Origin of the sequence: Halorussus salinisoli, assembly GCA_005239435.1 — an archaeon.
Taxonomy (GTDB): domain Archaea; phylum Halobacteriota; class Halobacteria; order Halobacteriales; family Haladaptataceae; genus Halorussus; species Halorussus salinisoli.
In genome coordinates, this window is the sequence record SZNP01000001.1 from 499,149 (window position 1) to 556,819 (window position 57,671).

The following is a 57,671-nucleotide window of genomic DNA, read 5'->3' on the forward strand; positions in this document are numbered from 1 at the left end:
TGGCACGGTTGCTGAACCGTGGGTTCCCGCTTCAGGCAGCCCTCGATATCGCACGGGATGAGAGCATTGTCGGTGGCCAGTATATCGTCGTTGGAGATGGTGGACTTGCCATTGCTCAAGCAGAGAGTGGAACTCCGAACATGTGTGAAATCGAGAAAGTGGGTGATAATTACCGAGTCCATCTATCTACCTATCCAACTGATCAACGGGGTCTAGGTAGCATGGTGATTCCCCATCTTGCCGAAGTTGAGAATTTCTTCCTCAGTTCTGGTGAGATAGAACCCTTCGATTTATCTCGTAGCGAACTTGACGAGTTCTTACAATTAGAGGATATCCCAGTAAAAGTGGACGGAGAATTGAAGTGGAGCAGCCAATTATCTGTTTCTGAGATTTAATTACGGGCCACTGACTGTCGACATGTTGGCCGCTGTTGCGTTTCCTGCTTGAGTCATAATCAAAAGCAGGGTGAAGAGAGCGCCCATCATTCGTGGATTCTCTGCGAGGTATGCCGTGATTGTCTTGTCTGTCATGACAGTTCTCTTTTTACCGGGGTATTTTATGAAAGTTTTCGTATATTAATGATGTTTTATATAGTTATTTTACTACTGTTATTAGGGATGAAAACAGGTATTTTGTCAAGAGAAGTAATAACGTCTATCATCTGGGCCGGATTCACGGAAAGTGAGTAGTTCTTCAGTGGAGAGAGTGTGGATTTTGACCTCTAGTCCCCAGTAGTAGAGAATGCTCTCATCAGACATTAGGAGTACAAGCCAACTCAATTAGTCAGTAGCCATAAAGGATATAATGGTGTTGTGTCTTGGACTGAGTATGCCGAAGTGCCAGAATTGTGGTGGATTCGTTACAAAGCAGTATGTAAGAGTATTTACTCCTTCTGATATTGAAGAGCCACGGGTATGTCCGTCCTGTGAAGATATTGTGCGAGAAGGCGCAGAAGTGAGAGAAGCCCGATCACCTCGGCAGTGATCGCATCAATAGTATCGCTTCATTCGCAGATTTTGAGGAAGTCTTTACAATAGTATAGTGGTAGTTCCTACTTCACTGCTTTCGACGAATCAGGAGATAGAGTGAGCCAACGAGTGCAACAAGACCACTGCTAAGTTCAAACCCAGGGATTCCTGTTGTAGGAGTAGTTTTTGTGGATGTTGACTCTTTAGGGGTGATCACGTTCGAGTCAGTTGTTTCCGAGCTGCCAGGGACGGTCGAAGTTTCCATAGAAGTACCACTGGAAGTCGGAGTCTGTGAGATAGTAGTATTAGTGGTGGATTGTATCGTCGATGCAGTAGTCGTGTTCTGCGAACTGGCCGTTGTAGTCACCGTGGTTTCGGTAGTTGAGGTGTCTTTCGACGACGATGGTGATGTGGTCGTCGTTGGTTGAGTAGTTGTCTCAGTCCTTGGTTCTTCGATTGAAAGTGAAGACGAATCACTGATTCCGAGGAGCTCCTTTCGGCCATCTTTGATTCCATCATCACTCCCTTGAACCACAGCGTATACGCGTGCGTTGCCCGTCTGGAACTTTTCAAGGGAAACTGTTGCTTGGTATGTTTGCGAGTCAGTTTTTGTGGCAGTTGTTTTAACGTTCTGGTCATCGTTCGCAAGAACGACCTTCACTGCGTAAGGATCCTCGACATTTGTAGTCTTCTCGGCAGTAACTGTGACCGTGATTTCCGAATCGGTCGTTGCTTGTGACGGCGAATCAACAGTCACGGTATATCCGCGAACCACGACAGGATAAACATCTTTGTACTCGCCGTCTTTATATAATGCTAACATATACGAGCCAGGTTCATATCCAGATACGTCAAAATTGACTGTACTGCTACCAGTCGCTCCCTTCTGATCTTGAATATCTCGATTACTATCATACAGATATATTTGGTACGTTGTATCGCTCGGTGCTGCCGCCGAAACAGAGAGAGTTTCATCAGGTGCAGTCTTGCCAACAGCCGATATAGTATGAGTTTCGTCCTGATACGTTACTTTATACGTTGGTGTATCAACGCTCCCGGGGACACTAAGTTCGTATGTGGCAGTGAGAGCTGTCGGAACTCCACTACTGAGACCAAGTCCCAAAATCAGGGCAACGGCAATAAATCGACGTCTCATGAAGTATATGCTATTACTGAGAAGACCATTATAAGAATTCTCTTTCTCAGTGTACGAATAGGGAAAATATGCATACAGACTTAATTTGACGTATCGCTATTTTGCGTCTTCATAAGACTCCTTAGGAGAGAGTAAGTATTATGAAGGTGGCATTTGATTAGCCCAATGAGATACCAAATGCTTCGAAAAATAATCAAAGGAGAGTCTCAATTTATAGCCATTTCCATGGCTATGTTGTTAGTTCTCTCCCCCATGGCCGCGACAACGGTAATGGGTGCAGATACCGTATCGAACGATGAAAAAATCAGTGTTCCAGGGACAGACAATGTCTCAGTCTGGGAGCGATCGGCGCTCACGCTTCGGACTGATACATCGAATGCCGATACGAAAATCAACAACTCTTGGTGGTATATCTCTGTTGACGGAGAAGATATCCCGGCGAACAAACGTGAACTCGGAGTTTTCAGTTCATCTAAAGATATTACGATAGACTTCACGAGCAAAACCGCATTCCGGTCGGGCCAATTCAGTAATGAAGACGTGACGCTTATCGCAGCTCGAGTGGATCCGTCCGGAGACCAAAGTATTTCGAGCATTGACTCTACTACGGATGCTCTCAACCTTCTTAACACCGAAAACGTAAATAAGAATGCTACGTTCACGTCCGTGAACACCAAAAAGCTAGACGGGAATGGACATGGACAATTCGAGTTTAGTCCTTCCCAGTCTGGTGAATATGTCTTCTTTGCAGTAAGTGGGAATAAGAAGACCTCTGGGCTCAAAGTTGAAAATGGAGAAATCTCCGTAACTGGTGATGCGACGATTGTTGGTGTCGAACACGCAGTGGTCCACGACCAGTCTTCTAGCGCTACTTTAGACTCGAAGACGGCATATCGTGGATCCAACCTCACCTTCAATGTTGACGAGACGAAAACCGGTGAGAACGTCGAGCATGCCGTTCTTGTCTATGACCGAAAGACTGGCTTAGAAGATCAGCAGTTCTACGTGAATGTGCCGAGTGACCCGGAAAACCTCTCGGAGTTAGCGGCCAACACGAAACTTGAACACACAGTTGAAGACGTCCGGGGTGTCAGCCGTGTTGAAGATGGGTCGACGGTTGTTGACAGCACGACAGGGACGACGCCTAGCATTGGAGAAGTATTTGAGTTCGTCGCTGACAATACTAATCGAGAGACGCCAAGTAACGAACCGATTGAGGGTGATGGAAACGGCACTCTCAATGCATCACTCACTGTCGCGTCTGGCCAACAGAGCCAGATTGAGGTGGAGACTCTGAGTGACTGGTCGCCCTCGCCATATCAGTGGGTCCACATTGCAGTCGGCGAAAACGGAGAGGTCCGGACGAACACAGGCCAGTTCTTCCTTAACAAAGCGCATTTCGGCGTCTCCGATGTGACGGCTAAACCGGAGAAAATCAAGGAAGGCCAGTCGGTTACAGTCAGCGGGACGGTTACCAATCTTGGCAGCGAAACCGCTGAACGGCAGGTTTGGATCGAAGCGAAACGAACAGACATTGCCGATGCAAAATGGAAGGAGTTGAATATCAAGGACGTTACGCTCGATGCCGGTCAGTCGGATGAAGTCACGTTGACTGGCAAATTGAAGAAGCCGGGGACGTACAAAATCAAAATGAATGACCAAACCGCTACTCCGAACGTCATCGTCAAGGCAAAGTCCAGCGGCGGCGGTGGCGGTGGCGGTGGCGGCGGCGGTGGCGGCGGTGGAGGAGTGCCTGCTCCATCGACCATCGTTGAGGTTAACCAGCAATCCGATGGAAGTGCTGTCGCCGACGTTCAGGGCGGCAAAAAAGACGGAAACGTTCAGGTTGATATTCCGAGCGAACAAGCGACGCGCGTGAGTGGCGTCACCTTCGACAATGTGAACGTCGAACTCCAGAACGACAACTCGCACTTCAAGCTCGGAATCAACACGTTCTCGGAACGGCCGTCGACAGTTCCGACGGATCCCGATGACGTCTCGGTGAAGGGCTACTTGCAGGTTGAGAAGGAACTCATCACGAATGACGACATTAAGCAGGCGACGGTTAACTTCCGGCTTTCGTCGGAGCAACTGAGTGAGTACAGCACGCCGAACAACGTTGTACTCTACCGGTACCACGACGGCTCCTGGCAGTCACTCGAAACCACGTTCGTCGAGCAAGAGGGCGGCCAATACAAGTTCAAGGCTACCACGCCAGGATTCTCGGTGTTCGCAATTGGTGAAAAGCAACCCGCAATCAGCCTCTCGAACGCAGACCTTGGTCGTTCGACAGTCAATGTCGGCGAGACGGTTGAGGTGACTGCCGAGCTGACGAACGACGGTAGTGGCGAAGGCACCTATACGGCAGAGCTCACCGTTGACGGTGAAGTCGTTGCGACGAAGGATGTGACGGTCAAAGGTGGTGAGACGAAGACGGTGACATTCAGTTACGAGGCCAGCGAGACCGGTGACCACGAGGTCACTGTCAACGATATGTCTGCTGGCACACTCACTGTCCTCGAAGAAGGTGAAACCACACCTGAGGAGACAACGACAACTGAGACCACGACAGAAACGGACCCCGGTGACGGTACGTCGGGTGAGGGAGGTAGTGCGGTTGGTATTGCAATCGCCATCCTCGTCCTTCTCGGTGGTGCAGGAGGCCTCCTCTACTACTTCCGAGATGAAGTCGAGCAACAGGTCGACACCTATCTCGGGAAGTAACTAGAAGTCTCGCCTCCGTTCTTGCTCGACACTGTCTTGTTCTTCTCAGTAGCGGTTCACAGTAGTCGTTTGTGAGCCGGTTTGACGGACTATAAGGTGAAAGCCCTATGTTTCAGTGAAGGTAGATATTAATCGTACTCTGCACTCGCTTTCGACCGGTTTTCTTGTTTGAGATAGTAGTACATTGCAAGTGTGATTAACGGTGTAACAACCATCCAGAGGAGATACTCGAACCACATCTCACCAAAGACGTTGACCCGCAGCCAGACTTCACCGTCGTGTTTGAAAGCGATCCACCAGACAAGATAGACGAATACGCTGAGACCAAACATAGAGAAGATACCGAGTATTTCGATGATCTCTTTGAGGTTTGTTTTGGATACCATTGTTACAGGGTGCTGAGGGTCATTTTGTTCGTGGGGCGTGTCTGAATTTGCATAGACATACTTTGGCGTGGGTTGAGATTGCGGGGGATCGGCACTGAATTACACGTCCAGTAGAACACTTGCTCGGGTTTTGTTGTGACGCTCCTGTACGAAGCTAACCTCTTGCTCACTCCGGTTAGTGGAAAACTAGCTCCAGATTGCCAGAGCGTTGTATTGTAGTAGCGTTTCCACGAGGCAAACAAGGAAATTAAGATACCGTTAGTGTGTCTTTAGAGTAGCTGCTGGTGGTCGTGAGCCGGTCACGTATCTATCTCTTCCTGCAAAATACTGCTACTCCGTATCCTAAAACAGCGTACTTTCACCCAAAGAAAACTCGCTCTCGTAATGTTGTGCTAATAGCTGTTTGCAGGATTAAGCGAGATATTCTGTTGTTCTCTGTAGTCTGATCTTAGTACACTGCCACACTCTTCTCGCTTGAGTCAGTCGTCTGTTCGCTTCGTTGGGGTGGAGTGTTCCGATGAAACAGCGATTGACAAGCCGCGAGCTACACGTTGGGAGAGATACCGCCGAAGAAAGTTCACTGCTTGAGCCGTCAGCAACCTAGTTTCGTTCTTTGTACGGTCGGAGAGCAGCGTAGAGGAGAAGCGACGTGGTCGTCGTAGTTGGTGTCGTAGTTGTATCGTTACCGGCCGGTGTTCCGACACCTGGGATTATACTTCCGCCAGGAATCGTTTCGATGATTCCACTGAAATAGAGTACGCCAGTAAGACCGCAGATGATGAGCAGGATACTGATGAAGAGGACAAGCGTCTTTCCGCCACCGATTCGTTCGAAGACCCGTCTGGGAAGGCTTTTTGAGTTGAGCAGGGAGTCATTTCGCTTGTTCCCTCTATGTCGGGATGAAGTAGATGAGGTGGACGATCGAGACGAAGTATGCGAAGAACTGCGAGATGTCGAGAGGACGGGGATTTTCTGTTCTAATCGACGCTGCAATTCATCTTCACTAATTGAGGTGTTTTTTTGGATGTCTACAGCTTCTGATTTGATATGCTGGATTTTCTCTTTGATGTATTGGTCTTCACGCTGACTTTGGGTATCCTCAAAGTCCGACTTTGTCTTCCCAATCGGCTGGATTCCTTGATGAGGTCCTTGTTCGATTACCAGATTGTAATCCGACAAGACGTCTTTCTGCCCGTCATCTGCAATGGCGATTTGACGGGCATTACTAAGATTTAGACTACTCAGCAGCGCTAACGCTTTTGTATAGCTACCAACACCGACCTTAACACGTCGTCGTTGTTGGAGCAACTGCTCAATGAGTTTCCGGTCAAAATCATCGCCTGGCGGACTACCGGGGTCAGTGCCAAGTTCTCGAAACACCTGTACATCTTGTCCGGATGTATCAAGTTCCAGTCCTAGTTCGGACGCTCGCTCCTCAATGGCAGTTTTGAACTGGGCTAATGCGCTTCGGTCGAACGTTTGTATTTGGTACTGAGCGTAGTACTGTTCTGCCCGACCGGTCTTGGATTCACGTGCTCGGAAGAACGCGATAATTTCCGCGCCGTGGGAGAGATTCAGCGAGAGCCGAACCCCTGCGAAAAAGAACTCTTCGATACGCTCATTCCGCTCAGCAGTTGCTTGATCAGGACTGTACTGCTTACCTTCGGAATCGTAGATGGTGATTGTTGGCATTGGTGTTAGTACCTCCCGAGTTTCTCAAGTAATCGCTCAAATCCGACGGTCATGACCGAACCGCGGTCATCCCGCATTGGGACACGTTCATCGGCTTCGTTGGTGTGGGTCTGGTAGTAGACCGGATGGATTTCCGTTCCTGCGGTCTCTCGGACCAAACTATCGATTTGGTTGCTCTGGCGAAGCTGCTCGTTGACGTATTCTTTGAAGTCATCATAGTAGCGATGAGCTTCAAGCCCGCGTTCATTCCGGAAGTCCTCCGCTAAGTGATCCGTCTTGGTGGCGACGAGGATGATATCTTTATCATCAATCGCTTGCAGGATACTGAAGTACTCTGAGACTTCAAGCGGTTCGTTGTTCACGAACCGCTCTGCATCTAACAGGAGCAACAACGTATCCGCAGCTGTAATGCCATTTGCCAGATGCAACAGCGTCTCATCTGTATCTTCTTCATCAATAAGACCCGTTAACGCATCCGGAAGGCGTGACAAGTACTCGCCTGCGTAGTCCGCGCTTGAGAGTTGCACGTTAGTCGGGAAGACAGACCCATGGACATATTGGAAAGCCAGGTTCTTGACCTGTCCACGTCCCGTTGCTTCGATGGTCCAGCCTGAGTTACTCCGGTCAAGTTCCTCAACTTGATCCATGAGATCCTCACTGGGCTTCATCGGCGTGTTACTCTCGTCATTGCGTGACCGCTCAAGAGCCTCCAGATACGCGCCTATGAGGAACAGACTCTTTCCAGACGCTCGTGGTCCAAGTACGAAGAAGTCCTTCTGCGCGTCGTACTGGACGAACTGCTTAACAGTGACGAGGAACACGCCTGAAACGGCCGCATGCTTGAGTAGGCTTTCTTGTACCACGCTCACGGACATCGATTCAACCGCTTTGAGTGAGATCCCGGCCTCAGTGATTTGCAAGAACTCTGGATAGGAAACGTGGTACTCAAGGAAGCCGGCAACGACCATGAGCGTGATAATGTAGTAGATTGCTTTTGACGCTCGACGGAACTCCAGTGCTTCTGCGGTCTGAACTCTCGTCAGCCGTCGGCCACCACCGAGGAACGCACTGATAAGGAGTCCACTACCTAGCCACGTGAAGTTCCCCAAGATGAGGCCGAAAAACCGGCCGAAGTTCTGGGGTAAGAACAACCCCATCGAGCGGAGTCCGAGCAGTCCGACGATAACCCCGATCCAGAGGAGTGTTGCCTGAATTCGTTTTTTCGGGTCGATCGTCATCAAGAGAAGCAACCCGAGAAAAATCCCTAGTAGGATAACCGTCACTTGCTGCAGGCTCAAACCAACCAAGTGACGCAGGCGAATCGGCGCGCGGAACAGATGGGCTTGTCGCCAAGCTTCTCCTAGCATCTTCGAAACAGGAAGTGCCAGGGCTAGCATCACGATGAAATACCCGAATAGTTTGACCTTCTCGTTGTTGTCTTGAAGATATTGATTGACCTGGTGAATCATTCATACTCACCCCCAGCTTGGTCAAGGTGGTGAGCATCAACATCCCCAGTCGTATCCGAGTCAGGACCACTCCCTTCCGGGTTCGTTTTGACGACTTGAACGTACTTGTTGAGGATTTCCTCCGTGATTGCCTCGCTATCATTCTGGAGGAAGAGCTCAATGTCATCTGGTGATTCTAGGTTGAGAAGTTCTTTCCGGCGAACGTAGAACCCTTGGTCAAGCCCGAAGCTGTGATGGACGGGAATATCATCACCGAGCTTGGATGCTCGCTCACGATATCCATCGTGATACCCGTTTGCTTGGACGACTTTCCGTAGATTGTCGAGGAAGATGCCATCAATGAAGACACTGAGACCGATATCCCAGCTATCACCAATCGAAGCCTGCCAGCTGGTGTACGGGCTATCAACTCGCTTCCCGCTCCCACCGAGATCGAATGCACTACTGAATGTCTCCTCGAAGTCTAAGGCATCTGCGTCAAGTTCGCCAACAGCACGGCTCAGTGCTGCGACTCTGACCTTCAAATCGTCGTATCGTGACCGGCCTTTACTGAACTTCCGCTTCCGGAGACCAGTGTATTGCTGGTTACGTGCGTTCCGTGCGAGTTCCTCGAGGTTTGCCCGGACACGCTGATTCTCCTGTTGACTCTTGAAGATGTCACTCTCAGCAATATCGGCATCTCCTGTCGCACGGAAGACATCTGTCGGCTGGACAGTCTTGACGTACACATACTCATCAGTCTCAGTCGAAACCGACTGCGTCGTGGACTCACTTCCGTATTCATCGCGCTGGCGATGGAACGCTGCGCGCTTGTCCATATAGACATCTCGTCGATTATTCAGATTCTGGAAGACGTCGACTGTTGCCTCGTAGAGTGATGCTTTGGTCTTGGTCTCCTGAAGATCAGACTCTAATTTCTCCTTCCGGGTTTCAATCTCGGCAGTACCGCTTGCCTCCTGGCGGAAGGCCTGTCGAGTAATTTCCTTCAGGTCATCCTCCGTCGGATTACGACCGAGTTCTGAACGGAGTGCACGCAGGTCATCTTGATCAGGTTCGTCGAGTCGACTGTGAAGTTCATCAACAATGGCATCTTCGAGGTCTGCTTTCTGATTAGCGACCTCCGTGAGAACCGTCTGCTCATTGTACCCGATGTCGACAGTGAAGGTGCTGCTCGCAGCCCCCACGCTGAAGACACCACGGTCATCGAGCTTGCTCTTCTGCATCCGGTAGTCCTTGTGCGCCTGCTCTCGATCTTCCTCAGTGGAGCTCTGCCACGGGGCAAGCTTCTCGACCGTACTCTCCTCTTTGTTCATCCGGATGAACGCACTCCGTGCTTGTTTCAGCTCACCCAGGGATGCCTCGATATCGCGTCGGTCCTCTTGGAAGTCGATCCCGATTTGCTCAAGTTGCTGCTCGATTGTATCGAGAACATCCGCAACAGGACGAGACTGGACCTGATCAACAGCATCCTCTGTCTCTGCGTTCGTCACTTCCGCCGTGAAGGTATCGAGAGCCGTCTGGAGCGACGTGAGGTCAGACTCAACGGACTGTTGTTGGAGTGTCTGTAGTTGCTCTAGTTCGTCGCGGATAGACCGCATCCAATTCGACACATCGTGGTTAATCTCCTCAGCTTGAGCATCCCGTTGAGCCTCAAGCTCCTCGATTGTATCCTCAAGCTCCGCTTCAAGACGGTCCTTTTTCTCGGTAAGTTCTTCGAGTTGAGCATCAAGGCGCTGGAGTTTCACTCCAGGATTGACGTTTCCATCCTGGGAACCGATGAGATACTCGATTGAATCCCGCACACGACTATCATCGATAGCCTTGATCTGGGCAAGAAGGTCCTTACGGTGAGCAATTAGCCGTAAGTCCTGTTCAAGAATCTCAGCTAATCGCTCGTCGATGTCATCAACGAAGCTGTTCGTCCCCTGGCCAGTGGTATCGACTGCTCGAAGTGACCCTGCGATTATCTCGAGTTGTTCCTCGATATCATCCCTTTCGTTCTTCGCATCACTGATGATGTCGCTGAATATCGAGAGTGATTCGTACTCTAGTTCGTTGAAGAGGTCGAAGGCAAGGAGGTCCTCGACGTGTTCGAGTCGCTCAGTCAAGTCTGCGTGATCAAGGTCACGGAGACTCTGGTCAACCTCATCTGTGTACTCCCGAACGAGGAAGCGTTCGACCTCCGAATAAATTTCCTCCTCGGCTTGGAGTGCTTCCTGTTTTGTATTCAGGATTTCCCGGAGTGATTCCCGTGCGTTGTTGATCGCTTCAACGTTATACCGGAGTACCTGCGGGATGCCGATCGTGAAAGGAGCGTATTTTGGGCTGCTTGCAAAGGGATCTTCGAGATTCTGAGTATTGTAATAGGAAGCAAGGAGGTAGATGACTGCTTCATCGAGTTCCTGGAGGAACTGGTCGGTTTGAATTCGATTCCCTGTCTTCCCGTCGAAACTTGTGGGGTCGATCGGCAGGAGAATCCGGTCTTTGAACACATTAGCGTCGGTCAGACTCAGATATTCGAGTTCAGAGAGTGCAGCATATGCGTTCGTGTTCTCCTTCATTCCTTCTGTATGATTCGGGAGGATCCCGAACAGGGTGATTTCGGCAGTCCGCTGTTTCTCCTGGAGGTGGCGAGCCAAATCGATGAGGATGCCTGACCCAGTTCCACCGCCAAGACCGGCTAAAACGGCGACTTTGCCTTTGTCTGGCAGATCGATATAGGTCGACATCTGGTCGTCCTCGGCATAGGCTTTGTAGTAGATTGCTTTGCCGAGGCCGCGCTTCCGGACTACCCCTTTTGCAAAGTCGAGGTTTTCGTTGATGTGTTGTTCGTCCAGCCACCAGTTCTCTTCTCGCATTCCGTTTCCGGCGGTGATTCGTGGGACAGCACGATCACCGAGGAGGTCGATACTGCCACTGAGCTGGATGTCTTCTGTAACTAGTTTGTACTCTACACTGACCTCTCCGGTCCGACCTTTGTCTACATCACGTAGCTCTTCTTTACGTTCGGCGATGGTTTCACGGATTTGCTGGATTCGTCGCCGGTCCTCGTTTTCTTCGCCTTCTGCAGTGTCAATAATGGTGACAACTGTAGAGTGGGGGTTTGGCTGTGGTTTGAGCATCTCCTCTAACACCCAGTCTGATTCCAACAGTGTTAGAGAGATTTCCTTTCCTGCACCGCCGATGGCGAAGATTCGTTCGGGCAGATTCATTACTTGTCTCTATCTCGGAAAGTACACAGTACTATCTTAAAACTTTGGATAAAAGTGATTTTGTAATACCATCAAAATTTTGTATTCTAAGATACAGTCGAATTATCGGGTTCCCGCACATCCGGATAAATATGCCCACTCTGGGTCCCAGATAAAGTAGTGAAATATATGATATAATATATAAAGTGTCTCCATTTGATGAGTAAGAAACTCGAGAAATCGAAGAGGTTAGCGCATTTAGCTAACCTTTATTTGTATTACCTCGAAACGGGAAGACCAACCGACACGAATATTCAGATTACTTCCAACAACTATCCAAGTTATGCAACAGCAAGATTCCTCCATCCCCCAAACCGAACAAGAGCCGCCATCCTCCACGATTGCGGACTGTAAAAACGTCACCCGGATGTATACTCGTGGTGGCACGAGCCGATTCTTTGGTTCGTCCAAAACTGACCGACCCACGGTGACCGCGCTCGATGATGTAACGCTCTCAGTGCATCGAGGCGAAATCATCGGACTAGCGGGACCAAGTGGGAGTGGAAAGTCTACACTCCTCCATCTACTTGCAGCGCTCGATACACCGACCAATGGAACCGTCCATGTAGATGGTCAAGATACGAGTGCACTCTCTAGCCGTGAACGAACACGACTCCGGCTGACGACAATTGGAATCGTCTTCCAACGCTTCCACCTCCTCCCCGCGCTCTCTGCAAAATCAAACGTCGCACTCCCCCTCGTCGAACAAGGACTTGGAAAGCAGGCACGCCACGACCGAGCAACAGACCTGCTCGAAAAGGTCGGACTAGGAGACCGAGCAACCCACAAGCCAGGTGAACTGAGCGGTGGTGAACAACAGCGAGTTGCAATCGCACGAGCACTAGCGACAGACCCGGACCTCATCATCGCAGACGAACCCACTGGTGAACTGGACACCACGACGGCGGCCTCAATTCTGGAGGTCTTCAAAGACCTCGCAGATGACCGCGCAGTGGTCATAGCGTCCCACGACGAACCGACGCTATCGATTGCTGACCGCCGGATCGAACTCCAAGATGGACGTGTGGTCCCCAATGGCAACTAAGTCCTCACTTGGACGTCCGTCGCGGATCAAGCGGTGGGCAGGATTAGTCGGTGTTGGACTCCGACGTGTTCGAGAGAAAGCCCTCGTCACTGAATCCCGCCGTATCGCGCTCAGCGTCAGTGGTGTCGCTATTGCGATCGCGCTCATGCTCATCGTCACCGGAGTCGCAATGGGTCTTTCTTCGCAAACGACCGTCGGTGGTGACTCCGTAGATTACTGGATCACACCAGAAGCAGGCTCAACATCCACGATGGTCGTCTCAACGGAGGGACCACAGTTCGGTGCTGTTCATTCGACGACAGCACGTCTAACTCGTAACGAAGAGGTGGCGTACGCAACGCCAGTGCTCATGCATGCAATGGAGATGCACACTCCCGGTGGTGAAGACGAGAGTGAGTACGTCGTTGTCATTGGCGTTATCGCCCAGTCTGATGTGGAGGTCGCTGGCCTTTCCGCCGGTCCGTTAACCCCGGGTGATCCCCACTACGCGAATGGCTCCTACAATGGAACGTGGACAGGGCAAGCGGTGATGTCCCCCGCTTCGGCAGAATTATTGAACGCAACGAATGGCACTTCCCTAATTCCAAGCCGAGGGACACAGGCAAATCGGACGCTCACAGTGAGTGCAGTCGGAGATGGCGATGTGAGTACAGGGATGGGCCAACTGCCAATTGTCCTCGTTCACCTGAGTGAAGCCCAACAGTTGTCGGGTGCGACGGCTGGCGACCAAGCAGACCAGATTTTGGTCGATACGAACTCACGCGATGTGAAGTCGGAGTTGGAGAACGTCTATCCACGCTCAACGGTGATGGCTCGAAGTGGGCTCACCGCCCAGAACATGTCTTCGGGTCTCCCGCTTGCAATGAGCGTGGCGGCACTGTGCGTGGCTCTCATCGTCGGCACACTGTTCGTCGGCACGACGATGGGGCTTGAGATTACTGCTGACCAACAGCAGTATGCGCTTCTTGGCGCTCTCGGTCTTCCATGGCGAAGTCGTGCTGTCGTCGTTCTCGTGCAGGCGCTTACAGTAACCGTTGTGGGCGGTATCCTCGGGCTTGCCCTAGGGTATCTTGGTATTCAACTGACGAACCAACTCGCACAACAATATATCGCGCCGACAGCCATCGCAGTCGCCCACCCAATGCTTGCCGTCTATGGGGTTGGTGTCTCCATCCTCATCGGCTTGCTCGCTGCACCGTACCTCCTGTGGCTCACCAAACGAACGTCCATACTAGAGCAACTCACGACCTAACATGCGCCCACTCACTAAACTTCGTGCCGTCCTCGGCATCACGGTCGCACAACTCACCCACGAACGAACTCGAACCGTACTCGCAGTCGTTGGAATCGCCCTCGCAGTACTCTCGACGACACTACTCGCGAGCGTCGGCTACGGTGTCGTCGAAACAGGTCAACAAAAGTTCGACTCATCTGGTCGCGACCTCTGGATAACGGGTGGGCCCGTACAGTTGGCTCCGGGGAGCGTCGGTGGGTTCGAAAATACGTTGACGAATGCGCACGGAATCTCGAGGAATCTAACTGCTCGTGAGGACGTACGGACTGCCTCGCCGATGGCGTTCCAAACAGTGTACGCCGGTACTAATCCAGATGACCTCCAGACAATCGTTGGAACTGGTGTCCGTGGGACGGGCGGCAATGCATCTACACAGGTTACAGAAGGGAAGGGCCTGACCGGGAAGGATCGCCACTATGCTGATGGTAGTTACGACGGTCCGATGACCAACGAAGTCCTCATCGGACCACGGACAGCCCAGTTGTTCAATGTCTCTGTTGGTGATACCCTCTACGTCGGCGGAACAGTCGTAAGCGCACGCCAGAACGAATTCACGGTTATCGGGATTTCACCCACATTCTCTCGATTCCTCGGTACACCTAGTGTCGTCCTGCGATTGAGCGAACTCCAAGAGCTTACAGGGACGACGCAAACGGACCCTGCGACAATGATCACAGTTGACCTCCGCTCGGGAACGGATACGGCTGCCGTCGAACAAGAACTTCAACAGAAGTATCCCCAGTATGACGTTCGGACGAACCAAGAGCAGTTACAGTCGATTCTCGCTGACAAAGCAGTTGTCCTCGCAAGTGGACTTGTGCTCGTCATCCTCGCTGTTCTCGCCGGAGTTGCGTTGACGGCGAACTTGTTGGCATTACTCGTCTACCAACAACGCCAAGAGTTGGCTGCTGTGAAAGCGCTTGGTATCTCTTCGTCGGTCCTGGTAGGGACTGCAGGGAGTCAGGGATTGATACTCGGGCTTCTCGGTGGTGCAGTCGGACTTGGAATTACACCGTTTGCAAGTGCTGGCTTGAATGCTGTCGCGACCCACCTTGTCGGCTTTACTGGGCTTGTACAGACACCAGACTTCGTATTCGCAGTTGGTGGATTTGTTGCGGTTGGAATTGGACTGATTGGGTCTGTCGTCGCTGGCTGGCGTGTCGGACGAGTTAAGCCACTAGAACATCTTGAGAGCTAATTCGGTGATTTCACCTTGAGATTAGTTATGAACGATAGAGGCCGATCGGACCTGAATTGTTGTGTGCCACATATATTAACTTATATTATATAGATTATCATTTAGTACCAGCCATATTTTCTCCCAATCAAATTGACTAAACACAAAAGCTAGCCGTCTGGGTTCATACCTCTTGCAAAGGTATGCCGGAGGGCGAAATTTATTATAGAATTAGTTCACGTTACGGACTATGACCGGACAGGAGTCGACGCCAATCCGTGTCCTCCACGTCGACGACGACCCAGAATTTGCTGATCTCGTTAAACTATATCTCCAACGAAACCACGACGCCCTCACAGTCACAACTGCAAACAGTGGGCCAGATGCACTCGCCCGGTTTGGAAATGAGACCTTCGATTGTATTGTCAGTGACTACAATATGCCTCAAATGGACGGCCTTGAACTACTAGACGCTGTCCGAGACAATTATCCCGATCTCCCCTTTATCCTCTTTACCGGTCGGGGGAGCGAAGAAATTGCAAGTGAAGCTATCTCAGCAGGTGTCACGGACTACCTACAAAAAGAAACAGGGACTGACCAATACACGGTACTCACAAACCGTATTGTGAACGCTGTTGAGAGTTACCGCTCTCAACAAGCGCTTGCGGAAAGCAAACAACGTTATCAAAGCCTTATCGAAAAGAGCCACGATGCTGTATTCATCATTCAAGACGAGCAATTCAAGTTTATCAACGAGCGTATTTGCGAGATCACCGGATACGACAAACCAGAACTTAAGGAACTAACGTACGATGAAATACTTCACCCGGATGATCGCGAACGGGTCAGCAAGATCAGAACCCAACGGAAAAACGGTCAAGACCCGCCAGAAACATATGAAGTCCAAATCGAGACAAAATCCGGTGAATCCCGATACTGCGATTTGAAAGTCCAAACTATCACGCATGAGGGAGAAGATGCGGTCCTCGGGTTTGCTCGTGATATCTCTGATCAGAAAGAATACGAGACAATTCTCAAAACATTACACGAGACAACACGCGAGTTAATGCGTGCTGAGACAAAAAGCGAAATCTGTGATATTGCCGTTGAAACTACTCGAACAGAGCTCGGCTTACCAATTAGCGGTGTCTGGCTCTATAACGAAGATTCAAACTGTCTGGAACCAGCGGTGAGCACTGGCGAAGGTACGTCCCTCATCGGGTCGCTGCCGACGTTCCAGCCCGGAAGTAGTCTGGCATGGACGGTATTTGATGCTCAAGAGACCACAGTATTTGATGACGTGCAGGACGCCGAGCCAGTACATAATCCAGAGACAGTGATTCAAAGTGAGGCAATTGCTCCACTTGGGAGGCAAGGCATTCTCCTGTCTGGATCGACGGAGACCAATGCATTCGATGATTTTGATCGAGAGGTCCTTGAACTCCTTGCGACAAACACAGAAGCGGCATTAGAGCGAGCCGACCGTGAGGAAACTCATCGACGACTGACTCAGGAACTCAAGCAGAGCAAGAAAAAAATCGAGCAGCTACACAAGATTGCCACTGAGATGGAAGCCTGTGAGTCTGAACAAGAAATTTGTGACCTCACTGTCGATGCTGCCGAGCGTATTCTTGCGTTCGACATCTGTATTGTCGATATCGAAGAAGATGGCTTGCTAGAAACGAGGAGTCTGTCAAGTGGCGTCAGTAAGGAGGAGACACCTGCGATGTCCGTCAACGAAGGACTTGCTGGAAAAACCTATCGAACGCAAGAATCGTATTTATTTGATGATATTCAGGCGGTTCCGGAGGCGAAGCCTCAAGCTGACTATCACTCAATCATCAGCGTCGCAATCGGTGACCATGGAGTCTTTCAAGCTGTCGCCGACGAAACCGGATTTTTCGGCGAACAAGATGTTGAGCTTGCTGAACTTCTGCTTTCTCATACTGCTGAAGCACTATCACGAGTAACTCGAGAACAGCAACTCCGAGAACGTGAATCGTCTCTTCGGAAACAGCGAGACCGCCTCGAGGAGTTCTCCAGTGTCGTTTCTCATGACCTCCGGAACCCGCTTAACGTCGCGCAAGGAAATCTCGACATGGTTGTTGAAAAGGTAGAGTCTTCCGAGAAGCAGAAAGAACGGGTTGCAATCGATCGGCTAAAAACAGTCGAGACAGCGCTCAATCGGATGGAAACAATCATCGAGGATGTACTAGCGCTTGCCCGCCAGGGTCAGCTTTCAGACACTCCGGAACCAGTTCACCTCGACGAACTTGCGGAGCGTGCCTGGACGAATGTCGAGACGGTTGATGCAACACTCAAACTCCAGTGTAATCGTCAACTCAAAGCAGACGTCGGTCGATTACAGCAACTGTTCGAGAATCTCTTCCGAAATGCTGTTGAACACGGTGGGCCGGATGTGGAGGTTCAGGTTCGGACGACCGACGATGGCTTTACTATCGAAGATAACGGCTGTGGAATACCAAATATCGAGTCAAAGGATATTTTCTCATCAGAGTTCTCCACAGCCGATGATGGAACTGGACTTGGGCTTGCTATCGTTGACCAAATTGTGCAAGCTCACGGGTGGACGGCAACTGCCACTGAAGGACGTGATGGCGGTGTGAAGATTGTAGTCTCCGATGTTACTGGGTAATCAGATACCTTCGCTGAGAGCAAAGTGTCTACTTTGTTTTGGATATTTTCTCCCGACTATAGTTCTGACTAAGTTCTCTTGTTGCCAGCTGGAAACTAAGCGGCCTCTGCACGGGATTGTAATCAAAGGGTGAGTTCGCTATCCTCAACGTCCGTTAGTGACCGATTCTTGAGAGACGTCCCTGATTTGGCATCAAAAATATGTATTGCTTGCTCTGGGATACGGACACGAGTTTTTGCACCTTCTTCGATACTCTTCATGCCTTCAGTTGTTGCGACAAATGTCGTTGGCTCGGCACGGTTCGGACCGATCGTGAGATAGACATTATTTTCGTTGCCTTTGGGTTCAACGACATCGACGATTGTCTCAAAGGTGTGTGGAGATTCGGTGTCTCCCACAAGTTCAATATCTTCAGGCCGGATTCCAAGTACCACATCTGTCACGGGGCCAAGCGAGTCACGAGTATCGGAGGACAAGGGATATTCGAATGTGTCCGAAACCAAGCGGGTATCAGCCACGGTCATTTCGAAGAAGTTCATCGATGGTTCTCCGATAAACCCGGCGACGAATTGATTCGCAGGTTTATGATAGAGTTCAAGCGGTGTCCCAACCTGTTGGAGGACTCCATCGTTTAGTACTGCAATGCGGTCGCCCATCGTCATCGCCTCGGTCTGGTCATGGGTAACATAGATAGTTGTGACACCGAGATCCTCTTGAAGACGCTGGAGTTCAGTTCGCATCTGTGCCCGCAACTTTGCGTCGAGGTTTGCAAGGGGTTCATCAAGCAGGAATACCTGCGGATCACGTACAATCGCGCGGCCAAGCGCGACACGCTGTTGTTGGCCACCCGAAAGCTCGCTCGGTTTTCGACCCAATAACTCGTCGATATTTAGCATCCTAGCTGTCTCCTCAACACGACTGTCGATTTCGTCGGCGGACATATTCGTCGCTTCTTCCAACCCAAACTTCATATTCTCTTTAACCGTCATATGCGGGTAGAGGGCGTAGGATTGGAACACCATCGCTAAATCGCGTTCCTGTGGTGAGAGACCCTCAATTGGAACTCCATCTAAACGCATCTGGCCCTCGGAGACCGTTTCTAGCCCTGCAATCATACGGAGAGTAGTTGATTTCCCACAGCCACTCGGCCCAACCAAAACGAGAAACTCTCCGTCGTCGATGTCGAGACTCAAGTCATCAACTGCGATAATCTCTCCGTGCTCATCTTGGAAACGCTTTGTAATATTTGAAAGCGTAAGCTCCGCCATGGCCAAGTATAGTCGATTAATGGTTATAATTCGAGTCCAAGACTTCGGTGATTCCCGATTTTGTTGTAACATCTTGGCGGTGTTGACTGAGGTGGTGACTCCGGATTTTGAGCGGAGAAACGTAACTTCTTGAACTTATCTTGGAACCAGAGGAAAACGCTGCGTGGCTTTAAGGTGGGATATGTGGTAACGAGTAGCAGTGATTTACCCGTGAGTGAAAGCCAGCCAAATATCGTGTTTATCCTTACTGATCAACAACGGTTAGATACCATCCACTCACTCGGCGCATCCCATATGGAGACGCCGAACCTCGACCGACTCGTCGAAGAAGGCGTGACATTCACCGACTGCCATATTACTGCGCCATTGTGTGTCCCCTCGCGAGCAAGCCTTTTCACCGGATACTATCCGCACACGACTGGTGTGTACTCGAATCAAGACTCATGGCAACACACATGGGTTGAGTCACTCTCAGCAAATGGCTACTATAGCGTGAACATCGGGAAGATGCATACATTGCCGTACGAGGCACCTGCAGGGTTCCACGAACGCTACGTCGTCGAAAACAAAGACCGATACTTAGCCGATATGCCAGACCTCCCCTCAGAGCGATTCTACTTCGACGAATGGGACAAGGCGTTGCGTGCACGCGGCCTGGTCAAACAACAGCGTGAATTCTACCGTAAGTGGAGCGACTACGAGAACCGGCTTGGCGCATACGAATGGGAACTCCCCGAAGATTCACATCCGGATATGTTTGTCGGCGACATGGCAACATGGTGGCTCGACGTAATGCCGAAACTCAACCGGCCACTCTTCATGCAAGTCGGCTTCCCAGGACCACACCCACCGTTCGACCCTATCCCACGGTACGCAGAACAGTATCTCGAAAAAGATCTTCCATTACCCGAGGTCTCCGATTCCGATTTGGCGAACCAGCCCCCGCCGTTACGTGCAAAGCGTGAATTCTACAGCGAAGTAGATTCGGACGCTATCGGTTATCCACTTGATCCGACCGAAGAGCAACTTCACCAGATGCGGGCATACTACTACGCGAACGTCAGTATGATCGATGAAAAGGTCGGTGAAATCCTTGACGCGCTCGAGGCCAACGGTTACACCGACGACACAATCGTCATTTTCGCCTCCGACCACGGTGAAGGGCTTGGCGATCACGGTCACATCCAGAAGCTGGCGATGTACGACGAGATAACTCGCGTCCCGGCAATCGTCTGGGCACCTGACCGGTTTGGAGGAGGCCGCCGAATCGAGGATCTCTGTCAGCTAATGGATTTGGGGCCGACGGTTCTCGACCTTGCAGACGTTCCGATTCCCGAGTCAATGGAAGCCGTGTCGGTCGTTCCAGCACTCGAAGGTGATGAATGGGATGGTCGAGAGTACGTGTTCACCGAACAGAGTCTCGACCTTGGATTCATGCGTGAAGGGATGGACGAGGGCCTCATGACGATGGTTCGTAGCGATGACTGGAAACTCATCCATTTCCTGGATGAATCCTACGGACAGTTGTTCGATTTGGACGAAACCCCCCATGAGGTGAATGACCGCTGGGATGACCCCGACGCCGCTGAAACAAAACAAGAGCTACTAGCAGTCCTCCGCAACTGGCGGATTCGAAGCGGCTACCAGACCCGAAACTGGACGCACGAATTAGGAGGATCTTGACGCCCAGGGTAGTGCAGTTATCACTGCATGACAGACGTCCTTGGAAGACGAACCGATCATTCCTCTGCTTCTTGCAGTGACTCGCGTAGTTCTCCTTTTGCGATTCGTTCAACGCCATCGATTGGCCGGAACGCTCCCCACTCAGGAACAGGTTCATTGCAATGTGGGCATTGGCGAACAACACGATCACGGTCGTGTTGGACATCCCAGTCTGTCACGTCTGATTCTGTCCCTTCCCACCCACAGTCACACTGCAACAGCATTTCTTGACGGCCGATTGCAACCCCGCGTTCTTGGGTCATAAGTCATGTACACGGCGAGAACGGGAGTATATGTTTGGGTGACGATTAGGAGACACCAGACAAGAAAACTACCCAGCGGTGCGGTGCCGTGGGAAGCCCCGTCGTTTACGACGGGGAGGAGGTCACTCTGGTGGGTTCCTCTCGATATGTGTTTGGTAGGCCGCTTTGACTGACGGCGGAGCTCGATAGTTTCGCCACTCTGCAAGTGCAGTCGTGAGGATGAAAAAAGCGAGACAAACTGCGGCTACTGTTTTCGAGTCACTAGGGTCAAGCCGGTCGAGTGTGCGATGGAACCAGAATAAATCCGCCCACTGTGAGGAATGGAACGCGTAGAATTGTCTCCTAGCAATCGGACTAACCCAATGAAAATCGGGGATCATTGCCCAGCTACCGCCTGCGAGGGTGACAGTACGTGGATACCAGATTGTGGGCACGAGAAAAGTGGCGAGAAGTGTCGTTATCGCCGCTCCAAATGCGAAGTGAGCGATTGCCATCGACATATAGTATTCCCATGGTTTCCACCGATCATAATGTTCGCGCTCGTGGGAGACCTCGTGGTTCGGTCGGCCGATAGCAGGTTAGGGTACAGTGGGCGATGCTCTGGCGATAGATGGCTTCTGGCGTATTCCTTCTCGATAACGGAGGAACTCGTTCAGCTACGTTCCAAAACCGCCAGTTGTCAATCAGCAGGAAAAGTTTCTTGTGGTACGTTATCGTCCATCGTATGGGGATGGGGAATGACACAGACACCAGACGCACGGGAACTATCCCGTCGTACGTACCTTAGTGGCGCAGCGAGCATCGCAGGCCTTGCTGGATTCGCCGGAGTGACCAGCGGACGCCAAGATGGCGAGACGATGGAAGTCCTTCACGGGTGGACTGGTGGTGATGGAAAAGCCGCTATCGACGCGCTCACACAGGGATTCCAAGAACAGTATCCAGACATAGATGCGGACTTCAACCCGGTAGGTGGCCAAGGGAACGTCCAGTTGAATACGCTTATCGTCCAGCGACTTTCGAACAACAATCCGCCGAGTTCGTGGGCCGCATGGCCAGGCGCACACCTGACGCAGTTCACCGAAGCCGACCTCCTTGGAGACATCAGTGACTCCGTCTGGGGCCAAAACAACATGGAAGAGGCCTACGTCCAGGAAGCCAAACAACTCTCACGGTTTGACGGCCAGTACGTGTGCGTCCCAATTGGCTCACACCGCATGAACAACCTCTTCTACAACATCGAGGTTGTCGAGCAGGCAGGTGTCGATCCAGCGCAACTGTCGTCGCCGAGTGAACTGACGGAGGCACTCGCACAAATCGAAGACCAAACCGACGCGGCTGGCATGGCTCAATCGATGACGAACGCGGTAACAATAATTCGACTGTGGGCCGCCACTATGCTTGGCAGTCAAGGCTTCCAAGCGTACATGGACCTTATCAACGGCAATGGCGATATCGACGCTGTCAGAGGCAGCCTGCAAGCCGTCAAAGACATCTCTGAGTACTTCAACGAAGATGCACCGTCGGTCGATCCGCCGGGCGCCATGGAACGCGTTGCAAACGGTAATGCAGCCGTCCTACAGGCTGGGAACTGGGCGGCTGGCTTCTTCAAAGGCCAAGACTTGACGTACAACGAAGATTGGGGGTGGGCTCCGTATCCCGGAACCGAGGGCATGTACGGACTCCACTTCGACGCCTTCGTCTACCCGAGAGATGGCCCTGCACCACAGGCGACACAACAGTGGCTTCGATACTGTGGCACGACGGAAGCACAGGTTGCGTTCAACACGCGCAAAGGATCGATTCCACCGCGTACGGACGCACCACAGGACGAGTTCGGTCCGTACCTACAGGAGACCATGGAAGACTACCGCTCGGCCGACCAGAAGCCACCGACCATCGCGGATGGTCTCGCCGTGCCGCCAGACACCCTGACGGACCTACAGAGTGTGTTCACTGACAACTTCATGGGACCCTACAACGTCGACGCGACTGCACAACAGATTATGGAGACAATCGGCTAATTTCCGCTTCTCTTTAGCATGACTCTCAGAGACTTCATCGCGAGGGTCAAACGAGCAGTTACTACTATCTATCGTCGCCAGCGGAAAGCGACTGACGGTGGCACGCTAACCAGCACTCGTTCGTCTCGAACACTACTTGGATCGATTCGTCATAACGAATTCATCCAGTCGATTCCGTTTCTGCTGCCGACGTTGGTGATGATCGGCTGGTTCATCTATGGTGCAATCATTTGGAACCTCGTCATTTCATTGACCGATTTCCAAGGTTTCGGCACACCGAGCTATGAGGAGTTAGACCTTGAACAGTACGTCCGCGCTATTCATGACCCCGGCCTGCTCGCCGCTGCTCGCAACACCTTCGTCTTACTCCTAGCCTTTACTGTCCTCTGTTTAGTTGTTGGCCTTGGGCTCGCAATCTTACTCGACCAAGAAATCAGGTTTCGAGGCACAATACGGCTCATCTATCTCTTTCCGTTTAGCCTCTCGTTCATCGTGACGGCTCAGGTCTGGCTCTGGCTGTACAACTACAGCAATGGGTTAGTGAACACCACAATTCGAGCGGTCGGCCTTCCAGCGCCCCATTGGATTGGGAATCCAAAAATCGTCCTTACAGCCATCATTATTGCGCTGGTATGGCAGTTCAGTGGCTACGCCATGGTCGTGTATTTGGCTGGCCTGCGCTCGATTCCAACGGCTCATTTCGAAGCTGCGAAAGTAGATGGGGCAAGCACAATCCGTATTTATCAGCGTATCATACTACCCCAACTCCGTGCCTCGACGGTGAGCGCGTCGGTGGTGCTCATGGTCTTCGCGCTGAAAGCCTTTGACTTCATTTATGCGTTGTTCGGCAGTTACCAGCCACAGAAAGGCGCAGACATACTTGCCACGAAGATGGTGCGGGAAGCGTTCCGCTCACAGGAATGGGCGTATGGGGCTGCAATCGCTATCATCCTCTTCCTGCTCGCAATGGCAGTGATTTCGCCGTATCTCTACTCACAATACCGGAGAGGAAAACTATGACGACAAAGAACGAACCGACACGACGCACACAGATTACGGATAGAGTCCAGTCCATCACCATTCGACGCACACTCCTGTACGTGACCCTCGGCGGACTCGCCGTTCTGTATTTGCTTCCATTGGAGGTCACGCTGCTGACCTCGCTCAAAACCAAACAGGCTGTTGTACAGACACTTCCCTTCATGCCACCGGGGTTCGACGGAGTGACCAGCCGGAACTGGGTCCAAGCTTTCGAGATACTTGAGAAAGGGTTAACCAACAGTCTCATACTTGTCACCCCCGTTGCAGTTATTTCTGCCATGATGGGCAGTATGGCAGCGTATGCGCTTACACATACAGACTGGCGTGGGCAAGTTCCAATCGTCGTATTAGTGATTGCAGCGGTGTTTCTCCCTACCCAAGCCGCAATTATCCCGCTATCGAAATTCTGGACAATTCATGCCCCCCTTGAAGAATTGCTAGCCCCACTCTGGCAGTTGCCGCTCTTGTACGACTATCATGGTGATCTTATCGCGTTGATTATCACTGATATCGCGTTCGGCCTACCAATTTGTACGGTGCTCTTTCGGTCGTACTATAAGGGGCTCTCCGAAGAGATGCTTGAAGCGGCTCGCATTGACGGTGCCAGCATGTTCGCGATTTATCGACGAATAGTCTTCCCGCTTTCAGCGCCGATGTTCGCCGTCACCCTCATCTACCAGTTCACCCAGACGTGGAACAGCTTCCTATTTCCGCTTATCATCATGACCAGTTCCAACCACCCAGCAGCACCAGTGACCCTCTCGTTGGCTGGGATTGGCGCTAGCCTTGAAGGAACAGACTACGGACTTCGCATGGCCGGGGCACTCTTGACGGCGCTCCCCACCCTCATCGTATTCCTGCTATTCGGTGAACGATTCGCCGAAGGAGTTGTTGGGCGAACATAAGTTCGTCCGCAGAACTCTCCATCAGTAGTCTCCAACGCCCTCTACGGTATAGACCAAGATGGAGTGCTAGTTACTCCGTTTCGGTCTCTGAGTCCTCGTAACGGTGTTTCCAATTGTCGATTGGTTGTTGACCCCCGTCAACGCGGAGTTCATGACCATTGATGTAGTCGCTAGCTGGCGAACAAAGGAACGCCACCGCATGGGCAATTTCCGTTGGGTCAGCAAATCGGCCAAGGGGATTCAACTCCGTGATTTGGTCACGAGTCTGCGGGTCGAATCCCTCAGTCATCCGTGTCTCGACCCAGCCAGGGGCAACGGCATTCACTCGAATCCCGTCACGGCCTAGTTCCAACGCAAGCGTTTTCGTCAAGCCAAGCACCCCAAACTTCGAGACGTCATACTGGGGTGACATCCCGATTCCGTTTTTCGTATGAATGGAGGTGACGTTCACGATTTTACCGTATCCTTGGCCGAGCATTCCATCAAGTGCGTGTGTACAACAGTGAATCGCGCTATAGAGATTCACCTCCATGTTCCGTTTCCAGACCTCCATTCCAGGCTTGTTCCGAAACCGATCTCCTTCTCCAATACCGGCATTATTCACAAGGAGGTCAACCGCACCGAATTGATCTTCTGCCTCCTCAAACATCGCTTGCACCTCTGCTTCGTCACTAACATCAGCAGTAATGACGGTCGCTTGGCCTCCGGCATTACGAACTGCCTCAGCCGTCTCTGAAGCCGGCTCCTGCTCGATATCGTTGACAATGACAGTCGCACCATTCTCGCCGAGTAGGTTTGCAATTGCGCGCCCGTTCCCTCGTCCGGCACCAGTAACTAGTGCAATTCGGTTATCCAGTTCGTAGTCCATACAGACAAGTCTCAACGTGACGTTCCTTGACCTCTTCTCCGTCGCACACGAACGCTTGCAGAACGAACGAGAATCTTATCATCGGCACTTTCTCAATTCCTCAGATGGTTCTGAGGGATGTTCTGTACTTCTCTGAGTGATTTCGACATTGAGGGAACCTATGCCAGTGTTAGTCACTAAGTGCCTTCCGGCCTTTCTCCGTAGGCCAATAGAGATTCGCTCGCTTGTCCTCGGGGTCGGGTTCCGCCGCAACTAGCTCCCGTCGTTTAAGACTTGCCAGCGTCTGGGAGAGGCGTGCTGTATCGATATCCTCGTCGTCGAATTCGCTTTGGAGTTCACTCGTTCGGACACGTTCTTCTTCGCTATCATGCATCTGTGACAGCACTTGAGCGGGAAGTGCATCACTTTGAAGCGATGGAATACTATCTGAGCTACCGTTAGAGGAGTCTGTAGCGGTCTCCCCATCGCTTGACTCTTCTAGTTCTTCGGATGGGCCCTGCTCACCAACGAATACCTCAAAGGGAATGTCGGACGATTCGGTTGTTGTGAGTTCAAGCCGGAATCCCGTGATTTCAGGGGCTGACTCGGAGAGTGTTGATATTACGCGGTTGAATGCAGTTTCAGTCGATTCGTTTTCTCCTTGGTATTCAAGCACAAGTGTGTTCGTCTCAGATTTTCCAACCATAGTGGCTCAAAATACGCCAGTGTATAAAAAACACACTAGTAGTTCACAATGAATTAATTCTAATATAACTATTTAGGTTGGTCCTACACGCTGTTTATATAATCCATACTTCATCTTAGTAGTAGAGGTCAGCTAATACAGGCTAATTCCCTTCCACGAATACTAACAACGAAATTAGGTGTTGTCAACTTCGATGAGAGTTTCAAGACCAGTTTCGAGTGAAACATTTGGAGAGTACTTGAGATGTTCTCGGGCTTTCGTAATGTCAGCACAACTGTGTTGGATATCACCGGGACGAGGATCAGTATGGACAATTTCTGACTCGGAATCAGCGACTTCATGGATCGACTCTGCAAGCTCCTGAATCGTAACGCTGGAACCAGTACCAATATTATAGGCTTCCCCAACGTGTGAGGTTGTTGCTGCCCGGAGGTTTGCTTGGACAATATCGTCGACGTGGACAAAATCCCGCGTCTGGGTGCCCTCTCCGTTCACAGTTATTGGGTTACCGTTCATCGCCTGTTCTTTGAAGATGCTGATTACGCCACTATAGTCACCCGCAGTTTGGCGAGGTCCATAGGCATTGAAGTACCGGAGTGCAACGGTCTCAACGCCATAGAGATTGTAGTACAGTCGCATGTAGTGGTCAAGTGAGAGTTTGTCGGCTCCGTACGGTGATGTCGGAGTCTTTGGAGCAGTTTCGGTAACTGGGACTGTCTGTGGCTCGCCATAGATGGCCGCACTTGAGGCAGCAACGACGCGTGCATCTTCCTCACGAGCATGCTCAAGAAGACTAATGGTTGCTTTAAGATTGATTGAGTGGCTCGTCTCAGGTTGTTCGATAGATTGTTGGACACTGACGAGAGCAGCCTGATGAAAGACGATATCAACGCCGCTCATCGCCGTTGCAAGTGTATCCTCATCACGGATATCACCCTCAATAATAGTTGCAGTAGCTGGCACATTAGTACGAGATCCAGTCGAGAAATCGTCTAAAATGCGGACATCGTTCTGTGCAGTTAGCGCATCAGCAATGTGGCTTCCGATGAATCCGCCACCACCGGTGACAAGAATCGTCTTTTCACTAATTACCGGGTCTACCATCTCAAGTGCACTCTTGTAGGATTATCTTTTATATTTACCTAAGCTGCTTCACTTGTCATCTTAATATTTTATATAAAAAGTATACAGGAGAGGTCACCTATTTCCCTATTATTGGGAATTTCTTGTGATTTTCCAAACCAACCGAACAGGACCGGAGGAGCACCCACGTAGATGAAGGCGAATACCTCCGACCTTGACCTGAGGAGTATACCCCTAGTCTGATTCCACCGCTAGAAACGAAGATTAAAGGGGGCCGAGTGAGAGGCCGTGTTATATTACTCATGGCAAACGACCACGACGTAACGGATACCCCCGTCCAGACACCGGGTCTGTATCTTCTCATTGCGTTCTGTCTCACCGCATACCGTATTATCTACACAATCGATCACTCTCTTCTTCACATCGGAGCTCTCCCGGAACTCCCGGCCGAATTCCAATAGCTCCGACCTTGAGCTTGTGGCATCTGAATATAGGTTAGAGCGTGGTCGAACTTGTGGATGACAGAATATCCCTCGACTCATTCTGGCTTTCGCTCAGGTACTGGGTCATGTTCGCGAGGAATTGTGGGGACCGCCACTAGAAAGTAGGATCCCTCTAGACGGGAATCGTACTATCTGCTGGAGGATTTGCCACCGTCAGCAGAGTCTAATTTTGGGCATGACTTCCAGAAGACGCTATGGAACACCAGTTAGGCACCTTCTAGTTTTCCTCCTCGACTGGCGTGCGTTCATCGAGCGCTTGGTGCGGTCGCTGAATGTTGTAGTAATGGATGAACGATGCAAGACACTGGCGGACGCTCTACCGACTGCCCACCCATGACTAATGGAAGCAGTTGATTCGTATCTTGAGGGTGTGAAACTATTTTTCGATGTGATTTCGGTCGGCGTAGTCGAGCCGGCCGCTCAATCCTAATCGAGAGAGGGCGGTCAGATAGCCAAAGCCATCGACCAGAAACACGGCTTATGAACAATCGTGTTTCTGGGCGAGGCCGTGGAGGAATGCAGCCGCCGGATCGGTGCCTCGCCGACCAAATATGGCGGCATCAAGCAGCAGCCTTGTGTCGAGGTCGATTGCAGCGTATGCCCAAGACCACTCCCCATTGATTCGGACAGCGGTCTCGACAACTGCGACCCGCGTCGGCTGCGCCGACGGCGGGTCAGAAACGCTGTCAGCCAGCCGATGTACCCAACTCCAGACAGCTCCATGCGTCCGTTCAACGCCGAAGAGCCCAAGAATCGTTGCTGTTTCCCTGAGCGAACACCCGGCATCGTGGAGGCGGACGGCGGACGCCTTGACGGGCGTCGCCGTCCGCTCGCGCTGCCAACATTCAAGAGTAGCGGTGTCTAACGCCTCTCTGAGCAGGTTAGTGGCTTGCAGAGGACACAATCGCTACAACCTACTCGCTTCTCAAACCGCGCTAACTAAACAGTGCCCCAATATCGAATAGGTCAGGAAACTCAAGTCTTTTCGCACAAAATTAGTTGGACCTTCACGCCAGAATGGGGTACTGTGTCGGCTGGATAAACTCGCACCCTCTCGTGATACATTCCGAATACGGTAGACGAGGCCTCTACCGGGACACCGCGAAACAGCTCATTCTCGTGCTTATCTACAAAGGCGGCTTTCCCGTGAAGACATGGAATAAGAGATACAGCAATCCGCTATCGGCAGTATGCTACTGATTCAACCGTCTTGTAAAGCCGTGTATGGAGACGGCGTCGGAGGCAATGACCGGTCTGGACAATCGACTACTTTACGCGACCGAACACGAGAAATAGCCGATAGTTAACGTTCTCACAACCAAATACCGGTTTGAGAGTGAAACTTGCCCGACCGAACCGCTTCAGAATTCGCGGCAGAAAGACACGGGATGAGGCGTTCAAATGGCCGTATTCAGTAACGGTGCTACTCATCGTATGCAGTGACCGTGCCTCTCCTCGGATGTCGATTCGCCTGCCTTAAAGTAGTGGTCAGCTCTTTTGTTGAACTCCTGTCCGAATCCAATTACTTCTGCACATACTTGTTACGATAACATGGTGTTCTCAGCCACTCTTGGTTGGAATTCGATGTGAGTGAAAACTGATGACGCCTCTCTGGTATGTGGTGACGAGAACTCGAACGCTTTGAGGTTACTCGACCTCGTTTCGATTCCGCGTTCCGTGTACCTCTGGCGCGGTCACTTCCGACTGGGATTCATTTCCATATGAACCGTCCCAAACTTGCATCGATCAGTAATTGGCTTCTTCGAAACATTCATTGAATTCAGTGATGCCAACACAATTATGCGAATTTTATACATCGACTGTGATTCGCTCCGCCCCGACCATCTCGGATGTTACGGCTACGACCGTAATACTTCGCCGAACATCGACCGTCTCGCGGACGGGGGGCTTCGGTTCACGAACTACTACGCGTCGGACGTACCCTGTCTCCCCTCGCGGACGGCCTTATTCACTGGTCGGTTCGGCATCCATACCGGGGTTGTCAACCATGGCGGTATCGCGGCAGATGTTCGTTCCAAGGGCCCGGACAGAGGAGAGGGGAACCGTGGTGAGTACCGGACGCTGATGACGGAACTTCGAAATAACGAGTATCACACCGCGTTCGTGAGCCCTTTCCCCCAACGCCACGCCGCATGGCACGTCCTCGACGGATTCGACGAGTGGCACGACACGAAGGGTGGCGGTACCGAACGCGCCGAGGTAGTCTATCCGTACGCCGAGGAGTGGTTGGAAGACAACGCGAGCGACGAAGACTGGTACCTCCACGTCAACTTCTGGGACCCACACACGAATTACGACACGCCGCTGGAGTACGGCAATCCCTTCGAGGACGACCCTGCCCCCGAATGGCTTACCGACGAACTAATCGAGGAGCAACGGCAAAGCTACGGGCCGCACAGTGCCCGCGACCTCCATCACGAGTACATGACCGGAAACGAGCCACCGGACCTCCCACGAACGCCCAACGAGATTCGGGATCGAGAGACCTTCAAGCAATGGGTAGACGGGTACGACACCGGCATCCGTTACATGGACGACTACATCGGGAAACTCCTCGACCTGCTCGCGACCGAGGGCGTCCTCGATGAGACACTCGTCATCGTCTCGGCCGACCACGGAGAGAACCAGGGCGAACTCAACGTCTACGGTGACCACCAACTTGCGGACGAGTGGACGTGTCGCGTCCCGCTCATCATGTCAGGGCCCGAGGTGGAACCGGGTGTCGACGACGGCCTCCACTACAACGTCGACTTACCCCCGACGCTGACAGAACTAGTCCGTGGTGAGGTCCCCAACGGGTGGGACGGTCGATCGTTCGCCAGCACAATCACTGACAGTGTCGATACAGGCCGTGACTTCCTCGTACTCAGCCAAGGAACGTGGTCCTGTCAGCGAGCGGTGCGATGGAAGGACTGGCTACTCCTGCAGACGTACCACGACGGCTGGCGCGAATTCGAACCGCTGATGCTGTTCGACCTCGGCGACGACCCTCACGAGACGACGAATCTGGTCGAAACGCACCCCCAAGTCGCCGAACGTGGCCTCTCGTTGCTCCAACGATGGCATAGTACGCGAATGATTGAAAACGCGACCGGTGAGGCCGGTGGGACTTCCGGCTCCCCACAGGGACTCGCCGACCCCCTCTTGGAAGTCATCCGGGAGGGATTACCGTTCTACCAGCGCGGAAACCGAGAAGCGTACGTGAACCGCCTCCGCGAGACGGGTCGCGAGGAGCACGCGAAAACGGTCGAACGTGGTACGAGTGTTCGCAATCGGACGGACGCTCTGTACCCCGACCGGACCTGACGGGAGGAGGTAAATCGAGGGTTTGAGTCGGATATTTTCGTCGAAGACATTTCCGTCCGTGGTCTCAGAACGTCGGTGACTCGAAACGGTCATGAAACCTGCCGTCGCGCTTCTAGCGGTCGTCGAAGTACGTCCCGAACTCATTCGCCAGAGGAGGGATGTGGACCAACAGTCGGCAAGGCCGTTCGGAACGGTCGGGTCGAGAACTATGGCCCAGCAGTATGTGGAACGGTAGTCGACTATCGTTTAGACCTATGTGAGGATTTTGCCGACACATTCATTTTTAATTCGAGTCTTCCAGTAACCAACGAACAGGATGGATTATCGAACCCTCGGGTCGACCGGCATCAAGGTATCCGAACTCTGTCTCGGGACGTGGCGGTTCGGCAAGGAGACGAACGGCGTCGTCGAAACCGACCGCGAACGAGCACACGAACTGTTGACTGCGGCGTGGGAGCGCGGTATCAACTTCATCGACACCGCCAACGTCTATGGTGACCCGAACGGAACGAGCGAGGAATTTATCGGCGATTGGCTGCAGGACTACGCCCGCGAGGACTTCGTCCTCGCCTCGAAGGCGTACTTCCCCTTCGACGAAACGAATCCGAACGGTCGGGGACTGTCACGCAAGCACATTCGCGCCCAAATCGAGGGGACCCTCGAACGTCTCGGTACCGACTATCTCGACGTGTACTACATCCACCGATGGGACGACGAGACGCCTATCAGAGAGACGCTTCGAACCCTTACCGAACTCGTTCGCGATGGGAAGATCAATTATCTCGGCGCGAGTTCTATGGCCGCGTGGAAGCTAACGAAAGCCCTCTGGCAAAGTGACGTTGAGGGTCTCGAACGCTTCGAGGTGACCCAACCTCGCTTTAATCCGACGTTCCGTGACGAGGTAGCGGACTATCTCGACGTCTGTGCCGACCAAGACCTCGCCGTCTGTCCGTACTCTCCGCTCGAAAGCGGCTTCTTGACGGGGAAGTACGACCGTGATGGCAGTACACCCGACGGGTCGCGCGGTGACCTCCTCGCGTGGGACAATCACTTCTCCGAACAGCAGTGGCGTGTTCTCGAAGCCGTCCAATCTGTGGCCGGCGAACTTGACGCAACGCCAGCACAGGTCACGCTTCGGTGGCTACTCGCCCGGAATCGCTTCACCTGCATCCCGATTATCGGCGCTCGGACTGTCGATCAACTCGACGACAACACCCGTGTTAGCGACGTTTCGCTCTCGGATTACCACGTCGAGCAAATCGACCGGGCCTATCACGGCGAGTAATTTCGCGTAGTCTATAGCGCCCGATATTCATTCCTGGCGCGTACTCTCTTCCCTTCACCCGATTTCTGACCGAGTATCCGGTGATAGGTATCAGACGTTCACGGCGTCCGGGCTGTTCCACGGGTATGTGGATGCCGGCCGACGACTGAGATTCGCCGCTTCCGATCATTTCTGGCATTACGGCAACGACTGCAACACTTCGCCGAACTGTGGCCACCTCGTGGACCCGTTCGAGACTGAGAGACACCCTCGCGTGACGGTCTGGGGCCGTTCGTCCAGAACCGCGACTACGTCGGCCGTGAACTGCAAACGGACCCGAGGGTCGGTATTCCGAGACGACATCTCCGTATGGATACTCGATATTTGGAGTCGCTCGGAGCGACGTGACGGACCGACGTCTAGCCCTTACGGGCCGACGCCGTAACCGAGTAGATTTGACTGCTCCGCAGTAACTATTGGTCGTCCGTCCGACGTAGTAGCAATGCCAACGAAACTTTCAGTGCTCGCTATCGGTGGAAACAGATTTCCGTTTCATCGGTTCGACGAGTCAGGACCGCTGCTCGCGAACGCGCTCGACAACGACTCCATCGAGGTCACCCTTACGACGGGCCGCGACGTACTGACTGACCTCTCGGGATACGACGTCGTCCTCGATTACTTGACTGACAGCACGCTCGAGGACGAACAGCGAGACGGATTGCTGTCGTTCGTCCGGAACGGCGGCGGTTACGTCGGAGTCCACTGCGCGGCCGACCTGACGACCACGGCGGCCGACGGCCAGGACGAACTCATCGACGGTCGTGACGCCCCGTTTCCCGAACTCCGGAACCTGTTAGGTGGCCACTTCGTCACCCATCCCGAGCAGACGGCCTTCGACGTTCGTATCGTGGACAGCTACCATCCAATATCCGCTTCGCTCAGCGATATACGGGTCTGGGACGAGCCATACGTCCTCAACGTCGACGTGGACGACGTTCGCGTCCTCGCCCGAATGGACCATCCCGAATATGCGGACATGCCGGTCGCGTGGGTACGGGAGTTTTATGACGGGCGCGTATTCTACAGCTCGCTCGGGCACGGCGAACCGGCATTGAGCAACGTGGGCGTCCGCGAGTTACTTCGGCGTGCCGTACGCTGGGCCGGTGGGCGTTGAGCCTACGAATCACGACGTTCGTTCGAGTTGTCTAGTTTTGCCGCTTGAGCAAGTTGTTTGACCGCATAGTGTGGGAGAACACGTATGCCGACGACTGTCACCGTCTGGAACGAGTATGTCCACGAACGGGAGCACGATGAAGTAGCGGATATCTACCCCGACGGTATCCACGGAACCATCGCGGCCGCACTCGAAGAGCGAGGGTTCGACACGCAGACGGCCACGCTCGAAGAACCCGAACACGGCCTCACCGAAGACGTTCTCGACGAGACTGACGTCCTGACGTGGTGGGGTCACGCCGCCCACGACGAGGTCGACGACGACGTGGTCGAGCGAGTGAAGGCGCGCGTCCTCGACGGGATGGGATTAGTCGTCCTCCACTCGGCGCACTATTCGAAGATTTTCCGCGCGTTGATGGGAACGAGTTGCGGGCTGAAGTGGCGTGAGGCAGCCGAGACCGAACGCCTCTGGGTCACGAATCCCGCCCATCCCATCGTCGACGGAATCGACGATCACATCGAGGTCCCCGAAGCCGAGATGTACGGCGAACACTTCGACATCCCTGAGCCGGACTCGCTGGTATTCACCTCTTGGTTCGAAGGCGGCGAAGTGTTCCGGTCGGGCTGCTGTTATTACCGCGGCGAAGGGCGTGTCTTCTACTTCCGGCCGGGACACGAAACGTATCCCGTTTACCACCAAGAAGAGATACAACGGGTGCTGGCGAACGCCTGCGAGTGGGTTACGCCCAACCGAGATCGACCCGAAGTCGTCCGCGGCAATTACGACTCTATCGAGGATATCGACACCTCCGACGAGCGGTCGGTCCACTGATCGGTACTATCCGAAGACGCACACATCGTTCGCCGTTGCAGTACGACTGACTACCACTCGCAGATGATCTTTTCACTCCGTTGCTAACGTAATCATCCCGTCGAAGTTGAGTATCACCGATTGGGCGGTATCGCCGAATAAGGCCTTCCCGGTCGGGGAACGTCGCTTTCCCCTGATGAATACGTGATCGCATTCGCGGTCTTCCGCCACTTCGATGATTTTCGTGGACTTCGAATCGCTATCGACGACTACACCGACGGCTTCGTACTCTACATCGATTTCTTGGAGAACCGTCTCCCCGGCTTCCTCCGCGGGTTTACGAGCAATACTAAGCCCGGTTTTATTGCCGTAGGAGGTGTTTTCTCTGTTCGCAATCCGCTCTAAAGTCTCGGCGTTGTTCTCATACTCTTCTTCCGTCAAGATTGAAAGAATTACAAGTGTTGCGTCGACGTTGGAAGCGAGTTCTCCTGCATTCCGGAGTAATTCTTCGTCTTCGTCGATAGATTCGACTACTGTGAGTGCGCGTTCCATCGTTTCCACAGTTTCAAATCATCGCATAAAGTTCTAATCGTTAGCGTAATAAATAACATAGGATAATTGAATATTAACGGAAATGCGTGAGCTAAAGCGCGTAAGGCGAATACTACGAACCCTCGCGTCTACACTGGCCGTCAAAAGAGACCGTACGTCCGGAGGTTCGACCGCACCTGTCGTATTACTCCACAAAAATACGGCCTCGCTCCCGCCGACCACTTCCTCGCATCTGAGGTAAATCACCGTACTAATACGATTTCCCCATCGGCACTGTCTAGTTAAGAGGTTCCGGGGTTGACGGGGGTTACAGCCTCTTTCAAATCATTTTGGATAAGATGTTTTTCTACTATTTTTGTGGGTTGTTGAGCGAGATTGGCGAATTCACGTCGCTCATGGCTTCCCGGTGCGTCGTCTCATCAACCGGACACTGGTTTCACCGCCGTTTTGACCTGTGCGTCGTACCACTGACTCTCGGTTTCGCCTAACTAGACAGTACCTCCCCATCTGGCACGGTCGGAATCGAAACACCCGACCAAACGAAACCCCCTCAGGCGGGGACGTTTCGACAGTACAAGACCATGTATCCGATACCGGCGACGAGCGGGATCAGTCCTGTGAAGTTGAGCATCACGATGACGTACGTGGCCGACTCCGGTGAAACGACTAAGAGCGATAGCGTGTTGAGTACGAGAATGAAGCCACAGACCATGAATAGAAGCTGAAGCATCCCCGCATAATTACACAAGTAATTTCGGAACCCGCCGTCCGTCTTCGCCATGCGTATTCAGTGAACGGGTCGACGGGAAAAACCTTCGTTCGACATCGTCACGCAACCGACGGTTGGTCTGAAGAGAACACGTGACATCCTCCCGCGCCTTTAGGCGCGGGCCTCCCGAACCGCACAAGTGGCGGTTCCCGTCAATTCGGAACGGTGGGAGTCTTAGGTGTGCGACCGACGGCGCTGGCTCTGCCACGAAACCGATGCTCGTACCCTGTATAGGGCTTCGAGGTATCTGGTTGTTTTGTGTAGGTAGGCTTACCTTTTAGTTTCGGTTGAACGCCGGGGCAAACACCGAGTCAACTGCCAGTTTTCCGCGCACAGCCCATCACATACCGTGTGGGACTGTGAAACTTCCGACACGGGAGAACGTGAGACGATGACGGCGATTCAGCCACGCCGTAAACGCCGTGGTATTCTCGCCTGTAATCTCTATAAACTACCAATGTAACTACTCGGTCTGGCAGCCTATCCTGCTAGCCTGCTATCTACGCTACAGGTGACTTCCGTGGGCCATCGTACACGTGGCGTGTTCGAATCTCGGTCACTTCCACTACCCTATAGATAGAGTGCTAATCCTCCGCAAGCGGCAGGCGGGTTAGGGTTGGTGGCTCGGAACGACGCCTTCGTACCTGACAAGGATTGTCAACACTTACTGCTTCGTCGGACAACGCAGTTGAGAGGCACTGTTTTCTTCTCCCTACCGGCCCTCGCCGCTCGCTGAGGAAGAGGCTGAAGGCCTTGGATTAAATTGAGAATGATTCGGTGCTCAATAGATCCTCGGGTCCGCCACCAATTGCGTCCCGGTGGAAGTACTCGCGGAGGCCTCCGTACTTGACGTGATTCGCGATCGCCGCGACGGTCATCCCTTGATTGGCGGTGATGTACTTCTTCGTGACCGTCCCAGTCTCGACGTTCACGGAGTCGTAGAACCCGTACTTTCCGTAGGCGTCCAAGTCGCGAAGCGCCTTGACGTTTTCTTGGGCCGCGTCCGGTGCGTACTCTGCGGCAAGGAACGTCACGTGCGGAGTCACGATGCCCTTGTCCTCGTAACCGCCGATTCCGAGGTAGTTGATACCGAACGCACTGTACCCGTCGGGCGTCGCGCACGGTGACAGTCGATAGCTACGTTTATTTTCGCACCAGCAGACCGTATCGGTACAGTGACGCTGGAAGCAAATGCCAACCGCGCACGATGCCGTCTCATGTCGTACAACGTCCGCGTGGCGTTCCCCGGTGAAGACCGTGACAGGTGGGAACGACGGAAGGAAAGCGTTTCGAGCACCATTTACTTCCACCGCCCGGACATCGTGGGATTGCAGGAACCGACCGACCGGCAGTTGTCGGATCTTCGCGAGCGCCTTCCGGGATATCGATGGATCGGCGTCGGCCGCCGTGACGGCGAAACCGACGGCGAGTATTGTCCGATCGGCTACCGGCCAAATCGGTTCGACCTCGAGAACCACGCGACGTTCTGGCTCTCTGCATCTCCCGACGAACCGGGGAGTATCGGCTGGGACGCCGCCTACCCGAGGCTCGCCACGCAGGTCGAACTCCGCGACATCGAAACCGATGCTCGAATTCGAGTTTTCAATACGCACTTCGACCACGAAGGCGAGATGGCCCGTGAGGAGAGCGCACGCCTGCTACGGCGACGGATAAACTCGACCGGAAGACAACCGACGGTCGTCACCGGAGACTTCAACTGCGTGGCCGACTCGGCCCCGTACCGAATTCTCACGGATTCGTCGTCGAACGCTCGCCGCCTCGTGGACGCGATGAACGCGGCCGAACGTCCCCATCACGGACCGCGAGCGACGTACACCGACTTCGACAGCCCCTCATCGGGGCGGAAAATCGACCACGTGTTCGTCACACCCGACGTCCAAGTGCGCCAGCACGCGACGTGCGCTGACACTCGCCCCGACGGTCGGTTCCCCTCCGACCACCTTCCGCTCGTTGCCGATGTCGCGCTCCCCGCCGGAGACGGTTCCGGTGAGTTGTCCGAGTGCGGTCACTGAGCGCGACGCACGTCAGCTACCGTCAACGCTCGTTCGGTTTTCGCCGGTAACGGAGCCGTCGTGTCGAACGACGACCGACTGATTCGTCGAGACGTTGGTGAACGTGTGTTCGGTCCCGTCGGGCCAGACGACGCGCACTCGCCTGACGGTATGGTTCGCCAGGCCGAAGTGCAGCGTTCGAGAGTTTTGACTGAAGTAGTTCGTCCGACTGTTTCGATAGCGTATCTGAGTGCCGGCGTCGGTCGTGACGAAGACCCGCGCGCCGACGGCCGTCTGGTTCGCCGTCCCCTTCACCTGAACCTGAAGCCAATTCCCGGATACATGGCGGTTCTCGTAGAGCTTGAATTTGCCGCTGGCGTCCGCCACGACGAGGTCCCGGTCACCGTCTTTGTCGTAATCGAGGACTGCGAGGCCGCGACCGTTCGACGGCTCGAATCCCGCTCGAGTCGCGTTTATCCGCTCGAACGAGTCGTTGGCGCGCATCCAGAGTGCTGGCGGCTTCGACGTTGGCTTCCACGTTTGCTGGCTGTTGGTCGGACTCCCGGTCTTTCGATTGTAATCTTGAGTCGTATGGACGAGATCGAGGTCGCCGTCGTTGTCGAGATCGACGAGATTGCCGGACCACCCCCAGCCGCCGCGACGGACGCCGTAGGCCGTCGCCGCGTCACGGAAAGTCGCGTTTCCGCGATTGATGAGGAGATTGTTGCCCCGACTCTTCATGTCGAGTCCGTTCTGCATCAGCCACACCCGCTCCGGGCGTTTGTACTCGATGTTGGTCACGAAAATGTCCGGGCGGCCGTCTCCGTTGACGTCTGCCACTTCGGAGGCCATTCCGTGTCGGTTCGTCTCGTCGACCCGTCGTCGGGTGAAGGTGCCGTCGCGTTGGTTGACGTAGATAACGTCGTAGTTGAAATCGTTCGCGACGTGGATGTCCGGCCAGCCGTCGCCCGTAAAGTCGACGAAGCTGGTTGCGAGGCTCCACTTCTCACCGCCGATTCCCGCGTTCTCGACGCGTTCGAATTCAGAACAGTTCCCGCGGAATAGGTAGTTTCGATTGCCGTTGTCGTGGCGCAGGGACTTTCCTTGCGCGCGGTGGGGAACCGTATCCCGCCAATCACCGTTCTGTGTGATGAAGACGTCGAGACACCCGTCTTGGTTGTAGTCGGCCGCCGCCGCACTCGTTCCCCACGTCAGGTTCACGGACAGTCCGATATCACGAACGCGGAAGGTGCCGCCGTCGTTTTCGAGGAACACCGCCTCACTACCCCGCGGCAGCAAGAGCAGGTCCTGCCAGCCGTCGTTGTCGTAGTCGAAGAACAGGCCGCCTTTGAAGACCGGATTGGTCAACGCTGGGAGTGCGTTCGTCCGTTCGAAGCCGGACTTCGTGTTCCTGAACAACTGCGGCCGGTCGCCGCCGATAGTCAGCACGTCCGTGCGTCCGTCGTTATCGTAATCGGCGACGAGGACCGCGCCTTTTCCGTTTCCGACGTTCGGCCCCGTTGTCTCGTATTCGAAGCCCTTCTGTACCGCGACTTCCTCGAACGTAGGAGGACTTTCGCCGGAGGAGGAGTGTTCCTCTCCTGCGGCGTCTGCAGCTTTCGGGGCTAGGACGCCACCTCCGGTACACCCGGAGAGCACGACGACCACAGCGAGGACGACGGTCGCAACCGGGACGCTCCGTGGGAACCGGTCACTTTGAGTTGAGGCTCCGCACTCATCGGTGCCGTGGTCTGAGTCGTTCGATGTGGCTTTCTTCGTACTCATGGGTTCGGTGTCGGGAGCGTTCGGTGTTCCCGAGGCGGCATCAGGAACGTCGCTCGGTTCGTTACTTCGATGTGGTCTAGGATTCCGTTGTGACCGTCGGGGAGTTCGTCGGCGTACTCGTCGGCCTGCATGGCTTTGCGCGTCTTCACGAAGTCGCCGATTTCTCGCTGCCAGGAGTCGAAGTGCAGGCTCGGCTCTGCGGTTCCGTTGAAATCGCGCCGGAGGATGCGCGGCCGAAACTCGTCGTCTCTCGCCTTCCCGAGCTTTTGGCTGTGACCGAGACAATTCTTTTTCTTCACGTCCTCCGGGATACGTTCGACTGATTCTTCGGTGACTCCACTATCACCTGCGAGGTTTTCGCCGACGTTCCCGACTTCTGTGGTCGTGTGTTCGGGACTGAACATCAACTCCGTCCGCCTCTCGCGGTCGTTCTCGTACCACGATTCGTCGTGGATTTCGAGCCGGGACACTTGCTGGGTCGTGGCGCCGGCGAACGGGCCTTCGCGGATGGCGATGCTGTCTTCGCTGGGAAGGCTGTCGGCGAAGCCCGACTGATACCCCATCGACAGCGGGGCTTCCTCCGGGAAGTGGTCCGCGTCGTATCGTTTGGCCGGCTGTCCCTTACCGAAGAATCCGTTCCGTCGCTCGGCTCGCTCGAAGATGTCGCTCAGGCCGCCTTTCACCTTGACGCCGTTGAGCCGGTCGAGCCCACCAAACAGAGCTTCCTCGGCACCGAGTACGACCGACGCGTAGCCGCTCGCGAGGTGGACGACGGCGTCGTAGTGGTCCGGGGTTGGCTCCTCTTCACCCGTCGCTGTTAACACGTCCTCCGGGGGTCGGAGATCCAGCGATTCGGGCAGGGACGCGTCGAACCGGTCGAAGTACGACGGCGAGTAACCGACGGTGAACAGTAACCCCTCGTGAGAGACGGCACTGTTGTCGCCGCCGGTGCCCCGTTGGAACGCTCGTTCGAGCGTCCTGAACGCAGCTTCGACGCGGTCACGCTCCGTCTCGGTTGGCTGACCGTCACCCGTGTAATTTAACAGTAACAACGACTGGTGCAGCGGGAGCGTCGTCGTTCCGAAGCGATTTCGGACGAGGTAGTCCGCCCAAGCGTGCTGGCGTTCGGGAAGCGTCGAGAGGTCGGACGGACCCTGCGGATATTGCTGCGTCGCGATGTCTGCGGACCCGCTTTCCTTCTGTAAGCATGCGCTCAAGGCGTTCGTTCCACCGATTGCGACGGCCGCCTTCAGGAACTCGCGGCGCGAGTTGCCGGACACCTCCCCGGAGGTGTGTGGACAAGGCATACCATGGCCATTCTGCTGGGGGGTTACATACTTTTCGCCACTCCGTCAGCGTCTGTCGATTAATGACTAGATACGTATTCGTTCGAAGAGGGACTTCCTTCCCCGACGCTACGCCGTCTCGTTTCGCTCCCGAATCGTCTGAATCGCCGCGGCGGCTGCTTCGCGAACCTCCTCGCTCGGATCCGATTCCCGAACGTCTAGTAGTACGCCGCGCTCGGCGGTGTCGCCCACGAATCCGAGTGCGAACGCCGCACGAGCGCGGATTGACGGAGCGTCGTTGCCCAGTAACGAGCGAAGCACCGGTGTCGCGTCTGCCACGTCTGCCGGATATTGCTCGGCGAAGTAAGTGAACAGTCCCGTGGCACCGCTCAGAACCTCGGGGTCGTCAACCGTTAGTAACGAACACAAGGTTGAGGCTCCCGGTCGAACGGCGGCGGTCGTCTCTTCGAAGTACGAATCGGCGAGGAAAGCGAGCGCCATCGCGGCCCGTCCCTGCAGTACCTCGTCTCGGTCCTCTATCAACAGGTCCGCGAGCGGTTCGATGGCCGGGCGTCCCCGCTCCGGATTCGTTCTAGCGACGGCTTCGAGGGCCGCGACGGCCCCGCGTCGGATAGGTAGCGGTGCGTCTGTGGAGAGTACGGCGAGATATCGCCGGTCGTAGGGAATCGCCTCCGGCTGCTGTTGTGCGACGGCTGTGAGCGATTCTGCCGCGAGCGTCTGGACCAGTACTGATTGATCACGGGCGGTGGTTGAATGCTCGGCCACCACCTGTGACCGACCGGGGTCACCGTCGTCGACGCCGTCCGGACCTTGTGCTCCGAGTGGAGTGGTCGCCGCCATGTCGGTGGCGCACGCCACCAGGTCGGAGACGAGTGGCGCCACCTCTGAGGGTGCTACGCGTGCGATAGCCGCGAGACATCGTGCACTGTGAATCCGGACGTTCGGGAAGTCACTGTCGAGCAGCGACCCGAGCGAGGACCGACCGGTCGCGACCGCTTCTGGCCGGTGAGCGGCGAGTTCACTCAGCGCCCGCGTCGCATTAATGCGCGGTAACGGTTCCGAATCGTCGAGACGTTCGACCAGTTCCGGGACGGCCGAGGCGACGAGTTCCGGCCGCTGAGACGCAACGTACCCTACCGTCGTAGCGGCCGCACTTCGCAGGGACGAATCGTCTGCCGCCAAGAACGAACGCAACTGTGAGACCGCCCGGTCGGCGTCGTCAGGGTGAGCCTTGATTACCGCGGCGACGGCCGAGATGACCGCTTCGGAGTCCTCCGAGTTGGATTCCGGGAGGAGTGCCAAGGCATCGTCGATGGCTACCCTCGTCGGCGACTCCCGCGCCCGCTTGACTAATTCCGCATTTTCCACTGGCTCGGATTCGTCATCTGTAGACATGAACGGTTACGTCGAACGCAGATGATGCCGGAGTAAATACCTTCGGGACGACACACGCTCTGACGGAAGCGATTCTTAATTTCCGTTCGAGCGAGTGTTGTATGCGATGCGTCACCATAACACTTTTACTACTAAACATGGATTACTCGGCTAACGATGGGAACAGTCAATAGTTCAACTGAGCAGGAACAAGATGAATCCATACTTTCGCGCTCCTGGGACCTGATACTCGAAGTACTTCTCGCCATCCGAGGGTCGTTCCTCTTGTTCGTCGCAGCGGTGGGCGCACTACTCATCGTCGCGGGAGCGTTCGCGATGAACGGCGTACTAGCCGGCATGTTCGGTATCTGGGGGGCGAGTGCACTCCTCTACGCTGGACTCGGCTATCTCCTGTTGAAGCTCGTCGGCTACCAGTAACGCCTCTCAGACTCGCAGTCTTCGTTCTCGATCGACCTTCCGAAAAGAGTATTTCGTTCAGCGAGACCACCTCCGAAGATAGAGCCAACCGCTACTTCTTCGCCGATGTCGGATTCATTTCTCCCGTTTCGACCATGGCATCGAGGGGATTATCGTCGATATCGAGAGGGAACTCGACGCGGCCGCGTCGGCGGGCCGATTCCCAGCACCCGAAGATGAGCCCCGTCGAGCGGAGTGCGTTCTCCCCACTGAGGACGGACGGTTCCTCTCCGTCGAGGCCACCGACTACGTTGGCGATGGCCCGGTCGTGGACGACTTGTCCTTTTCCGAAGCCAGCGATGTCCTTCTGACCGTGGATGTCCTCCTCGGTCTCGATGGTCTCCCACCCGGCGGAACCGTTGCGTTTCACGCGGAGCGTCGGCCCACGGTGGTCACCGCAGAAGCCGACACCTATCTCGATGACACCGTCGGTCCCGACGAGACGGTTGTGGCAGTCGACAAGTTCCGTCTCGGTACCCTGACCCGTTGCGGCGAATCCGTGGACGCCGTTTTCGTATTGCCAGTGTACGACCGCCTGATTCTCGTTGTGTGCACCGAACAGGATGTTCTGTTCGCTGTAGTCTATCTGGCCGATGACCCACTCGGGTTCGGCCTCGTCGTTGAAGTAGTTACAGAGGTCGAACGAGTGCGAACCGTAGTCGAAAACGTTCGCTGCGGTGAACTCGACTCGTTGTAACTCGCCGATGGCTCCGTCGTCGAGTAACTCCTTGGCCTTCAAGAAGGGTTCCCCGAAGCGGCGTTGGTGGTTGAACGTCAGTTGGATGCCCGTTTCCGCGGCCTCCTCGACCATCTGACGGCAGTCGTCCCACGTATCCGCCATGGGCTTTTCACAGTGAACCGCATCGGGGACGCCGCTACGAATACAACCGAGCACGATGTCTGCGTGAATGGCTGGCGGCACGCAAACGCTGACGATGTCGGGTTCAGCCTCGGTCAGCATCTTCTCGTAATCTTCGTAAACCTCGTCGTCCGCGATTTCGAACGTGTCGGAGAACGCCTCGGCGTTCTCCGGAACGATATCGGCACAAGCTTCGAGACGACAGTCTGGGTGCTCTTGGTACGCCTTCGCGTGTCTGTACGCCATTGCAAATCCGGTCTCGTCTGGGTTCTCTGGGTCAGAGCCGGTTCCGACGAACCCGATATTGTAAGATGTCATAGTGATGTATTCTAACGTTCGATGTTTCGTTGGTGTCTATAAGGTGATTTATCTTCCACCCGCAAATTCACCGCCTGTCTGACGACTTTGCGAGATCGTCCCGCTCGGCGGTCTCGGACGGTGGAGGGGTTTCAATCAGCTACCGAGTCAGCCTCCGTAGCTTGGTCACGTTCGGACCCTTCACCGAGCGGTTCGCTGTCCCAGTACTCGTGGTCGTCCTCTGCACGGAAGCAGGCCGCCCGTCGCTCGGACCCCGTCTCTCGCATCTCGGGATGTTTCTTCGCACATACTTCACGTGCTTCTGGACAGCGGTTGTGGAATCGACACCCGCTCGGCGGATTCGCAGGGTCCGGAACGTCGAGCGAACGGAGTGGTGGTTCCTCGACGTTCTTCGAGAGCAGGTCGGGCGTCGCCCACTTCAGCACCTGCGTGTAAGGGTGCTGTGGATCCTCGATGATCTGGTCGACAGGGCCGATTTCGACGAGTTCGCCGAGGTACATGATGCCGATGCGGCCGTCGGCCTTGCTGGCGATGTACTTCGCGTTCGAGAGATTGTGCGAGATGAATAGATAGGAGGTGTTGAACAAGTCCTGCAGTTCGAGCATCAAGTCCATCATCTCCACGCGAAGTGAGACGTCGAGGGCGCTAATCGACTCGTCGGCCAGGATGAGGTCCGGGTTCATCAATAATGCGCGGACGAGTGCGACTCGCTGTTGTTCACCGCCGGAAAGTTGGTGAGGATAGCGATTCGCGTAGTCTTCGGCGGGCGTCATCCCCACTCGGTCCAACATCCCGTGGATGCGCGCCTGCCGGTCTTCCTTCGAGAGGTCGGATTGCCAACGCTTCAAGGGGTCCTCCAAAGTGGACTCAACGGTGTAGTTCGAGTTGAGCGACGACCCCGGGTCCTGATGAATGATCTGCAGCGAACGGCGAATTTCCTTGAAGGGAATCTCGTCCGACCTGTTTGCGAATGGGTTCAGGGAGTCGGCGCTGCGTTTGGCTTCCCACACGTTCTGTCCCCGGTACTTCACCGTTCCTCCGGTCGGCCGTTGGAGTGCAACTGCCGTCTTGCCCAAGGTGGTCTTCCCACATCCGCTTTCGCCGACGAGGACGACGACATCGTTTTCGGGGATGCTCAGGGAGACGTCGTCGACAGCGTGGACCGTCTCTGACCCGCCGAGTCCCATGAGTTTACTGCTTTTGAAGTGGACGTTTACGTTTTCGATGGAGAGGAGTGGTTCGTCGTTGGCGTTCATGACTCGTCCGTGAGGTAGTTCAAGGGAAGTTCGTCTCTCGCTTCGTCTCGATAGAAGCACGCCGCTTCGTGTTCATCGTCGACAGGAAGCATTGTTGGGTCTTCCTGCAAACACTTCTCGTCGGCGAGCGGACATCGCGGGTGATACGAGCACCCGGTCGGTATGTCCACTGGGTCGGGTGCCGAACCTGGAATCGGCTTCATCTCTTCTTCGACCGTGGCGAGGTTCGGGACGGAGTTGAGCAGCGCCCGCGTGTATGGGTGCGACGGGTGGTGTAGAATCTCCTCGGTCGGCCCTAGCTCGATGAACTCGAACGCATACATGACCCCGAGCCGGTCGGCGATGTCCGAGACCAGCGAGAGGTCGTGCGTGATGAACACGAGTGTCAGATCGTATTTCTCCTTGAGTCGGTGGAGGAGGCTGATAATCGACCGCTGCATCAGCAGGTCTAACGCTGCCGTCGGCTCGTCCATGACGAGGACGCTGGGTTCGAGAATCAGACTCAGCGCGATGAGCGCACGCTGCTTCATCCCTCCCGATAACTCGTGGGGGTAGGAGTCGAGGACGAGGTCGGCGTCGAGGTAGAGGTCCGAAAGCAGTTGCCTGGCTCGTTCCATTCCCTCCTGGATGTCGTAGTCGTGTTCGTTCAACGTTTCCCAGAAGTGTGACTCGATGGTCATCGTCGGGTTGAACGCACTCTGGGCACCCTGCACCATAAACGAGATTTCCTCCCACCGAATCTCCTTGAGGTCGGACGGCGAGAGCGAGTGAATGTCGATCGGTTCGTCGTCTTTCGGATGGTAAATGACTTGGCCGGAAAACTGTCCGGGGTCGACGACCGCGTTCAACAGCGAGTCCGCAAACATGGATTTTCCGGACCCGGATTCGCCGACGACTCCGAGCACTTCGCCGCGTCTGATTTCGATGTTGACGTCGTCGAGTACTCGAGACTCGCCGCGTTCCATGTCGAACGTGACACGTGCGTCTCTGACTTCGAGGACGACGTCATCCTCTGTTCCTGTCGCTTCCTTGGCGGAGGTTTCTACAGACATAGCATAATCTCCTTCCTAACTATCGTTCCTTGCCTCGACATACCATAGCTCAATCTCCTTCATCGGTATAAATATACTGGTTCGCTTTTTTATCGTTCGAGTATTTTGAATCAATATCGGGTGGCGGGGAATCCCGCTATTTTCGGCAGACTCGGCGGTGCGGTCATTCCTGTGGCTGAATTACCGAGTTACTCTTTCGGCCGGCCGTCGATCTGACCACGCTTGGTGAGCCATTCGGTGGCGCCCATTCCGAGTTCCGGTGCGCCCTTCGGTGGGAACTTGAAGTTTTCCGTGTCTCCCCAGATGCTGTACACGTCGCTGAAGATTTCGATGTGGAGCGCCTGGAAGTTGTGGTACCAGGCAGCTTTCTTGGCGTACTTCTTGACTCGGTCCTCGGTTTCCGCGAGTTCCATGCCGCGATACCACTCGAACGGCCGGAATTGCTCGCCGTCGCCGCTGACCTCCTTGGCGCCGACTTCCTTCGGGAATTTCGGCGTCGGGTTGAACGGATGGTTGAACACGGGGCTCTTGTCGCCCTCGAGTTTCGGGCGGGTTATCTTCCGCGAGCAGCCCTCGGCACTGTTCGGGTCGGACACCAGTTTGTCGTACCGCCCGAAGCCCTGTTGGGCGCCGACGTCGAAGAATCGCGTCGGGTGCGGGACATTCTTGCCGATGGGGTACTGGTTGATGTCGAAGTCGAACGAGTCGAAGGCGACCTTCCCCCACGAGCCGCTTTCGGGGGAGATGAAGTCGTTCTTGATGCCGAAGTCGTTCAGCATCTCGGAGTGAGCCTTCGCCGACATCGGCCACGGACCCCAGTTCGGTGCGTAGTAGGTCAGTCCCTTCGTCTTCTTCCCGTCCGGACCGACCCAGACGTTACCCTGCTTCGTGTATCCGGCGTCCTTCATGGCCTGCTTGGCTTTCTCGGGCTGGGCCGAGTGACCGTAGTCGATGAGGCTATCGAGGAAGTCCTTCCCGAGGTACTTCTCCTCCATCGCGGGCGTCATTCCCGAGGCGACCGTTCCCGGAACTTGGACGGGCTTGCCGTACCCGTCCTTCAGAACGGTCGCGATCTTGTTGAGGTCAGTAATGTACGCGATGGCGCGGCGTACACCGCGGCGGGCGAGGTGTTCGTTGCGCCAGTTGAAACAAGCCTTCGGACCGCCCAGCGTTCGGTACTGGGAGAGCGCTTTAATCCCCTCCGGGGGCTCGACTTGCCCGCGCCACGAGGAGACGTTCCTTCCCACGTCGAGCTGGTCCTGTGAGAAGGCCTGCATCTTCTTCTGCTTGTCCGACATGATGTTCATGCGGAATTCCTCGATATTCGTCTTCTTGGCGTACGGGTGGTCCTCGACCGGTTTGTTGACGATTTCGGTGGTGTTCCACTCCTCGGGCTTCCACATACCGTTGCCGAGACCCTCGTCTACGTACTTCTGGAGACCGATTTCGAGGCTCGTGAGTTCCTTCTTGACCGCGTCGATTTCCTCCTTGCTCGAGGCCTTCTCGAACTTCTCGACGTACTTCCCATAGAAACCGGTCTTGAACTCACCGACCGTAAACTGGTGGTTCATCACCACGATCGTCGGGTTCAGCGGTCGTGGGAGTGTCTTCTTGACCGTGTACTCGTCGACTTTTTCTATCGACTCGTCGGCCGCCTCGGGACCGTCGCCGTAGAAGTACGCGTTCAGTTTCCAGCGCGTGATGTGGTCGTCGGCGTTGACGGGTTCGCCGTCCCACCACTGGAAGTCCTCACGGTAGTTGAACGTCACTTCACAACCGTCGACTTTCGGCTGTTCCTTGAGGAGATACGGAATGAAGCTGTTCGACGTGAAGGAGTAGTTCATCGCCTTCTCCCGCCACGCCTGCCACGCTGGTCCCGGACCGTTCGGCGAGGGGTTGAACGGGTTCATCTCCATGTTCTTCGGCTGGAAGGAGAGCCATTGGACCTTGTCCAGCCGCGGTTCTTTCAGTTCGACATCGTCCGACACTGTTTCGGTCGTCCCGCTCTGGGTAGTGCGACTCGCTGTCGCGATGGTCGCGTCGCTCTGGTTCTTATTCTTGTTATCTTTCCCGGAGCATCCGGCGATACCTGCAGCCGCCGCACCGGATGTCATCGCAAGCAGTTTGCGCCGCGAGAGATTCGTCGAGGTCTTCCGTTTACTGGACGGGTTGCTATCACCTGGCATGCCTTCGCTCCCCCTTTCGAAAGCCAACTTAAAGTTTTTATGGTTTTTCAGTATTTTTGCCGGCGATGCGGATATTATTTACTAGAATATCGTGTATCTTCCGATAAGGATATCTCTCCGTGGGTCTCAGATGTGGAAGCCGGTCGAGTGCACGTCGCGAACGGGTTCTTTACCCGCCGTGTATCTGGTGGTTAGGTAACGGAAGGCTGAGGTTGCATCCGAGGCCGAACGGTCAGGTTCGGACCCGAGACAGTTTACAGTTTTCCGCTGACCTCCGCCGAATCGTCGTCCCCTCCGACTTTCTTCGCGTGCTTCGCTCGAAGACGCACGTTGAAGATGCGGTCCATGCCCTGCGCAAACAGGACGAATCCGAGCGAAATGAGTGCGATGGTCAACATCGGTAGAAGGATGAAGTGGATGTTGTCCGGACTCCGGAGGTTGCTCTCGTGATACGCGACGTTGAGGAGGACGCCCCAGTTGAGCGAGGTGAATGGGAGAATCCCCAGGAAGTACAGCGCGACGGATTCGAAGATGATTCCGCGCGAACTCGTCGCCATGTTAATGGAGATGTATGGCATGAGCTGCGAGATGAGGTCCTTGCGGATGATTCGCCACTTCGAAAGTCCCATCGCTCGCGACGCTTCGACGTACGCTTCCTCGCGGATGCTGAGTACCTGAGAACGGATTGTCCGGGCAAGTCCCGGCCAGTTGTCGATACCGAGGATGAGTCCCACGACCCAGGGGTTCCGCGGGGGATACACTGACGCGATGACGAGGACGAGCGCCAGTCCAGGGACGGTCAGGACGATGTCCGTCAGCGACATCAAGATGTTGTCTATTTTTCCGCCTTTGTAGCCCGCAACGGTGCCGATGACCGTCGCGAGGACGATGGAGAGCAGTGCCCCCGCGGTAATCATCTTCAACATCGCAGGCGTCGCGTGAACTAACTGACTGAGGAGGTCCTTCCCCGTAATACCAGTGCCGAGCGGATGTTCTAGAGTCTTGAACGGGTCGAGGAAGATTGGCCCCTGTAACGTCGACGGTTCGGTGACGATGTAGGGTCCTACCGTCCCCATCAGCAGGAAAAACAACAGGATTCCCGAACCGATGCGTGCACGCCAATCGTTCCACGCGACCGCCATGGGTGCGTAGAAGTACGCGTCCAACTTCCGAGTGAACCGCTCCCTCCGCGTGTACGATGGTGTCTCTGCGGTCTTGTTGAACAGTTCGTGGTCAAGTTGTCCGCCGTCAGTCGCGACATCGTCCACAGCGGTCTCGTCGGACCGAGACTCGTCAGTACGTTTCACGTTCCTCACCTCCGCGAACACGGGGGTCGATGATACCGTACGTGAAGTCCGCAATCAGGACACCGATGATCGTAACAGTCGTGAAGAAGACGAATGCTCCCATCAACAGCGGATAATCGCGATTCTGCAGCGCCCCGAACGTCGCGAATCCGACTGCCGGGTACTGGAATATCGACTCGAGGATGATACTACTTCCGAAGATACCTGCGATACCCATCATTAGGCCCGTGTACACGGGGAGGACTGCGTTTCGGCCGACGTATCGGATGGCGATACGTCCTTTGTTAATTCCGCGGAGTCGTGCGACGCGGAGGTATCCTTTCCCCATTTCACGGATGCAGTTTCCGCGGAACGCGAGTGCACCCCCGAACCCGGCGATGAATCCCGAGAAAATGGGCAGTGCGGCGTGATAGGCTACGCTCGTCATGAACGGTAGGTTGAATCCCGGCGTTGTAGCCGGAGAGTATCTCCCGCCCGTCGGGAATATCGGGTAGATGTACGCGAACGCGATCAGCGAGAGGATCGCAACGATGTAGTACGGTATCGTCTGATTGAGGATGGTGAAGACCGTCAAGGCTGAATCGAACCTGCTTCCCTCCTTGTAAGCCATGACGGCACCGAGCAGGAGACTGACGGTCATTCCGAGTATCAGACCATAGACGCTGATGAAAATCGACCACGGCATCTTCCTGAACAGGATGTCGAATACAGGCTCCTGCCGCCAAATCGATTGTCCGAAGTCCTGATGGAGGATGATATCCTTCATGTAGTTGAAATACGCGATGTACAGCGGCTGGTCGGGGTTAACGTTGGTGTACACCGCCACGAGTCGGTCAATTCGCTCTTGGTCAACCTGACTCGCACTCCCTCCGCCTGCGACGGCCTGATCTATCAGCCGCGTCTTTAGGATAGTTTCCATGCTTCCTGGCATCGAACGAAAGAGAACGAACGCGAAACTGGTGGCGGCGAACAACACCAGTATGGCCATTCCGATACGCCTAACGTAATAGTTCATCGTCTACCCCTTGCATCCTAACTTAGACAAATAAAGTTTTGGTAATCCGTCGCTTGGTCATCACGTTCACACCAGACAAGTTACTATCAACCTATTAGAATAATGGTGCTTTCTAGCCAGCCGCGCTGCACGCGAAAGCCGAACCGAATCCATCCAGATCGATTCCGGACTAGACAACTATGATTGGAGGCGCGATTATAGCGATATCCCAATCCTGACTGGGCGACCCGTGCTCGACGCCACCCTGACTCCAGAAAACGGCGTTCGATTCCGCGATGGAAGCCACGAGTACTGAAGGGGGGTGCCCTACACACCGCCAACTACTAACGGTAACTGGATGACGTGCGTCTACCAGTTACCACTGATAACTGCAGGCGAGGTACGTTTATCTGAGCAACCCCTCCGAAGTACCCAAAGAATAAAAAGGGCTATCCGGGATTGCAGAGATATGGTACGTACAGCTATCAATCTCTACAGCGTGCGCGAATTGGACCTCGCGATGACCGACCTGCTCGACCGAGTCGCCGACGCCAGCTACGACGGCGTGCAGTTCTCCGGTGGACTGCGCGGGGAGGACCCAGACCGCGTCGCGGAGAAACTCGCGGAACGCGACCTCGGTATCACCGGAGCGCATGTCGGTATCGAGCAACTTGAGGACGACCTGGCGGACACCATCGAGATCTACCGAACCCTCGGCTGTGACTCGCTCGTCGTGCCGTGGTTGCCCGCCTCACATTTCGAGACGCGCGAGGAGGCCGTGACGACGGCCGACCGTATCGCTGCGCTCGCAGACCGCGTCACCGAGTACGACTTCGAGTTACACTACCACAACCACGACCAGGAGTTCACCGACTACGGCGGTGAGACGGGATTCGACGTTCTCTTGGAGCGGACGGACGATGTCCTGTTCGAACTCGACGTTGGCTGGGTCGCGGCCGGAGATTCGGACCCCGTCGCCACTATCGAACGGGTCCGCGACCGAACGTCACTGATTCATCTCAAGGACGTAGCGGTAGCGTCGGGAACGCCGGTCGAAATCGGCGACGGGGATGTCGATATACCGGCCTGCGCTGAGGCCGCACGGAAGGCCAACATGAAGTGGCTCATCTACGAGTACGACGACCCCGAAGACCCCCTCGAATCGATCGATTTCGGGGCCGAGTTCCTCTCGCAGCTGTAGTCGAAAGCTCTCCGTACTCCGGCGTTTGGATTTTCGCCTGGGCTTCCCGACCCCAGTGAGGACCTCTTTCGGTATCGTCGTGACCGTCGGGGACCTTTGCAGACCACTGAAACCCCACCGTTCCGGCGTGGAACTGATTCGGTTAGAGCGACGCGAACCCTAACTTCTCCGTTGGCCAGCGCGCGTTTCACCTTCCGAAGTCGCTCGTCAGTCGGATTACGGACGTTCCGCTTCGGAATTACGGAACTCGATACGTTGTACGTAACTGGGGTATCTATGCTCGACTCCGGTGCGGTCGAAACCACGTCCTCGCTCGGTCGTCGATCGACGAAAATGGGGAATGAAGATGGAGTGCGGTGTGCAGCCTCTCAGATGGTGAACTCTTCGCGTTTGAGTAGCTCCTCGGGTCGCTGGCCAACCTCGCTCTGGTGGAAGTACTCCCTGATAGCACCGTCAGTGAGGTGATTCGCGATGGCACCGAGGGAGATACCCTGGTCGAGCGCGTAATACTTCTTGGTCAGTTCACCCGTCTTTGCGTTCACGGAGTCGTAGAAACCGTACTCGCCTTCGATACCCATTTCGTGGAGCGCCCGGACGTTCTCTCTGACTGCATCGGGTGCGTAGTCGAGAGCGAGGAAGGATGCGTGAGGCGTGACGACAGGGCCGCCCGTGTAGTGGCCGTCCCAAGCACCCTGTTGAGGGACGCCGAAAATGCCGTATCCGTCTGGCGTTCCGCACGGAGATAGTCCCCAGACGGGCCAGTCTCTCTCTTCTGCGAAGTCTATCTGGACATCCACCCAATTGTGGTTGTTCAGTCCGAATCCGTCGGAGCCGAGTTCCTGCTCCTTGATGAACAACGAGGGCATCAGTGCCTCGAACTGCGCGCCACCCCAACTCGGCACGTACTTCGTCCCGTTGTACTCGTAGTGGCCCTCGAACACGTCCACGCCGTCGTAAGTCTTCCACTCGCCTTCGGCCGTCTGCTGAGTCCAGGTGTCACTCGGCGTGAACGTGCGCTGTGGTCGCCACCAGTGGGTCTTCGGCATGTCTCCTTTGCCGATGGCGCAGTAGCTAGCGACTCGTGGTTCGCTATTTATCATGCCGTACGTCCAACCGGCCAACCCGGATTGGAGATCGTACCCGCCGATGAGTTCGCCGTTTTCGGGGCTGTGGAACGGCGAGTAATCTTGGGCAGCGACGAGCGCCTGCGACCGTTCGCCGATTTCGGAGTACGCCTGTCCGATCACGGTGAGTGCGGCCGTCAGGTGCCCGTTGTCCACCGTCGAAACGTACTTCGACCCACCGTGGTCAGTCGCCCACGGACTTCCGTCCCTGATGTCGTACCACCGGAGGAAAAGGCCGTTCCACGTCTCGACTCGTTCTAGCGTGTCGAGCAACGTCTCGAGTCGCTCTCTCGCTTCCTTCGTCGAAATGACTCCCAGTTCGTCCGCACCGACCGTACTGACGATGTACATCGCGATGTTGGACGGGGACGTTCGCATCGAACGCTCGACAGTGTCCCCGCTCACGTCGACGACGTCGTCCGGAAATCCAATGTCGGAAGTGAACTCTTCGAAGAACCGGTAGTGATGGCGTGCGATTCCGCGGAGACTGTTTTCTCGGTCGTCGTGGCTGTCGGCGGCAGCGACGCCCGTTCCGAACGTGGCAGCGAGGCCGGTGGTGCCAGTCGCTCGAAGGAGTTGTCTACGCGATAGTCGGGTATCTCTGTCCTCTTTCATGCTATTGCTACCGAGTAACGATTATCTTCTTCCGTATTAAATTTTTAGGCAGTAGGTTGTTTCCAACCGTTGACTGAGCCGTACACCGCCAGCGCGTCGTATCGGTCGCTCACGTAACATTGATTAAGGCCCCGCTGACTCGCATACGTATGCGGATTCTGTACATCGACTGCGATTCGCTTCGACCGGACCATCTGGGTTGCTACGGCTATCATCGAGACACGTCCCCAAACATCGACAGATTGGCGTCCTCGGGCCGACGGTTTACGAATTACTACGCCTCGGACGCCCCGTGCCTACCCTCTCGAACCGCGTTGTTCACCAGCCGATTCGGCATCCACACCGGGGTAATCAATCACGGTGGAATCAACGCGTCTATGCGTCCACGGGGCCCCAATCGGGAGTTCAACACCCAGATGGACGAGTACCGCACGTGGATGACGGTGCTTCGCGAAGCAGGCCTCCACACGGCGCTCATCAGTGTCTTTCCCCAGCACCACGGTGCCATACAGGTCCTCGACGGCTTCGACGAATGGCATCACACCGATGTCTTCCGCAGCGACCAAGTGTATCCGCACGCCAAGGAATGGCTGGAAGACAACGCGAGCGACGAAGACTGGTACCTCCACGTCAACTTCTGGGACCCCCACACGCCGTACGACACGCCGCTGGAGTACGGCAATCCCTTCGAGGATGAACCCGCGCCGGAGTGGCCCGACGAGGAGACGATTCAGGAACAATACGAGAGCTACGGGCCACACAGCGCTCAAGACGTGCACGGCTGGGGCGAGGACGCGCCGTTCGAACGCACGCCCGACGAAATTGCGTCCCGTGAGGACTTCGAACAGTGGATCGACGGGTACGATACCGGCATCCGCTACATGGACGACCACATTGGCCGCCTCCTCGACCTGCTTGAGTCGGAAGGCGTGCTCGAGGACACACTCGTCATCGTGAGCGCGGACCACGGGGAAAATCAGGGCGAACTCAACGTCTACGGCGACCACCACACTGCCGACGACAGGTCTTGTCGCGTCCCGCTCATCATCAGCGGTCCCGGAGTGAAACACGGCGTGGACGACGACTTCCACTATCAGGTTGACCTCGCACCGACTATCACCGAGTTCGTCGACGGCGACATCCCTGGAGGCTGGGACGGACAGTCGTTCGCTAATTCGCTCACCGACGGGGTCGAAGCAGGCCGCGACTATCTGGTAGTGAGTCAGGGTGCATGGTCGTGTCAGCGCGGCGTGCGTTGGGATGACTGGCTGTTGATCCGCACCTACCACGACGGTCTCAAGGAGTTCGCCCCCATCGAACTGTACGACCTTGCGGCGGACCCTCACGAGACGACGAACCTCGCGCAGGAGAAACCAGACGTTGCTCGCAAAGGGCTCTCGCTACTCGACCAATGGGTGAGTAATCGACTGCTAGAGGCGGCGACTGGTGAAGCCGGAGGCAATCCCGACGCACCTCGCACCCTGACGGATCCGATGCTGGAGGTGATTCGCGAGGGCGGGCCACACCACGCCAAAGTGGAGGAACACGTCGAGTCGTACGCTGAACGGCTACGCACGACCGGTCGTGAGGAACACGCGGCCGAACTCGAAGCACATCCGGGATACGTCGAGCAGTCTATCGATTCGTATTTTCGATCCGAGTAACAGGGCGCTCACGTTGTCCTGACTACCGTTACAACGTGAGCCAACGGCCCTGTTCGTCGCTGCGCTGAACTGCATCGATGATGCGCTGAACCGCCGCCCCGTCGGCAAAGTCGGGACGATGCTCGGTCCCTTCATCGATGGCGGTGAGGAACTCCGCATACTCGTGGACGAACGTGTGTTCCCAGCCGATGTTGTGGCCGGGCGGCCACCAGCGGCCGCCGTAGGGGTCCTCGCTCTTGTTCATCGGAATCCGCTGGTACCCGCTGTCGCCCTCACGGTACACATGTATCTCGTTAAGGCGTTCGAGCGAGAACTTCAGTGAACCCTTCGTCCCGTGAATTTCGATGGAGTTGTTGTTCTTCTCCCCGGCGGCGTGACGAGTAGCTTCTATCACGCCCATCGCACCGTTCTCGAAGTCGAGCTGTGCCGAGTACGCGTCGTCAACGTCGATTTCTCGGCTCTCGTCGTCTTTCCCCGGAACCGGTCGTTCATCGACGAACGTCCGGCAGTGACCACTGAGTCGGCGGACGTCACCGACGAGAAATCGGGCGAGGTCGATGGTGTGTGCGCCGAGGTCGCCCAGCGCGCCAGCGCCCGCGTGTTCCTTCGAGAGTCGCCACGACCAGTCGGCATCAGGGCTCCCGGCGAGGTGGCCCTGCATGTACCGCCCCGTAAAGTGGCGAATTTCGCCCAGTTCGCCATCTTCGACGAGGTCCTTCGCGTACTGGATGGCGGGGACGAACCGGTAGTTGAACCCCGTCGCAGTCACCGCGTCACTCTCTGCGGCGGCGTCGGCCATCCGCTCGGCACCCTCCTTCGAGGTGGCGAGGGGTTTCTCTGAGAGAACATGGATGTCCCGGTCGAGCGCCTCGATGGACGGTTCCACGTGCACGTGGTTCGGTCCAAGGTTGAGGAAGATATCCACCTCGTCGAGCGTTTCACGCCAATCGGTCGTCGTCTTCGTGAAGCCGAACCGGTCGGCCGCCTCCGCAAGCGGTTTCTCCCGACGACCAACGAGGACGTGGCGTTCGGTCTCGGGGGCCTCCGGGAAAAACATGGGGAGTCGGGCCAGTGCATTGCTGTGTGCCGTTCCCATAAACGTGTATCCGAGCATCCCGACCTTGAGCGTCATCGCGCGTCACCTCCACGAACGGTGAGCTTCGCAAGTTCCCTCGACCCGTGGTGCATCTTTTCGACGCCGTCACTGTCCCGTTCGTCCTCGTAAACGAGCCACTCGACTCCCTGCTCGGCCGCCGTCTTCGCGACGGTCTCGACGTCGAGATCGCCTTCGCCGAGCGCGACGGGGTCTCCCGTCTCGAACACCATGTCCTTGAAGTGGACCAGAGGAACGCGGTCTCCGTGCCTCTCGAGAACCGCAACCGGATTTTCACCACCTACTCCCACCCATCCCACGTCGATCTCGAATTCGATATCCTCGTCGAGGTGTTCGAGGAGGATATCGAATGCCGTCCGGTCGCCGAACGACGTAAATTCGTGGTCGTGATTGTGATAGCAAAGGTCGAGTCCGTGGTCGTCCAACACTGCAGCACACTCGTTCAACAATTTGGCCGTCTCCGCAGTCGCTGTGGGTGACTTGAAGTACGATTCGTCGAGATACCCGAGGACGACGCGCTTACAATCGAGTGCGCGACACGTCTCGAGTAACTCGTCCTTCGGTTCCCTTATGTGGTCGAGTCCGGTCATGATACTCGTCACGCTCAAGTTGACGGTATCGAGAGTCTCGACGACGGTTTCGAAGTCATAATCGCGAACACCGAGTTCTACACCGTCGTAGGACGCTTCGCTGATTCGTTCGATGGTGGTCGGGACCGAGTCGTCGATCTGGCCGACGGTACCCATGATTATCGCCGTTTGGGACATGTGCCAATCGTAACCATGCCCGCTACATATTTGTTCTGCCTTTACCTGTCGCTTCGAGGATACGGACGACGCGAGAGATCGACCGTTACTTCCGGTTAAAATCCCCTTCAACGGTATTCGGAACTTGCTGCCGATGGTCTTTCGACAGATACCGCAGCAAAGTCGATGGTCGAACAGTCTGTCCGG

General features: G+C 55.0%; 43 protein-coding genes and 1 pseudogene (1 of these 44 only partly in view). 19 read left to right on the forward strand and 25 right to left on the reverse strand.

Annotated features, from left to right (window positions below; genetic code table 11):
- Nucleotides 1-395, forward strand: the end of a protein-coding gene (locus tag E2484_RS07050; protein WP_321112030.1) for a CHAT domain-containing protein. The gene continues 1,732 nt to the left of window position 1, outside the view; the window shows 395 of its 2,127 coding nt (coding positions 1,733-2,127); its start codon lies beyond the left edge, outside the window; it ends in the stop codon at nt 393-395.
- On the opposite strand, the gene E2484_RS26270 is transcribed toward E2484_RS07050, so the two are convergent.
- Complete coding sequence (locus E2484_RS26270; RefSeq protein WP_449272300.1) at nt 396-530, reverse strand: DUF7503 family protein; 135 nt, start codon at nt 528-530, stop codon at nt 396-398. It lies immediately after the preceding gene.
- A gap of 298 nt (nt 531-828) precedes the next feature.
- Between E2484_RS26270 and E2484_RS26275 the strand changes: the two genes are divergently transcribed.
- Nucleotides 829-984: a DUF7563 family protein gene (locus E2484_RS26275; protein WP_449272301.1), complete on the forward strand. Its 156-nt coding sequence runs from the start codon at nt 829-831 to the stop codon at nt 982-984.
- A 72-nt stretch (nt 985-1,056) separates the two neighbouring features.
- Here the strand turns inward: E2484_RS26275 and E2484_RS07055 are convergent, their stop codons facing one another.
- Nucleotides 1,057-2,124: a hypothetical protein gene (locus E2484_RS07055; protein WP_137284509.1), complete on the reverse strand. Its 1,068-nt coding sequence runs from the start codon at nt 2,122-2,124 to the stop codon at nt 1,057-1,059.
- Between the two features lie 165 nt (nt 2,125-2,289).
- Here E2484_RS07055 and E2484_RS07060 point away from each other — a divergent pair, with 165 nt between their 5' ends.
- A complete protein-coding gene (locus tag E2484_RS07060; protein ID WP_137284510.1) occupies nt 2,290-4,848 on the forward strand; it encodes a PGF-pre-PGF domain-containing protein in 2,559 nt (852 codons plus the stop codon).
- A 986-nt stretch (nt 4,849-5,834) separates the two neighbouring features.
- Here E2484_RS07060 and E2484_RS07070 read toward each other — a convergent pair.
- The 3 genes from E2484_RS07070 to E2484_RS07080 are packed head-to-tail and all read right to left on the reverse strand — an operon-like array spanning nt 5,835 to nt 11,607.
- Nucleotides 5,835-6,926, reverse strand: coding sequence for a hypothetical protein (locus E2484_RS07070; RefSeq protein WP_137284512.1), 1,092 nt, complete (start codon nt 6,924-6,926; stop codon nt 5,835-5,837).
- A 5-nt stretch (nt 6,927-6,931) separates the two neighbouring features.
- Nucleotides 6,932-8,395 (reverse strand): hypothetical protein, encoded by a 1,464-nt coding sequence (locus tag E2484_RS07075; protein WP_137284513.1) that lies wholly within the window; start codon nt 8,393-8,395, stop codon nt 6,932-6,934.
- Nucleotides 8,392-11,607, reverse strand: coding sequence for a tubulin-like doman-containing protein (locus E2484_RS07080; protein WP_137284514.1), 3,216 nt, complete (start codon nt 11,605-11,607; stop codon nt 8,392-8,394). Before E2484_RS07080 ends, E2484_RS07075 begins: the two co-directional genes overlap by 4 nt.
- Nucleotides 11,608-11,929: 322 nt before the next feature.
- On the opposite strand from E2484_RS07080, the gene E2484_RS07085 reads away from it, so the two are divergent.
- The 4 genes from E2484_RS07085 to E2484_RS07100 all read left to right on the forward strand — a co-directional run bounded on the left by E2484_RS07085 (nt 11,930) and on the right by E2484_RS07100 (nt 17,818).
- Complete coding sequence (locus E2484_RS07085) at nt 11,930-12,691, forward strand: ABC transporter ATP-binding protein (RefSeq protein WP_137284515.1); 762 nt, start codon at nt 11,930-11,932, stop codon at nt 12,689-12,691.
- On the forward strand, nt 12,681-13,943 hold the full coding sequence (locus E2484_RS07090; RefSeq protein ID WP_170977260.1) for an ABC transporter permease: 1,263 nt from the start codon (nt 12,681-12,683) through the stop codon (nt 13,941-13,943). Before E2484_RS07085 ends, E2484_RS07090 begins: the two co-directional genes overlap by 11 nt.
- 1 nt (nt 13,944) lies before the next feature.
- Nucleotides 13,945-15,183 carry an ABC transporter permease gene (locus E2484_RS07095; protein ID WP_137284517.1) on the forward strand — a complete coding sequence of 413 codons (1,239 nt, stop codon included), beginning with the start codon at nt 13,945-13,947 and terminating at the stop codon, nt 15,181-15,183.
- A 229-nt stretch (nt 15,184-15,412) separates the two neighbouring features.
- Entirely contained in the window at nt 15,413-17,818 is a 2,406-nt protein-coding gene (locus tag E2484_RS07100; RefSeq protein ID WP_137284518.1) for a hybrid sensor histidine kinase/response regulator, read from the forward strand.
- A 122-nt stretch (nt 17,819-17,940) separates the two neighbouring features.
- Here the strand turns inward: E2484_RS07100 and E2484_RS07105 are convergent, their stop codons facing one another.
- Nucleotides 17,941-19,086, reverse strand: a complete 1,146-nt coding sequence (locus E2484_RS07105; protein ID WP_137284519.1) for an ABC transporter ATP-binding protein — start codon at nt 19,084-19,086, stop codon at nt 17,941-17,943.
- A 234-nt stretch (nt 19,087-19,320) separates the two neighbouring features.
- Between E2484_RS07105 and E2484_RS07110 the strand changes: the two genes are divergently transcribed.
- The 4 genes from E2484_RS07110 to E2484_RS07130 all read left to right on the forward strand — a co-directional run bounded on the left by E2484_RS07110 (nt 19,321) and on the right by E2484_RS07130 (nt 25,038).
- Nucleotides 19,321-20,769, forward strand: a complete 1,449-nt coding sequence (locus E2484_RS07110; protein WP_321112440.1) for a sulfatase family protein — start codon at nt 19,321-19,323, stop codon at nt 20,767-20,769.
- Nucleotides 20,770-21,928: 1,159 nt separating this feature from the next.
- Nucleotides 21,929-23,092, forward strand: coding sequence for an ABC transporter substrate-binding protein (locus E2484_RS07120; RefSeq protein WP_170977261.1), 1,164 nt, complete (start codon nt 21,929-21,931; stop codon nt 23,090-23,092).
- Nucleotides 23,093-23,110: 18 nt separating this feature from the next.
- Nucleotides 23,111-24,112 (forward strand): carbohydrate ABC transporter permease, encoded by a 1,002-nt coding sequence (locus tag E2484_RS07125; RefSeq protein ID WP_137284523.1) that lies wholly within the window; start codon nt 23,111-23,113, stop codon nt 24,110-24,112.
- Complete coding sequence (locus E2484_RS07130; protein ID WP_137284524.1) at nt 24,109-25,038, forward strand: carbohydrate ABC transporter permease; 930 nt, start codon at nt 24,109-24,111, stop codon at nt 25,036-25,038. Before E2484_RS07125 ends, E2484_RS07130 begins: the two co-directional genes overlap by 4 nt.
- Nucleotides 25,039-25,108: 70 nt before the next feature.
- Here the strand turns inward: E2484_RS07130 and E2484_RS07135 are convergent, their stop codons facing one another.
- The 4 genes and pseudogenes from E2484_RS07135 to E2484_RS07150 form a co-directional block, all read right to left on the reverse strand.
- Nucleotides 25,109-25,906, reverse strand: coding sequence for an SDR family NAD(P)-dependent oxidoreductase (locus tag E2484_RS07135; RefSeq protein WP_137284525.1), 798 nt, complete (start codon nt 25,904-25,906; stop codon nt 25,109-25,111).
- Nucleotides 25,907-26,075: 169 nt separating this feature from the next.
- Complete coding sequence (locus E2484_RS07140) at nt 26,076-26,591, reverse strand: MarR family winged helix-turn-helix transcriptional regulator (RefSeq protein WP_137284526.1); 516 nt, start codon at nt 26,589-26,591, stop codon at nt 26,076-26,078.
- A 174-nt stretch (nt 26,592-26,765) separates the two neighbouring features.
- Nucleotides 26,766-27,695 carry an NAD-dependent epimerase/dehydratase family protein gene (locus E2484_RS07145; RefSeq protein WP_137284527.1) on the reverse strand — a complete coding sequence of 310 codons (930 nt, stop codon included), beginning with the start codon at nt 27,693-27,695 and terminating at the stop codon, nt 26,766-26,768.
- A 699-nt stretch (nt 27,696-28,394) separates the two neighbouring features.
- Nucleotides 28,395-29,072: pseudogene (locus tag E2484_RS07150) on the reverse strand (IS6 family transposase).
- 905 nt (nt 29,073-29,977) lie between these two features.
- On the opposite strand from E2484_RS07150, the gene E2484_RS07155 reads away from it, so the two are divergent.
- From E2484_RS07155 to E2484_RS07170, 4 genes are all read left to right on the forward strand, one after another.
- Entirely contained in the window at nt 29,978-31,504 is a 1,527-nt protein-coding gene (locus E2484_RS07155) for a sulfatase (protein ID WP_137284528.1), read from the forward strand.
- Nucleotides 31,505-31,820: 316 nt separating this feature from the next.
- Nucleotides 31,821-32,789, forward strand: coding sequence for an aldo/keto reductase (locus E2484_RS07160; RefSeq protein ID WP_137284529.1), 969 nt, complete (start codon nt 31,821-31,823; stop codon nt 32,787-32,789).
- Between the two features lie 481 nt (nt 32,790-33,270).
- On the forward strand, nt 33,271-33,942 hold the full coding sequence (locus E2484_RS07165) for a ThuA domain-containing protein (RefSeq protein ID WP_137284530.1): 672 nt from the start codon (nt 33,271-33,273) through the stop codon (nt 33,940-33,942).
- Between the two features lie 84 nt (nt 33,943-34,026).
- Nucleotides 34,027-34,773, forward strand: a complete 747-nt coding sequence (locus tag E2484_RS07170) for a ThuA domain-containing protein (RefSeq protein ID WP_137284531.1) — start codon at nt 34,027-34,029, stop codon at nt 34,771-34,773.
- A gap of 72 nt (nt 34,774-34,845) precedes the next feature.
- Here the strand turns inward: E2484_RS07170 and E2484_RS07175 are convergent, their stop codons facing one another.
- From E2484_RS07175 to E2484_RS24820, 3 genes are all read right to left on the reverse strand, one after another.
- A complete protein-coding gene (locus E2484_RS07175; protein WP_137284532.1) occupies nt 34,846-35,304 on the reverse strand; it encodes a universal stress protein in 459 nt (152 codons plus the stop codon).
- A gap of 550 nt (nt 35,305-35,854) precedes the next feature.
- The gene (locus E2484_RS07180; RefSeq protein ID WP_137284533.1) at nt 35,855-36,085 is read right to left on the reverse strand and encodes a hypothetical protein; all 231 of its coding nucleotides are present in this window, start codon (nt 36,083-36,085) and stop codon (nt 35,855-35,857) included.
- A 746-nt stretch (nt 36,086-36,831) separates the two neighbouring features.
- Nucleotides 36,832-37,383 carry a glucoamylase family protein gene (locus E2484_RS24820; protein WP_170977262.1) on the reverse strand — a complete coding sequence of 184 codons (552 nt, stop codon included), beginning with the start codon at nt 37,381-37,383 and terminating at the stop codon, nt 36,832-36,834.
- Between E2484_RS24820 and E2484_RS07190 the strand changes: the two genes are divergently transcribed.
- Nucleotides 37,291-38,106 carry an endonuclease/exonuclease/phosphatase family protein gene (locus E2484_RS07190; protein WP_137285329.1) on the forward strand — a complete coding sequence of 272 codons (816 nt, stop codon included), beginning with the start codon at nt 37,291-37,293 and terminating at the stop codon, nt 38,104-38,106. The two genes, E2484_RS24820 and E2484_RS07190, sit on opposite strands and share 93 nt — an antisense overlap.
- A gap of 12 nt (nt 38,107-38,118) precedes the next feature.
- Here E2484_RS07190 and E2484_RS07195 read toward each other — a convergent pair whose 3' ends face one another.
- The 3 genes from E2484_RS07195 to E2484_RS07205 form a co-directional block, all read right to left on the reverse strand.
- Nucleotides 38,119-39,870 (reverse strand): CRTAC1 family protein, encoded by a 1,752-nt coding sequence (locus E2484_RS07195; RefSeq protein WP_137284535.1) that lies wholly within the window; start codon nt 39,868-39,870, stop codon nt 38,119-38,121.
- On the reverse strand, nt 39,867-41,177 hold the full coding sequence (locus E2484_RS07200; protein WP_137284536.1) for a DUF7405 family protein: 1,311 nt from the start codon (nt 41,175-41,177) through the stop codon (nt 39,867-39,869). Before E2484_RS07200 ends, E2484_RS07195 begins: the two co-directional genes overlap by 4 nt.
- Before the next feature lie 108 nt (nt 41,178-41,285).
- On the reverse strand, nt 41,286-42,572 hold the full coding sequence (locus E2484_RS07205; RefSeq protein WP_137284537.1) for a HEAT repeat domain-containing protein: 1,287 nt from the start codon (nt 42,570-42,572) through the stop codon (nt 41,286-41,288).
- 156 nt (nt 42,573-42,728) lie between these two features.
- On the opposite strand from E2484_RS07205, the gene E2484_RS07210 reads away from it, so the two are divergent.
- On the forward strand, nt 42,729-42,989 hold the full coding sequence (locus tag E2484_RS07210) for a hypothetical protein (protein ID WP_321112047.1): 261 nt from the start codon (nt 42,729-42,731) through the stop codon (nt 42,987-42,989).
- 91 nt (nt 42,990-43,080) lie between these two features.
- Here the strand turns inward: E2484_RS07210 and E2484_RS07215 are convergent, their stop codons facing one another.
- From E2484_RS07215 to E2484_RS07240, 6 genes are all read right to left on the reverse strand, one after another.
- Nucleotides 43,081-44,205, reverse strand: a complete 1,125-nt coding sequence (locus E2484_RS07215) for a Gfo/Idh/MocA family protein (protein ID WP_321112048.1) — start codon at nt 44,203-44,205, stop codon at nt 43,081-43,083.
- 131 nt (nt 44,206-44,336) lie between these two features.
- Complete coding sequence (locus tag E2484_RS07220) at nt 44,337-45,461, reverse strand: ABC transporter ATP-binding protein (RefSeq protein ID WP_137284538.1); 1,125 nt, start codon at nt 45,459-45,461, stop codon at nt 44,337-44,339.
- A complete protein-coding gene (locus E2484_RS07225) occupies nt 45,458-46,513 on the reverse strand; it encodes an ABC transporter ATP-binding protein (RefSeq protein WP_137284539.1) in 1,056 nt (351 codons plus the stop codon). The genes E2484_RS07220 and E2484_RS07225 overlap by 4 nt, the downstream gene beginning before the upstream one ends.
- A gap of 188 nt (nt 46,514-46,701) precedes the next feature.
- Nucleotides 46,702-48,699 carry an ABC transporter substrate-binding protein gene (locus E2484_RS07230; RefSeq protein WP_137284540.1) on the reverse strand — a complete coding sequence of 666 codons (1,998 nt, stop codon included), beginning with the start codon at nt 48,697-48,699 and terminating at the stop codon, nt 46,702-46,704.
- Nucleotides 48,700-48,953: 254 nt separating this feature from the next.
- The gene (locus E2484_RS07235; protein ID WP_170977307.1) at nt 48,954-49,967 is read right to left on the reverse strand and encodes an ABC transporter permease; all 1,014 of its coding nucleotides are present in this window, start codon (nt 49,965-49,967) and stop codon (nt 48,954-48,956) included.
- 25 nt (nt 49,968-49,992) lie between these two features.
- Nucleotides 49,993-51,021 carry an ABC transporter permease gene (locus tag E2484_RS07240; RefSeq protein ID WP_137284542.1) on the reverse strand — a complete coding sequence of 343 codons (1,029 nt, stop codon included), beginning with the start codon at nt 51,019-51,021 and terminating at the stop codon, nt 49,993-49,995.
- A gap of 448 nt (nt 51,022-51,469) precedes the next feature.
- Between E2484_RS07240 and E2484_RS07245 the strand changes: the two genes are divergently transcribed.
- Complete coding sequence (locus E2484_RS07245; RefSeq protein ID WP_137284543.1) at nt 51,470-52,201, forward strand: sugar phosphate isomerase/epimerase family protein; 732 nt, start codon at nt 51,470-51,472, stop codon at nt 52,199-52,201.
- A gap of 368 nt (nt 52,202-52,569) precedes the next feature.
- Here E2484_RS07245 and E2484_RS07250 read toward each other — a convergent pair whose 3' ends face one another.
- Nucleotides 52,570-53,940 carry a glucoamylase family protein gene (locus E2484_RS07250; protein ID WP_137284544.1) on the reverse strand — a complete coding sequence of 457 codons (1,371 nt, stop codon included), beginning with the start codon at nt 53,938-53,940 and terminating at the stop codon, nt 52,570-52,572.
- Nucleotides 53,941-54,089: 149 nt separating this feature from the next.
- On the opposite strand from E2484_RS07250, the gene E2484_RS07255 reads away from it, so the two are divergent.
- The gene (locus E2484_RS07255; protein WP_137284545.1) at nt 54,090-55,604 is read left to right on the forward strand and encodes a sulfatase family protein; all 1,515 of its coding nucleotides are present in this window, start codon (nt 54,090-54,092) and stop codon (nt 55,602-55,604) included.
- Nucleotides 55,605-55,632: 28 nt separating this feature from the next.
- Here E2484_RS07255 and E2484_RS07260 read toward each other — a convergent pair whose 3' ends face one another.
- Complete coding sequence (locus tag E2484_RS07260) at nt 55,633-56,736, reverse strand: Gfo/Idh/MocA family protein (protein WP_137284546.1); 1,104 nt, start codon at nt 56,734-56,736, stop codon at nt 55,633-55,635.
- Complete coding sequence (locus E2484_RS07265) at nt 56,733-57,485, reverse strand: sugar phosphate isomerase/epimerase family protein (protein ID WP_137284547.1); 753 nt, start codon at nt 57,483-57,485, stop codon at nt 56,733-56,735. The genes E2484_RS07260 and E2484_RS07265 overlap by 4 nt, the downstream gene beginning before the upstream one ends.
- Nucleotides 57,486-57,671 lie beyond the last annotated feature (186 nt).

Coding starts and splice junctions, on each gene's coding strand:
- E2484_RS26270 (WP_449272300.1), bottom strand. CDS start 530: ATGACAGACAAGACAATCACGGCATACCTCGCAGAGAATCCACGAATG.
- E2484_RS26275 (WP_449272301.1), top strand. CDS start 829: ATGCCGAAGTGCCAGAATTGTGGTGGATTCGTTACAAAGCAGTATGTA.
- E2484_RS07055 (WP_137284509.1), bottom strand. CDS start 2,124: ATGAGACGTCGATTTATTGCCGTTGCCCTGATTTTGGGACTTGGTCTC.
- E2484_RS07060 (WP_137284510.1), top strand. CDS start 2,290: ATGAGATACCAAATGCTTCGAAAAATAATCAAAGGAGAGTCTCAATTT.
- E2484_RS07070 (WP_137284512.1), bottom strand. CDS start 6,926: ATGCCAACAATCACCATCTACGATTCCGAAGGTAAGCAGTACAGTCCT.
- E2484_RS07075 (WP_137284513.1), bottom strand. CDS start 8,395: ATGATTCACCAGGTCAATCAATATCTTCAAGACAACAACGAGAAGGTC.
- E2484_RS07080 (WP_137284514.1), bottom strand. CDS start 11,607: ATGAATCTGCCCGAACGAATCTTCGCCATCGGCGGTGCAGGAAAGGAA.
- E2484_RS07085 (WP_137284515.1), top strand. CDS start 11,930: ATGCAACAGCAAGATTCCTCCATCCCCCAAACCGAACAAGAGCCGCCA.
- E2484_RS07090 (WP_170977260.1), top strand. CDS start 12,681: ATGGCAACTAAGTCCTCACTTGGACGTCCGTCGCGGATCAAGCGGTGG.
- E2484_RS07095 (WP_137284517.1), top strand. CDS start 13,945: ATGCGCCCACTCACTAAACTTCGTGCCGTCCTCGGCATCACGGTCGCA.
- E2484_RS07100 (WP_137284518.1), top strand. CDS start 15,413: ATGACCGGACAGGAGTCGACGCCAATCCGTGTCCTCCACGTCGACGAC.
- E2484_RS07105 (WP_137284519.1), bottom strand. CDS start 19,086: ATGGCGGAGCTTACGCTTTCAAATATTACAAAGCGTTTCCAAGATGAG.
- E2484_RS07120 (WP_170977261.1), top strand. CDS start 21,929: ATGGAAGTCCTTCACGGGTGGACTGGTGGTGATGGAAAAGCCGCTATC.
- E2484_RS07125 (WP_137284523.1), top strand. CDS start 23,111: ATGACTCTCAGAGACTTCATCGCGAGGGTCAAACGAGCAGTTACTACT.
- E2484_RS07130 (WP_137284524.1), top strand. CDS start 24,109: ATGACGACAAAGAACGAACCGACACGACGCACACAGATTACGGATAGA.
- E2484_RS07135 (WP_137284525.1), bottom strand. CDS start 25,906: ATGGACTACGAACTGGATAACCGAATTGCACTAGTTACTGGTGCCGGA.
- E2484_RS07140 (WP_137284526.1), bottom strand. CDS start 26,591: ATGGTTGGAAAATCTGAGACGAACACACTTGTGCTTGAATACCAAGGA.
- E2484_RS07145 (WP_137284527.1), bottom strand. CDS start 27,695: ATGGTAGACCCGGTAATTAGTGAAAAGACGATTCTTGTCACCGGTGGT.
- E2484_RS07155 (WP_137284528.1), top strand. CDS start 29,978: ATGCGAATTTTATACATCGACTGTGATTCGCTCCGCCCCGACCATCTC.
- E2484_RS07160 (WP_137284529.1), top strand. CDS start 31,821: ATGGATTATCGAACCCTCGGGTCGACCGGCATCAAGGTATCCGAACTC.
- E2484_RS07165 (WP_137284530.1), top strand. CDS start 33,271: ATGCCAACGAAACTTTCAGTGCTCGCTATCGGTGGAAACAGATTTCCG.
- E2484_RS07170 (WP_137284531.1), top strand. CDS start 34,027: ATGCCGACGACTGTCACCGTCTGGAACGAGTATGTCCACGAACGGGAG.
- E2484_RS07175 (WP_137284532.1), bottom strand. CDS start 35,304: ATGGAACGCGCACTCACAGTAGTCGAATCTATCGACGAAGACGAAGAA.
- E2484_RS07180 (WP_137284533.1), bottom strand. CDS start 36,085: ATGGCGAAGACGGACGGCGGGTTCCGAAATTACTTGTGTAATTATGCG.
- E2484_RS07190 (WP_137285329.1), top strand. CDS start 37,291: ATGTCGTACAACGTCCGCGTGGCGTTCCCCGGTGAAGACCGTGACAGG.
- E2484_RS07195 (WP_137284535.1), bottom strand. CDS start 39,870: ATGAGTACGAAGAAAGCCACATCGAACGACTCAGACCACGGCACCGAT.
- E2484_RS07200 (WP_137284536.1), bottom strand. CDS start 41,177: ATGCCTTGTCCACACACCTCCGGGGAGGTGTCCGGCAACTCGCGCCGC.
- E2484_RS07205 (WP_137284537.1), bottom strand. CDS start 42,572: ATGTCTACAGATGACGAATCCGAGCCAGTGGAAAATGCGGAATTAGTC.
- E2484_RS07210 (WP_321112047.1), top strand. CDS start 42,729: ATGGGAACAGTCAATAGTTCAACTGAGCAGGAACAAGATGAATCCATA.
- E2484_RS07215 (WP_321112048.1), bottom strand. CDS start 44,205: ATGACATCTTACAATATCGGGTTCGTCGGAACCGGCTCTGACCCAGAG.
- E2484_RS07220 (WP_137284538.1), bottom strand. CDS start 45,461: ATGAACGCCAACGACGAACCACTCCTCTCCATCGAAAACGTAAACGTC.
- E2484_RS07225 (WP_137284539.1), bottom strand. CDS start 46,513: ATGTCTGTAGAAACCTCCGCCAAGGAAGCGACAGGAACAGAGGATGAC.
- E2484_RS07230 (WP_137284540.1), bottom strand. CDS start 48,699: ATGCCAGGTGATAGCAACCCGTCCAGTAAACGGAAGACCTCGACGAAT.
- E2484_RS07240 (WP_137284542.1), bottom strand. CDS start 51,021: ATGAACTATTACGTTAGGCGTATCGGAATGGCCATACTGGTGTTGTTC.
- E2484_RS07245 (WP_137284543.1), top strand. CDS start 51,470: ATGGTACGTACAGCTATCAATCTCTACAGCGTGCGCGAATTGGACCTC.
- E2484_RS07250 (WP_137284544.1), bottom strand. CDS start 53,940: ATGAAAGAGGACAGAGATACCCGACTATCGCGTAGACAACTCCTTCGA.
- E2484_RS07255 (WP_137284545.1), top strand. CDS start 54,090: ATGCGGATTCTGTACATCGACTGCGATTCGCTTCGACCGGACCATCTG.
- E2484_RS07260 (WP_137284546.1), bottom strand. CDS start 56,736: ATGACGCTCAAGGTCGGGATGCTCGGATACACGTTTATGGGAACGGCA.
- E2484_RS07265 (WP_137284547.1), bottom strand. CDS start 57,485: ATGTCCCAAACGGCGATAATCATGGGTACCGTCGGCCAGATCGACGAC.